The 48,841-nt window shown below is 68.9% G+C and carries 52 protein-coding genes and 1 pseudogene; 25 read left to right on the forward strand and 28 right to left on the reverse strand.

Going from position 1 to position 48,841, the window contains the following annotated elements; genetic code table 11:
* Positions 1-881 precede the first annotated feature (881 nt).
* From C1J01_RS10750 to C1J01_RS10770, 5 genes are all read left to right on the forward strand, one after another.
* Positions 882-1,916, forward strand: coding sequence for a hypothetical protein (locus tag C1J01_RS10750; protein ID WP_111178769.1), 1,035 nt, complete (start codon positions 882-884; stop codon positions 1,914-1,916).
* A gap of 225 nt (positions 1,917-2,141) precedes the next feature.
* Positions 2,142-3,722: a hypothetical protein gene (locus tag C1J01_RS10755; protein WP_111178771.1), complete on the forward strand. Its 1,581-nt coding sequence runs from the start codon at positions 2,142-2,144 to the stop codon at positions 3,720-3,722.
* A 279-nt stretch (positions 3,723-4,001) separates the two neighbouring features.
* The gene (locus C1J01_RS10760; protein ID WP_111178773.1) at positions 4,002-4,898 is read left to right on the forward strand and encodes a hypothetical protein; all 897 of its coding nucleotides are present in this window, start codon (positions 4,002-4,004) and stop codon (positions 4,896-4,898) included.
* Positions 4,895-5,701: a hypothetical protein gene (locus C1J01_RS10765; RefSeq protein WP_111178775.1), complete on the forward strand. Its 807-nt coding sequence runs from the start codon at positions 4,895-4,897 to the stop codon at positions 5,699-5,701. Before C1J01_RS10760 ends, C1J01_RS10765 begins: the two co-directional genes overlap by 4 nt.
* A 202-nt stretch (positions 5,702-5,903) precedes the next feature.
* Positions 5,904-6,515 carry a class I SAM-dependent methyltransferase gene (locus C1J01_RS10770; protein ID WP_111178777.1) on the forward strand — a complete coding sequence of 204 codons (612 nt, stop codon included), beginning with the start codon at positions 5,904-5,906 and terminating at the stop codon, positions 6,513-6,515.
* A gap of 40 nt (positions 6,516-6,555) precedes the next feature.
* Here the strand turns inward: C1J01_RS10770 and C1J01_RS10775 are convergent, their stop codons facing one another.
* The 15 genes from C1J01_RS10775 to C1J01_RS49730 all read right to left on the reverse strand — a co-directional run bounded on the left by C1J01_RS10775 (position 6,556) and on the right by C1J01_RS49730 (position 17,767).
* On the reverse strand, positions 6,556-7,224 hold the full coding sequence (locus tag C1J01_RS10775; protein ID WP_111178779.1) for a hypothetical protein: 669 nt from the start codon (positions 7,222-7,224) through the stop codon (positions 6,556-6,558).
* Positions 7,225-7,346: 122 nt separating this feature from the next.
* A complete protein-coding gene (locus C1J01_RS49725) occupies positions 7,347-7,520 on the reverse strand; it encodes a hypothetical protein (RefSeq protein WP_181448683.1) in 174 nt (57 codons plus the stop codon).
* Between the two features lie 83 nt (positions 7,521-7,603).
* Entirely contained in the window at positions 7,604-7,924 is a 321-nt protein-coding gene (locus tag C1J01_RS10780; RefSeq protein ID WP_146615537.1) for a hypothetical protein, read from the reverse strand.
* Positions 7,925-8,073: 149 nt separating this feature from the next.
* Positions 8,074-8,430: a hypothetical protein gene (locus C1J01_RS10785; RefSeq protein ID WP_111178783.1), complete on the reverse strand. Its 357-nt coding sequence runs from the start codon at positions 8,428-8,430 to the stop codon at positions 8,074-8,076.
* Between the two features lie 135 nt (positions 8,431-8,565).
* Positions 8,566-9,213 carry a hypothetical protein gene (locus tag C1J01_RS10790; protein WP_111178785.1) on the reverse strand — a complete coding sequence of 216 codons (648 nt, stop codon included), beginning with the start codon at positions 9,211-9,213 and terminating at the stop codon, positions 8,566-8,568.
* Positions 9,214-9,942, reverse strand: coding sequence for a protein phosphatase 2C domain-containing protein (locus C1J01_RS10795; RefSeq protein ID WP_111178787.1), 729 nt, complete (start codon positions 9,940-9,942; stop codon positions 9,214-9,216).
* 90 nt (positions 9,943-10,032) lie between these two features.
* A complete protein-coding gene (locus C1J01_RS10800) occupies positions 10,033-11,289 on the reverse strand; it encodes a recombination directionality factor (protein ID WP_111178789.1) in 1,257 nt (418 codons plus the stop codon).
* Entirely contained in the window at positions 11,289-12,251 is a 963-nt protein-coding gene (locus C1J01_RS10805; protein ID WP_111178791.1) for a hypothetical protein, read from the reverse strand. The genes C1J01_RS10800 and C1J01_RS10805 overlap by 1 nt, the downstream gene beginning before the upstream one ends.
* Positions 12,248-12,706 (reverse strand): hypothetical protein, encoded by a 459-nt coding sequence (locus tag C1J01_RS10810; protein ID WP_146615538.1) that lies wholly within the window; start codon positions 12,704-12,706, stop codon positions 12,248-12,250. The genes C1J01_RS10805 and C1J01_RS10810 overlap by 4 nt, the downstream gene beginning before the upstream one ends.
* Before the next feature lie 102 nt (positions 12,707-12,808).
* Positions 12,809-13,945, reverse strand: coding sequence for a DUF932 domain-containing protein (locus C1J01_RS10815; RefSeq protein ID WP_111178795.1), 1,137 nt, complete (start codon positions 13,943-13,945; stop codon positions 12,809-12,811).
* A gap of 159 nt (positions 13,946-14,104) precedes the next feature.
* The gene (locus C1J01_RS10820) at positions 14,105-14,665 is read right to left on the reverse strand and encodes a hypothetical protein (RefSeq protein ID WP_146615539.1); all 561 of its coding nucleotides are present in this window, start codon (positions 14,663-14,665) and stop codon (positions 14,105-14,107) included.
* 2 nt (positions 14,666-14,667) lie between these two features.
* Positions 14,668-14,871, reverse strand: a complete 204-nt coding sequence (locus C1J01_RS10825) for a BldC family transcriptional regulator (protein WP_111178799.1) — start codon at positions 14,869-14,871, stop codon at positions 14,668-14,670.
* Positions 14,868-15,245 carry a hypothetical protein gene (locus C1J01_RS10830; RefSeq protein ID WP_111178801.1) on the reverse strand — a complete coding sequence of 126 codons (378 nt, stop codon included), beginning with the start codon at positions 15,243-15,245 and terminating at the stop codon, positions 14,868-14,870. Before C1J01_RS10830 ends, C1J01_RS10825 begins: the two co-directional genes overlap by 4 nt.
* Before the next feature lie 62 nt (positions 15,246-15,307).
* On the reverse strand, positions 15,308-17,137 hold the full coding sequence (locus tag C1J01_RS10835) for a ParB/RepB/Spo0J family partition protein (protein ID WP_111178803.1): 1,830 nt from the start codon (positions 17,135-17,137) through the stop codon (positions 15,308-15,310).
* Positions 17,138-17,314: 177 nt separating this feature from the next.
* Positions 17,315-17,767 (reverse strand): single-stranded DNA-binding protein, encoded by a 453-nt coding sequence (locus C1J01_RS49730; RefSeq protein WP_181448684.1) that lies wholly within the window; start codon positions 17,765-17,767, stop codon positions 17,315-17,317.
* A 490-nt stretch (positions 17,768-18,257) separates the two neighbouring features.
* On the opposite strand from C1J01_RS49730, the gene C1J01_RS52015 reads away from it, so the two are divergent.
* On the forward strand, positions 18,258-18,644 hold the full coding sequence (locus C1J01_RS52015; RefSeq protein ID WP_181448685.1) for an HU family DNA-binding protein: 387 nt from the start codon (positions 18,258-18,260) through the stop codon (positions 18,642-18,644).
* A 339-nt stretch (positions 18,645-18,983) separates the two neighbouring features.
* Positions 18,984-19,271: a hypothetical protein gene (locus tag C1J01_RS10850; RefSeq protein WP_111178809.1), complete on the forward strand. Its 288-nt coding sequence runs from the start codon at positions 18,984-18,986 to the stop codon at positions 19,269-19,271.
* Between the two features lie 110 nt (positions 19,272-19,381).
* On the opposite strand, the gene C1J01_RS10855 is transcribed toward C1J01_RS10850, so the two are convergent.
* From C1J01_RS10855 to C1J01_RS49040, 3 genes are all read right to left on the reverse strand, one after another.
* On the reverse strand, positions 19,382-20,401 hold the full coding sequence (locus tag C1J01_RS10855) for a ParB/RepB/Spo0J family partition protein (protein WP_111178811.1): 1,020 nt from the start codon (positions 20,399-20,401) through the stop codon (positions 19,382-19,384).
* The gene (locus C1J01_RS10860; RefSeq protein ID WP_111178812.1) at positions 20,398-21,147 is read right to left on the reverse strand and encodes a ParA family protein; all 750 of its coding nucleotides are present in this window, start codon (positions 21,145-21,147) and stop codon (positions 20,398-20,400) included. Before C1J01_RS10860 ends, C1J01_RS10855 begins: the two co-directional genes overlap by 4 nt.
* Positions 21,148-21,211: 64 nt before the next feature.
* Positions 21,212-21,460, reverse strand: a complete 249-nt coding sequence (locus C1J01_RS49040) for a hypothetical protein (protein WP_146615540.1) — start codon at positions 21,458-21,460, stop codon at positions 21,212-21,214.
* Between the two features lie 534 nt (positions 21,461-21,994).
* Here C1J01_RS49040 and C1J01_RS10870 point away from each other — a divergent pair.
* Entirely contained in the window at positions 21,995-23,635 is a 1,641-nt protein-coding gene (locus tag C1J01_RS10870; protein WP_146615541.1) for a hypothetical protein, read from the forward strand.
* 120 nt (positions 23,636-23,755) lie between these two features.
* Here C1J01_RS10870 and C1J01_RS10875 read toward each other — a convergent pair whose 3' ends face one another.
* On the reverse strand, positions 23,756-23,965 hold the full coding sequence (locus C1J01_RS10875; RefSeq protein WP_146615542.1) for a hypothetical protein: 210 nt from the start codon (positions 23,963-23,965) through the stop codon (positions 23,756-23,758).
* Between the two features lie 210 nt (positions 23,966-24,175).
* On the opposite strand from C1J01_RS10875, the gene C1J01_RS10880 reads away from it, so the two are divergent.
* The 5 genes and pseudogenes from C1J01_RS10880 (at position 24,176) to C1J01_RS10895 (ending at position 28,947) form a co-directional block, all read left to right on the forward strand.
* Positions 24,176-25,330, forward strand: coding sequence for a tyrosine-type recombinase/integrase (locus C1J01_RS10880; RefSeq protein ID WP_220039840.1), 1,155 nt, complete (start codon positions 24,176-24,178; stop codon positions 25,328-25,330).
* On the forward strand, positions 25,327-27,864 hold the full coding sequence (locus tag C1J01_RS10885; RefSeq protein ID WP_111178816.1) for a tyrosine-type recombinase/integrase: 2,538 nt from the start codon (positions 25,327-25,329) through the stop codon (positions 27,862-27,864). The genes C1J01_RS10880 and C1J01_RS10885 overlap by 4 nt, the downstream gene beginning before the upstream one ends.
* Positions 27,861-28,478, forward strand: coding sequence for a DUF6262 family protein (locus C1J01_RS10890; protein ID WP_220039841.1), 618 nt, complete (start codon positions 27,861-27,863; stop codon positions 28,476-28,478). Before C1J01_RS10885 ends, C1J01_RS10890 begins: the two co-directional genes overlap by 4 nt.
* A gap of 12 nt (positions 28,479-28,490) precedes the next feature.
* Positions 28,491-28,619: pseudogene (locus tag C1J01_RS52020) on the forward strand (recombinase family protein); the annotation flags it as partial.
* A 19-nt stretch (positions 28,620-28,638) separates the two neighbouring features.
* Positions 28,639-28,947: a hypothetical protein gene (locus C1J01_RS10895; protein WP_235854375.1), complete on the forward strand. Its 309-nt coding sequence runs from the start codon at positions 28,639-28,641 to the stop codon at positions 28,945-28,947.
* 12 nt (positions 28,948-28,959) lie between these two features.
* Here the strand turns inward: C1J01_RS10895 and C1J01_RS10900 are convergent, their stop codons facing one another.
* Positions 28,960-29,487: a DUF1214 domain-containing protein gene (locus tag C1J01_RS10900; protein ID WP_220039842.1), complete on the reverse strand. Its 528-nt coding sequence runs from the start codon at positions 29,485-29,487 to the stop codon at positions 28,960-28,962.
* Positions 29,488-29,802: 315 nt separating this feature from the next.
* A complete protein-coding gene (locus C1J01_RS10905) occupies positions 29,803-30,693 on the reverse strand; it encodes a Tn3 family transposase (protein WP_220039843.1) in 891 nt (296 codons plus the stop codon).
* 30 nt (positions 30,694-30,723) lie between these two features.
* On the opposite strand from C1J01_RS10905, the gene C1J01_RS10910 reads away from it, so the two are divergent.
* Positions 30,724-31,371, forward strand: coding sequence for a DUF6230 family protein (locus tag C1J01_RS10910; RefSeq protein WP_146615543.1), 648 nt, complete (start codon positions 30,724-30,726; stop codon positions 31,369-31,371).
* Between the two features lie 61 nt (positions 31,372-31,432).
* Positions 31,433-31,933, forward strand: a complete 501-nt coding sequence (locus C1J01_RS10915; protein WP_146615544.1) for a DUF6114 domain-containing protein — start codon at positions 31,433-31,435, stop codon at positions 31,931-31,933.
* Positions 31,934-31,969: 36 nt separating this feature from the next.
* On the opposite strand, the gene C1J01_RS10920 is transcribed toward C1J01_RS10915, so the two are convergent.
* The 3 genes from C1J01_RS10920 to C1J01_RS10930 form a co-directional block, all read right to left on the reverse strand.
* Positions 31,970-33,325 (reverse strand): sensor histidine kinase, encoded by a 1,356-nt coding sequence (locus C1J01_RS10920; RefSeq protein ID WP_235854373.1) that lies wholly within the window; start codon positions 33,323-33,325, stop codon positions 31,970-31,972.
* A 355-nt stretch (positions 33,326-33,680) separates the two neighbouring features.
* Positions 33,681-35,483, reverse strand: a complete 1,803-nt coding sequence (locus C1J01_RS10925; RefSeq protein WP_111178821.1) for an alkyl/aryl-sulfatase — start codon at positions 35,481-35,483, stop codon at positions 33,681-33,683.
* Between the two features lie 83 nt (positions 35,484-35,566).
* Positions 35,567-37,321 carry a SulP family inorganic anion transporter gene (locus C1J01_RS10930; RefSeq protein ID WP_181448686.1) on the reverse strand — a complete coding sequence of 585 codons (1,755 nt, stop codon included), beginning with the start codon at positions 37,319-37,321 and terminating at the stop codon, positions 35,567-35,569.
* Positions 37,322-37,570: 249 nt separating this feature from the next.
* Between C1J01_RS10930 and C1J01_RS10935 the strand changes: the two genes are divergently transcribed.
* From C1J01_RS10935 to C1J01_RS10945, 5 genes are read left to right on the forward strand one after another with little or no spacing between them, the layout of a single operon-like run.
* Positions 37,571-39,190, forward strand: coding sequence for a SulP family inorganic anion transporter (locus C1J01_RS10935; RefSeq protein WP_111178823.1), 1,620 nt, complete (start codon positions 37,571-37,573; stop codon positions 39,188-39,190).
* A complete protein-coding gene (locus tag C1J01_RS10940) occupies positions 39,183-39,857 on the forward strand; it encodes a GAP family protein (RefSeq protein WP_111178824.1) in 675 nt (224 codons plus the stop codon). The genes C1J01_RS10935 and C1J01_RS10940 overlap by 8 nt, the downstream gene beginning before the upstream one ends.
* 58 nt (positions 39,858-39,915) lie before the next feature.
* A complete protein-coding gene (locus tag C1J01_RS53005; protein WP_268958648.1) occupies positions 39,916-40,050 on the forward strand; it encodes a hypothetical protein in 135 nt (44 codons plus the stop codon).
* Complete coding sequence (locus C1J01_RS53010) at positions 40,047-40,181, forward strand: hypothetical protein (RefSeq protein WP_268958649.1); 135 nt, start codon at positions 40,047-40,049, stop codon at positions 40,179-40,181. The genes C1J01_RS53005 and C1J01_RS53010 overlap by 4 nt, the downstream gene beginning before the upstream one ends.
* The gene (locus tag C1J01_RS10945; RefSeq protein ID WP_220039844.1) at positions 40,151-40,915 is read left to right on the forward strand and encodes a hypothetical protein; all 765 of its coding nucleotides are present in this window, start codon (positions 40,151-40,153) and stop codon (positions 40,913-40,915) included. The genes C1J01_RS53010 and C1J01_RS10945 overlap by 31 nt, the downstream gene beginning before the upstream one ends.
* Positions 40,916-41,168: 253 nt before the next feature.
* Here C1J01_RS10945 and C1J01_RS10950 read toward each other — a convergent pair whose 3' ends face one another.
* A complete protein-coding gene (locus tag C1J01_RS10950; RefSeq protein WP_111178825.1) occupies positions 41,169-41,555 on the reverse strand; it encodes a DUF6401 family natural product biosynthesis protein in 387 nt (128 codons plus the stop codon).
* Positions 41,556-42,008: 453 nt separating this feature from the next.
* Complete coding sequence (locus C1J01_RS10955; protein WP_111178826.1) at positions 42,009-42,716, reverse strand: STAS domain-containing protein; 708 nt, start codon at positions 42,714-42,716, stop codon at positions 42,009-42,011.
* Between C1J01_RS10955 and C1J01_RS10960 the strand changes: the two genes are divergently transcribed.
* Positions 42,679-43,020, forward strand: a complete 342-nt coding sequence (locus C1J01_RS10960; protein ID WP_111178827.1) for a helix-turn-helix transcriptional regulator — start codon at positions 42,679-42,681, stop codon at positions 43,018-43,020. The genes C1J01_RS10955 and C1J01_RS10960 overlap by 38 nt on opposite strands.
* 300 nt (positions 43,021-43,320) lie before the next feature.
* On the forward strand, positions 43,321-43,491 hold the full coding sequence (locus C1J01_RS49735; RefSeq protein ID WP_181448688.1) for a hypothetical protein: 171 nt from the start codon (positions 43,321-43,323) through the stop codon (positions 43,489-43,491).
* A gap of 115 nt (positions 43,492-43,606) precedes the next feature.
* Here the strand turns inward: C1J01_RS49735 and C1J01_RS49740 are convergent, their stop codons facing one another.
* Positions 43,607-44,326: a hypothetical protein gene (locus tag C1J01_RS49740; RefSeq protein WP_181448689.1), complete on the reverse strand. Its 720-nt coding sequence runs from the start codon at positions 44,324-44,326 to the stop codon at positions 43,607-43,609.
* A gap of 81 nt (positions 44,327-44,407) precedes the next feature.
* Between C1J01_RS49740 and C1J01_RS49745 the strand changes: the two genes are divergently transcribed.
* Entirely contained in the window at positions 44,408-44,686 is a 279-nt protein-coding gene (locus C1J01_RS49745; protein WP_268958650.1) for a SpoIIE family protein phosphatase, read from the forward strand.
* A gap of 381 nt (positions 44,687-45,067) precedes the next feature.
* Here the strand turns inward: C1J01_RS49745 and C1J01_RS10970 are convergent, their stop codons facing one another.
* On the reverse strand, positions 45,068-47,389 hold the full coding sequence (locus C1J01_RS10970; RefSeq protein WP_111178829.1) for an arylsulfatase: 2,322 nt from the start codon (positions 47,387-47,389) through the stop codon (positions 45,068-45,070).
* A gap of 432 nt (positions 47,390-47,821) precedes the next feature.
* Here C1J01_RS10970 and C1J01_RS10975 point away from each other — a divergent pair, with 432 nt between their 5' ends.
* Together C1J01_RS10975 and C1J01_RS10980 are read left to right on the forward strand one after the other, a co-directional pair.
* The gene (locus C1J01_RS10975; protein WP_111178830.1) at positions 47,822-48,454 is read left to right on the forward strand and encodes a carbonic anhydrase; all 633 of its coding nucleotides are present in this window, start codon (positions 47,822-47,824) and stop codon (positions 48,452-48,454) included.
* Between the two features lie 201 nt (positions 48,455-48,655).
* The coding region (locus C1J01_RS10980) for a Sua5/YciO/YrdC/YwlC family protein (protein WP_220039845.1) at positions 48,656-48,841 on the forward strand (186 nt) is incomplete at its 3' end.

Genomic DNA, 48,841 nt, shown 5'->3' on the forward strand with positions numbered 1-48,841 from the left:
AAGCGTCGGCGGGCGGCTGGGCGAGCGAGAACATGGCAGCTCCAATGGGGAGGTTGACGGGCTGCCGGAGGAGGGCGGGTGGTTGACGGCCCGGGCCGATGCGGCGGGCTTTCCCCCCTCCGGCGACGAGCCGTCAGCGGGGCGGCGAAGCGCCCCGCAACCCGTCCGGGTCTGCCTGTTCCAAGATGTTTTGCGCCAGCAAAAGATCTTGGAACAGGCAGACCTCGCCACCCAGGGACCGCGGAGCGGGCGAGAGGACGGTTGCGGGGCGCGCCGCCGTACCGCAGGCTGCGAAGCCGGGAAGGGGGAACACCGCACAGGCCCGGACGCCGTCCGACGACGCCCTCGGGTGTGCTGCCCCTGTCACATCTGGGTGGCGCCCGCCTCGCCGAGGGCATGCGCCGCCGACGCCTGACCGACGGCCAGACGGATGAAACCGTCCGCTAGGCCCTCGCCCACGGGCAGACCATCCGCCGCGGTCACGGCTACTCGGTCTTCATCACAGCCCCGCTCGCACTCCACTGCGCCGCGCTGGAGCAGAGCGCTGCCCTCGCCGATGTAGCCCGGCCGAGCGCAAGGCGCACCGCGTGTACGCCGTCCGCGTCACAGCCGTCCAGGTCACCCGGTTGCATGGATCATGACCTGCGAAAACCCTCCGGCGAGACGCATGTGAACGGAAAGTCACGGCAAGCCGCTCAACGCTGCACCGCTAACGGGGCTTTTCGTTCGGATGCTCGTCATGCCCCTAGGAGGACTCGCGCGATGCCTCGGCACCCTGCACCGGGTTCTGGGGCGCGCGGGCACGTAGAGAAAGCTTCCCGAGCTAAGGTCGTCGGCTGTGTCGTTGAGAGGAAGCGCTGAGCTGTGTATCTGGAGGAGCGATGGCGATACAGCCGGCCTACTGGAGCAAGTTCCTGGCCCACATCCGGGCGCACGGGCGCCCGGAGAGGGCGATCAGGGATCTGGTTCTGCCCCGGGCCGCCGTGCAGCGACTGCTGCGAGAACAGCCACACCTGCGGCAGGAGGTCCATGAGCAGGTTCTGGCGTACCGCAGGGCGGTACTGCACAACGTGCTCCGTCATGGTCGCCGCTACCCGCACAAACTCCAGGCGATGTGCCAGCAGCACCGGTGGTCGCTGGAGGAGGTCATGTCGTGGCTGAAGGACTTCCCCGACCTTCATGCGCCGTTGACGGAGATCCACGCGAGGTATGAGCAGTACGTCTCACGCCAGAAGGCGGAGGCGCAGACCAAGGTTGAGCGGGACCAGCAACGGGCGGAACTCCAGCGGCGCCAGCGCGACGAACTGCGTCAGCAGGCGGACTCCACTCGCAGTGCGGCGAGCCTGCTGGAGCTGGAGGCGTTGCAAGAGCGGTTACAGCAGGAGGCGTACGCCGGTGCGGACGCGCTCAGCTTCACCCAGACGCGCAAGGTCGGAACGGGTGAGGTCGTCGCCGCGTCCGTCCACAAGGTCACCTGCAAGCGGAAGACCACGCCGGGCCCGGCCAGCCTGGGCTTCAACCTCCAGTTCACGATCGCTCCCGACGCTCTGGCGAGCCATGTGGAGAACCTGGGCCAGGTGGAGGTAGAGCAGTGTACGGCCTGCATGAGGGCACCGACGCGTCCGGCCAAGCCGCGACGGCCGCGACGCTCGTTGAACACCAACCAGGCCGAGCTCTGGATCAACCTGACCGATGGCACGCCCATCGAGGTTTTCCTTGAGGAGATCCAGATCTCGCAGATCGAACCGGGTGACGATCTAGCGGCGAAGGTGCCCGAGGGCATGACCTGGGTGGCCTCCTATCACGAAGTGCAGTTCGGCGTTGGCCGCAGCCCGCGCGAGGCGGTATGGCGTCTGCTGGGCCTGCGGCTGGGGGTCTGGGACGACGGCACGGTCTTCGAGCAACGGTTCTTCTAGAAGGGAGAGCGGGAAGCCGTGTTCTTTGCGGGAAACGGTCGGTGCCGCGGCGTAGGCTTCCGCTCAGTGGCCGGCGCGCTGGCCCGCTTCCGAGTCTCCCGCCCCCACGCGGCGGAGGCGAAGAGGACAAGGTCCCCCGGATCGCGCTGACGAGACTCCGCTCCGCTGTTGGTCGTGACGACTCCCGGCGGGGTGGCGTGGGCACCCTCGCCGAGAGGACAGACCATGACCAAGAACAGCGCCCGCAAGAAGGAGATCCGCGCCCGCCAAGCCGTGACCGGCGAGGCGTACAACGTGGCCGCCCGCGCTCTCGACCGTGGCCAGCACCCGGCCGCCTCGGGCGCCACGTACGCCGCCGGCCTCCCGCTCTTCGACGACACGGCACTGCCCGAGGACGAGCGCCTGGTCCTCGACGGCCTGCGGGCCCTTGCAGCCGACGGCGTACTGCTGGCGGTGCGCATGGCCGAGCCGGACCCGGAGGTGGTCGAGGCGCGGCTGCAGGCCGAAGGGAAGCCCGCGAGCCGGCTGTGGCAACGGTGGGCGTCGGCGGAGGCCGCTGTCGACGGCTACGTGCTCCGCGAGACCATGTACGGGCCGAACCGCTCCGGCTACACCGCGACCAACCGCGGGCCGCGCGTGCCGGTGCCGGTACGCACGGCCGACGGCACCGTCACCGTGGTGGCCATGCCCGAGTGGGCGCGCATGCACGACGACGGCCGGTGGATCTGGGCTCACACCGGCTGGCCGGTAGAGGCGCCCGGCCGGATCGTGGACCCGCCGCAGGAGTTCGTGCCGGCGCCGGGGCTGCGCTGGCAGGTCGCGGTTTGGCACGACCTTCGACACGACGGGCGGGTGCTGGGCGAGGACTACGGCGGCAGCACCTCCGCCTGGCGGACGGTGGGCTGGTGCGCCAGCCGGGACGATGCCCGCTTGATCGCCCGCGCTCACGTGGCGCACTGTGGCGAAAACGCCCGTGCCGACGTCGTGGAGCACGGCACTGACAACGGCGTCGTCTCCCGTGTCATCGACACCTACCTGCCGGACCCGGACGCTCCCGAGCGCCCTCGCCCCGTTGCTGCGCCTGGCCCGCGCCCGGCCTCCCCGCACCGGTCCGAGATCCCCGAGCCCTCCTGGTACCAGCGCCAGGACAACCCGCCGAACTCCTCCCTGATCGTGTGGACCGGCACCGGCTGGAGAACTCTGATCTGGACTAACTGGCAGACCGGGATCATCGCCCAGGAGCTCGGCATCGGGGTCGGCGGCCCGTACGAGTGGGCGGAGGCGTGGGGGCCTCGGCATCCCGACCGCGACCTGCACGACTGGACCCAGGAAGGTCGCGAGCTGACCCACCGGTTCCCAGAGCCTGCCTGGGAGGAACGCGCCGAACGCATCGAGACCGGGCGCCGCGCCCGTGAGGATGCTCTGGTGGACGCGCTCGCCGAGCGGGGCGGCCTGACCCGGCAGCAGGCGGCCGACCGCCTGGCGGCGGGCGGGGAGAAGTACCGCCAGATCCTCGACGTGGGGCAGGCCACCATCGCCCGCGCCCTGAACACCGCCCGCCGCGCTCTTCCCGAGGGCCCCGAGCGCACGGCTGTCCGTCACGCCCTGGACGACCTCACCACCCGGCACCTGCCGCCGGCCGACGCCGAGCGCATCGCGAACGTCCAGCTCGACAGCGAGATCGAAGCGGAGCGGGCCCCCCACGTGACCGCCTGGGCCCGCCGGGCCGTCGCCGAGTACCTCGTGCCTGCCCCCGACCCGGTCGCGGCCGGCATCGACGGGTTCCTCCCTCCCCAGGACGCCTGAGCAGCACGGCTCTCAGCGTTGCGAACGCTGAGAGCCGTTGCTTGTCAATAAGCGATGCCGCAGCTCAACGGCATGCCATCGGCGCCGAGCTCCTTGCCGGCGAGGCCTTCGCGGCCGCCGCGGTGCACGGCTCCGCCGGCAGGTCAGCGAAACGGTCTGGGGCGCGCCGGGCGCGGCTCCGCTATTGACAGTGCTGCACAGGCATCTCCTCAACTGTCAGTCTTTAGCTGACATTCTCGTTTGTCAGTTATACGCTGACAGCGAGAAGGGGAGGTGTCCATGGAGGACAAGACCGAGCCGACGTACGAGGACGCCCCGTACACCGAACAGTCCCTCGCCCAGCTGGCCCTGGCCGCCACCGCGCAAGACCTGGCCGACTTCCTGATCGGCTTCGTCGCGGTCTGGTCGGACTACAACCCGCGTCCCGTCGAGGACGCGGCCCGGTTCGTCCGGCGGGCCCAGGAACTGCTGGACCGCGCGGTGATCGTGGAGAAGGTCGGCGGCGCCTCGTGGGAGGACATCGGGGACACCCTGGAGATCACCCGGCAGTCCGCCCACGCCAAGTTCCGCCAGGCCGTCGAGGAATGGGAAGAGGCGGTCAAGCGCCCGATCGTCACCGAGGAGATCTACGGGATCAGCGGCGGGCTGGAGACTCGCACCTACAACCGGATGCCCGCCGGAACTGCCACGCCAGACGAGACGGCCGCCTACCTGGACAAGTGGGCGCTCGCGCACGCCCAGGCCGACGGCCGCGACGTTGGCGAGCGTCCGGTGTCCGGCGGGCTGGCCCGGATGACGCCCCTGGTCGAGATGATGAGCTTGTCGAGCGGCCCGCTGTTCGACGAGTTCGCCTCTCCGCCCCCGCACCTCCTGGCAGAGATCAGCGAGCGGGAAGCCGTCCTGTGGGAGCGCCTCGCAGCGGGCCCGCGCCCCTCGCGGGACGCCAAGAAGCACGCCGCCGCCGCGCGCCAGAAGGCCGCCACCTACCGGGCCCAGGACGCCCACACCAAGTCGATCGCCGAGACCCAGGCCCCGAACCAGCACGCCAGCGAGCACGAACGGCGCTGGCCCAAGAAGATTTGGGGGCCGTACCGGACCTTCCCCGACCTGGCCACCGCGCGCGACTGGTGCGCCCACTGCAACGTGTGGATCGGCCCCGAAACGAGCGGCTCATGACTGACGACCACGCGGCCGACCATCCGGCCGGCCGACCACATCTCATTGCCACCGCCGCCGAACTGGCCGCGTTGGCCGCCGCTGTCGAGCCCGACGCCCCGGTGTTCATCGGCGACGCCCAAATCGAGCCCGGCTCCAACCCGGCTGACCACACCGCCTGGGCCATCGTCGCCCGACGCGAGCTTACCCTTGCCAACCAGGCCGGCCAGGTCGCCGGACCGGGCGAGCAGGTCAGCGCGCCGGACGAACAAGGCCAGCATCACCTGCTCGTTACGCCGGTGCTGACGCTGACCGAACGGCGACTGGCCACGCCCGGCGTCGTCGGGCCCCTCGCGCACGCGGCCGACCCCGGCGTTCGCCGGGCCGACGCCTACCACGACCGCGACGGCCAGGATCTGACCCGCTATCTGATGGAACTGCTGGACGCGGTCGAAGGGCTGCGGTCAGAGGCCGAACACTACGCCCGCGACCAGGACCAGCAGTTCCACCCCCTGGCCCGCGTCCAGCTCGCCGCCGTCTCGGTCCACCTGCAGCAGGCCCGCGAAGCCGTCGACCGCGCCACCGCCTACGGCGTCGCGTGCGAGCTCGTTCGCGGCGACCACCTGGGCGGTGGCGGCGCCGGCCCTTGCGATGCCGAGCACTTGTATGAGGCCCTGGTGTGGCTGCCTGACGAAGGCTACGACGAGCTCGCCTGCCCTCCGCACGCCGCGGCGGCGGTGCGTGTCATCCCTGGCGCCACGAGCCGGCCGAACCCGAACGCCCGCTACGGGGACAACCCCAGCGCCGGAGACCCACACCCATGACCGGCGATTGGCGCTGGGTCAGAGCCGCCCCGAAAACAGTCGTTTATGGGACGCCGGCCGCCTTAGGGGCAGTTGGAGGGGCTACATCGCAAGCTCTCACCAGTGGGTGGCCAGGTAGCGCGCACGCTGACGCACCGCTCCTTGACGATCGGCCGGTTCGAGCCTTCATCACCGCAGTCCAAAACCTGGCAATATCCGCAGGATGGAAGATCCCACCGCTCGGACCACCGCCACGTACGACCGCATCGCCCCCATCTTCGCCTCCCGCTCCGAGAACCCCGACGCCGCGTTCCGCGCCTTTCGAGCGCGCTTCGCTGCCGCGCTGCCCGCTGGAGGACGCGTCGCCGACCTAGGATGCGGCCCAGGAAGGGACGCGGCCTGGTTCCGAGAGCAGGGGCTCTCCCCGGTAGGAGTGGACCGCTCGGCCGCCATGGCCGCACTGGCCGCCGACCGCGGCGTTCCCGTGGCTCTGGGCGACCTGCGCCGCCCCCCACTGGCTCCCGGCTCGCTGGCCGGGTTGTGGTCGGTCGCGGCTCTCCTGCACGTGCCGGCCGCCGAGACCGTCCCCACGCTGCGCGCCTGGCACGCAGCCCTGCGCCCTGGGGGCGTGCTCGGGCTGAGCACTTCGACCGGCGACGGCGAGGTCTGGGAGCCGGTCCCGCACGACGAAGGGCTTTCGCGCTGGTTCGTACACCGCAAGCCGGACACGCTGCTCGCGGTCCTCGCCGAGGTCGGCTTCGAGGTACGCGAACACGCCGAGAATGTCACCCACCGCACGTGGCTCAGCGTGCTCGCGATCCGCCGCGAGGTTTGAACCACCCGCGTGCCGCAGTGAGGTTCTCACGGGTAAGCGGTCAGCGGCCGCCGATCGGCGCGACTCCGGACGGCTCCTCGTGCAGCAGTTCCTGCATGCGGGTGAACTGCCGGCGCAACCGGGCCAGGGTGGCTTCGTGCTGGGTGATGGCCTCCCACTGGCGGACCAGCAGGAAGTGGCGGCGGATGGCGCGGCGCGCGGCAGCACGGCGGAGCTGGTCGAGGTCGGGGCGGTCCAGCCAATGCAGCGCCAGCGCCGCCAGGACGGCGGCCACCTGGTGAGCGACGCGACGCGGGACCGGGGCGTTGTGGTGGCGGCTGCAGGCGTCTCGCCGCCAGACGACGTCCAGCCCCAGCTCGCGCGGGGTGCGGGCGCCCTCACGGGCGCGTTCCGCGTCGAACACGCTGCAGTCGACCAAGCAGGTGGTGCGGTGGATCACCGGCCGATCGGGGCGGTGCCTGCCGAAGCGGGCGCCCGGGGGCAGCGCCCCGCCGTAGTGAATGATCAGACGGGTGGTGCCGGGATCGACGTCGTCGAGGTCAAAGGCGGGCTCCAAGGTGAACGTGCCGGTGATCTTGGGGTTGCTGACGTGGCAAGCCAGTGTGCCGGTCACCAGGTCGGGCCGGGCCCGCACGCTCAGCTTGCCGACAGGGCCGGCGTCCAGCACCACATCGGCGGCGACCGGGTCATGGTCGATGGTGATGTCCATGGCAGACAAACTCCTTGCAGGCAGGGAGGCGGCAGCGGGGCCGGAAGACGGACAGCGAAGGGCCGTGCGGCCGGCAAGCGAAAGGAGACCGCCGCCGCGAAGCGGGGCTGGTTCCGGGAACGTCATGGTCGGGGCTCGTCCGGCTGGGAGAGCAGAGCGTGCTGCTCGGCCACCTTCTGCCGTTCGGCGGCGATCAACACAGTCGCTTCGAGAGCGGCCCGTTCCGGCAGCGCGAGATAGTGGTCGATCAGCTGGGACACCACCTGCGACATCTGGTAGCGCGTGGCTGATGGCACAGGCCCTCCGCCGCTGCGTGAGACGCGATACCAGGAACTCCATTCCGATGTCCGCGCCCTTGGTTCGATCAGCGAATAGCCGGTCAGGGTGACCCCGTTGACAGTGGCGCGGTCGGGCTCACCGCTTCGGTGTCCCGTCCGGGCGGATCGTCGCCGTACTGGACCTTCACGACGCCGCCAGGGCCATGCTCGTGCTCGTACGGGCTCACCCAGAAGACGCCGAGGCCTGCGGCCGCATATCGCACGCCGGGCCGGTCCAGGTGCACGGTGTGCAGGCAGTGGTAGCGGCGGGGTCTGGCCTTGCCGCGACCGGCGCTGCTCTTCTGGACGATCAGGGTCAGGCCCGGTGCGGTGATCTCCTTGCTCACCTGTGGCCTGCCCGCAGCTGCGCAATCGTCAGTCATGCCAGGCTGCTCCTTCCAGGGGGTGGATGGATAGATCAGCGGGTCCGCGAGGGGTGGAAAGGTCCGAGCTGGTCGCAAAGGGGCGCGCGACCGGCTCGGGCAACAAGGCAGTTATGGGATGGGGGCGCTCTTCCGGCGCCCCCGGGATCTCACGCCTCGATCTTGCGCAGGCAGACCAGCGGAATGCCGTCTACGGTCAGGGGCTCGTCAGAAGGGACTTGACGTCGTTTCGCCCGCACCGTGCTGCGGTCGTAGGGGCTGTCGAGAGCGACTCTTGCGCAGCGCGTCTTTCTGACCGTTTCGATGGTGACGATTCGTCCTCGCATGCCCTTCAAGTAGGCGGGCCTGATGCCGTGAATCTCCACGACATCGCCCTCCTTCAGCGCGGCCGCCGCAATGGCCTTGACCACTTCGCGGCGCTGTTGGATGGCGAGGCTGAGTTGGTCGAGGGTGCCCTCGTCGGCCTGGCTGACGAAGGTCATGACGTCGGTGATGGTCACGCTCATGGTGAGGGTGGCCCTCCTTTCAGGTCAGCGGAAGGTTCGTGAGCAGAGCGCGGGTGCAGTCGAACGGCATGGCCGGGCGGTCCTGCGTGCCGAGGGGATGGCGGGCGGGCCGTCGCCGGCGCTGGTGCCGGCTCATCATGCGGCGTTCTTTCGGCTGCGCCGCCGAGCGCCCCAGCCGACGCCGTGGTCGACGACCTCGGCCAGCAGGAGAGAGTCCACGTCGAGGGCGGGCGCCAGACGCATCGAGGCGATGACGCCGACGACCTCGCCGGGCATATGGTCGTCGAGGACGTCCAGATGCTGCGCGGGCCGCCGCCCGGCGGTGCGGTAGCAGGGGAAGCGTTCGGTGACCCGGGTCAGCCAATCGCCGTTGACCGCGACCGGTCTGCCGCGCAGCTCGCCGATCCGCGCGCCGTCACAGGACCAGGGTGACCACTCGACCGTGCGCAGCGGTTTGCCGTCCGTACTGGAGTACTTGATCCACTTGCCTGCCAGGTTGAGCGCAGGCCGCCGGTCGAGCAGTTCGGGTGCTCTGGTGCGGTGCCAGGTGTAGGTGCCGTCCGGCGGCAGACCCGGCAAGTGGGCGGCGCTGATATTGACGCCGTCGACGTCGAGGCGCACCTTGGCGAGGTCCCACACCGTGTAGCGGTCGCTGAGCAGGACCTTGCCGTCTGCCCGTACGAAGGTCACGAGCTTGGGGTTGAGGACCAGGTCGCAGACCAGGTCACGCAGAAGGGTGAGCCGGGTGCCGGGGCGGGCGAGTGGGCGTATGTCCAGTCTCATCTACTTTCCTTCCCGGTAGTGATCGAGCAGGTCGATGACGGCGATCGTGGTGTTGTCCCGGTCGGTGCCGCTGTCGGCCAGGAGGAGCAGCTGATTCAGGGCGTAGCCGCCGTCGTGGTAGTGCGCGGCCAGGGCGTGCAGGTGCGTGTTCGTCGCGGTCGGGTCGTCGCGCCGGTCGGGGGAGGTCAGGTGCGTGGTCAGCCCCTGGGTGGCCACGACGAGGCGGGTGAACTGGTTGAGGGCGACGATGCTGAAGTGTGGCCAGGCGTCCTGGTGCCTGGAGGACACGCTGCAGGGGGTCGTGGACGGGTGGCAGAACGGCACGGTGAGTGTCTCCACCTGGCCGTCGGGGGTGAGACCCCAGACGGGTACGTTGCCGGCCCAGGCCAGGCTGATGCCGCTGTAGCGGTTGATGGCCACGACGGTGGCGCTGCTGGCGCCTTCCCGCCCGGGAACGACGGAGTGGTTGCGGTCGTCGACGTAGTGCTTGGCCGCACGCAGCGCTTCGACCGGGTCGCCGGTTGAAGCGGCCACCGCCGCGGCGATCTGGGCGGTGATCTGCGCGCACTCGGCGGCGTCGGCGTGGTCGCCGTCGCCGTCCGCGACGGCGACGGCCAGGGAACGGCCTGCGTCGCAGATGTGCAGGTAGTCGGCGTTGTGGTCGCGGCCGCCGGCGATGCTGTCGTAGTACAGGACGGCCAGTTCACCTGGGGGACTGTGAGCGATCATTGACTTCTCCTCGAGGAAAGCGAGAACGTCCCCGGGCCTGCGCTGGCGGGCGCGGGGGCGGCAGGATCGGGAGCGGCGTCCTGGTGGGGGTTACTCGGGCGGAGCGGGATCGTCGTCGCCCAGCTCGTCGCCGAGTTCGGCGTCCACAGCGTCGGCGCCGGGGTCGGCGTGGACCCTCTCGCACAGGGCGGCGAAATCCTTCAGCTGGTCGATGCTGGCGCGCCGCATCGTCGTGTTGGTCCTGGCGGCGAAAGCTCGGTGCAGATCGGTCATGCCGCCCTGCCACAGGCGGAGGATGTGTTGGCGCCATTGTTCGGACTCCCGCTCGACGTCGTCCTGGGCGTCGTGCTCGGCGTCCGGCATGGTCTGCTCGGCGGGGCTGTCCGGGCCGGCCGGGTCGCTTCGGTCGGCCGGTGAGGGAGGCGGAGCGGTACTCGGCTGCTGCGCGCCGGCAGGACCGCTCTGGTCCACGCCCTGGCCGGTCTTCTGCCGGCCGGTGGTGAGGGTGGTGCCGATCGCGTTGAGGACGGCGCCAAGCTGCCGGGTGAGGTGGCCGGCCTGGCTGGCCTGCCGCCAGATGTCGCGCACCTGCTCGGGGGTGGTGGCGGCCATGGCCTGGGCGATGTAGTCGAGGGTGTGCTCGCCGGTGGTGAGCTCCGGGGTGTCACGGCGTGCCACGGCGGCGCGCTCGGGGACGGTGCCGGTCATCACCTGCCGGGGGGAGATGCCCTCCACGCGCAGGCGCGGCACCGGGAACGTCACCGGTTTGCCGTTCTCGATGGTGCTGCCTTTGGTGACCATCAGCCACGCATCGACGTAGTCGCCGATCTTCTCGACCATGGCGGCCCGGTTGGGCAGGTCCTCGGCGGCGTTGAGCCCTTCGGTGACCAGCAGCCAGGTGCCCAGACTCGGCAGGTCCTGGGGATACACCGACAGCCGGGTTTTGATGGAGCAGCGCAGGCGGCCTTCGGCCTTGCACAGGCACGGCCGGCCGGACTTCTGCTCGATGGTGGCGCCGTCGCACCGCCGCAGGCAGTACGGGCCGTCCCACTGCTCCAGCCACTGGGTGAGCGGCGCGCGGGGCAGCAGCACGGGGATCTCGTCGGCGGCGGTGACCACCTGCCACTTGTCCATACCGCGGGTCATCTCGGTGACGGTGCCGCCGTACAGGTCGGCGGCGGCCTCGATCATCGGCCGGGACGGTGAGGAGAAGCGGAAGGTGAACAGCTTCCTCGGCCGCACGCCGTTGCCGTGCGGCACGCTGTCCCCGATGCGGATATGGCCGTCAGGCCAGTAAGCGCGTTGCCGGCGGCGAATGCTCGCGAAGACGGCGGGGTCGACCGGCATCAGGCGGCGTCCTTTCTCGTCGGTGGCTGGATGGGCTTGTAGCCGCGCAGATCGCGGGTGTGCAGGTAGCTGGTGACCGGCTGCAGCCCGCGGAAGGCGGCGAACGCCTGCTCGTCGGCGGGCAGCGGGATGAACCCGTAGCCGGTGGTGCGGAGGTTGAGCACGGCGGCGCCGACGAAGTCCGGGGTCGGCACCTCGTGGCTGGCGTCGTGGTGCGCGGCCGCGCCGTAGCGGCACTCCCGCGGGCAGAACAGGCTGACCGGAGCCCGCCGCAGCGCGGCCAGCTGCAGCGGGTAGTCCTCCCACACCGTGGAAGCGGGGTGCTTGAGGGAGGTCTTGATGTCCACCAGCCACAGACCGGACGGGGTCGGCAGCGGGTCGGCCGGCACTGCGCGCGGCCTGAAACGCGGAACCAGAGGCGAGGTCGGAGTGGGGAAGCGCAGCCCCACCCACAGGTCGCTGGTGCCTGCATAGCCGAGCTCGCGGTGCAGCATGGTGCACTCGGCGGCGATGACGTCGCGGTCGATGTCGACGCCGAAGTCGGCCAGCCACTGGCGGTAGGAGCCGACGAACGGCTCGGCGTCCGGGTCCGGTGCGATCGGCGCGCCCCCGAGGTTGATGGCGTGGGCCTGGCGGTGGATACGGCTGCCGAGCTCCCGGCGTTTCTCCCATTCCTGCTTGTAGGCGGCTTTGGCCTGGCGGACGAACTCGGCCAGCTCGTCCGGGTCGGCGGCCGCGCGGATCGCCTGCGGCAGGTGTTCGGCGAACCATTCGGCCGTCACCTTCGCGGCCGCCGGCGGCAGCGCGTCGATGGCGAGCTGGTCCAGCACGTTGGTGACCGACACCAGCAGGCGCCCCGGAAAGGCCGGGTCGTCGTAGTAGCGGCCGTGGGCGGTGGCCACGGCGTGCTGCGGGGCGTGGTCGGCGTCCTCCAGCTGCGCCGGGCGGCCCTCGCCGCTCATCGCGGCTGCGGCCGGCCCGCGGCCGCCATGGACGCCGGCAGCGGAGCGCCGTATACCGGCCGCCCATCGATGAAGATCCGCAGCCGGTCGGCGGAGTCCTGGTCGCGCGTGTACACCTCGACGACGATGCCGCCGTCGAGGGCCTGAAAGACGTAGCCGGTGACCTGGTCGGCGTAGACCCGGGCGATAGGCCAGCCGGCGCTGGTTTCCAGCATTTCGGCTCCGATCGTCTCCACGTCGACGATGCAGCGGCCGGTCAGGGTGATGACATCGCCGATGGCTTGCAGAGTGTCGGCGCCCCAGTTGCCGTGGTCGGCCAGGAGCCGCTGATAGATGGCTTCGATCGCCTGCACATCCGAAAGCCGGGGCTCGCTGGCGTTCGGTGCGGCTGAAGCCTCGTCGGCGGGCGAGGCGGGACGCGGGCTCGGGATGGGAAGGTCGGACAGGCACACCACGGGCGCCTCCCTTTCGTGAAGCGGGGACAAGGGGATGCGAAAAGGGCGCGGCCCGCCGCTTGTGGCAGGTGGCCGCGCCCAGGTGGCGAGGGGAGAGCTGGGTCAGAGGCGGGCGGCCAGCTGCATCGCGCGCAGCGCCTGGCTTTCCATCTCATGCGCCAGATCGGCGTTGGGCACGGTCTGGGCGACGCTGGTGATGGCGTGCATGACGCCGCCGGCCGTCAGGTCCGCACCCTTGATGAAGTGGGCGAGAATCTGCTCCTGCTGCTCTTCGCCGAAGGACAGCTTCTTCGTCACCAGCTCGATGGTCCGGCTCGGGTCGGCGATCTGCGTGCGAGCCAGGCCGGACAGCTCGTGAAGTTTGGCGCGGACGTAGTCCACGTCGAGGAAGGTGGTCACCGCGTCGCGGGTCTGCGCGGTGATCAGCTCCAGGTTCTTCTTGGCCGTCTCGTCGCTCCAGCGCACGATGCCTTCCTCCATCCGGGCGCCGAGGTGGACGTGCCGGGGGGCGTCAGCGGTGATGGTCATGCCGTTGCGGCACACCTGGACGACCAGCCGGGGGATGATCGTGAAGGCTCCGCAGCCGGTCTCGCTGTTGGACAGCAGGAACCCGGCGAACACGACGGGGTTGTCGGCGCCGGCGGCGCCGGTGAACGGGCTGCGGTAGTCGCGCAGCAGATCAGGCGCCAAAGCGCGGACCTGCTCGCACACCACCCTGACGTACATGCGGCGCTCGGTCAGGTCGCAGCCGTCGATCTGAACCCGGACGCCCGCCAGGCGCACGCCATCCAGCGCCGCCATCAGCACGTCGAGGTCGTCGATGATCCGGTAGCTGTCGGACAGGAACGCCCGGGCGATGCCCTCGCCGCCGCCGGTGTGCAGGCCACGCATCAGGAACGGCCGGTTCGCGGTCTCCATCCAGCCGTTGACGTTGGCGTCGTACAGGTCAGGCTTCTCCGAGCGCAGCCGCCGCAGGTACGCCTGGGGGATGCCGAGCTTGCCGGCCAGGCCCTGGTCGCAGACCTGCGTAGGCAGGTACAGGCCGGCAGTCGTGGTGACGCCGTTGTCCGACAGCAGCGGCGGGGTGCCGACCAGCTGCAGCCGGGTGCCGGCGGCGCGGATCTGGTCGCTGTGGACGACGACGTCGACCTTGTGAGCCTGCTGGCGGCGCAGCAGGTCCACCAGATCTTCCAGGCGAGCGTTGCGGGTGGTCAGCGCGACCGGAGCTGTGGAAGTCATGCCAGGTGCCCTTTCGTCAAAACGGACAGCGAGGATGTGAAAGGGCCCGGCCGCACACAGGCGGCCGGGCCCAAGGAGAGAAAGGCCAGCGGGACAGGCGCAGGCTCACGCTGGTCTGAGGACCAGAAAGGTGGGTGCGTCAGACCTGACGTGCCGGCATCAGCAGGTCGAGGCCAGCGCGTCCAGGAACTCGTCCTGTCCGGGAAGCTGGTTCAGCGGCCAGCCTGTGAGCAGCGCCACCGGCCACTGACCTGGCAGGCTCTGCCTCGTGACGAAGCGGCCACGGTTGTGCGGCTGGAGCTGCTGGCCCCGATACACCTCGAACACCATCACGTCGAGGTCGATCACGTACCCCCACTCGCAGTGCGAGGAGTTGACGGGGAAGTCCGAGGCGTCCACGATGACGCCCGCCTGCAGCATCTTCTCCACGTCGCCCTGGGTCTGCCAGAGCAGCTCCCACCAGTGCAGGCTCGGCGACGGGCAGGCAGGGTCGCCAGCGTACGTGCTCAGCCGCTCGATGTCGTCCGCGGTGGGCCAGCTGTCCGGGCTGACCACCCGCAAGGCGACGATGCGTTGCCGAAGCAGGTCGGGGGCCCGCATCGCGGCGTGCAGCCACGCCAGCACGCCGAGGCCGACGCCGGCCGGATAGGAGTCGTCATGGTTGTAGGCGATCTTCTCGGCCTTGCCGGCGACGAACCCGACGAATCCGCGCGTCGCCACGATCACTGCCCCATCGAGTCGGTGCCCGGCGTGCCGCTCAGCAGGGCCCGCACCTCGGACTCGCGGTAGCGGCGGTGCCCGCCCAGCGTGCGGATGGAGGTGAGCTTGCCCGCCTTGGCCCAGCGGGTGACCGTCTTGGGGTCGACGCGGAACATCGTCGCGACCTCGGCCGGCGTCAACAGAGGCTCGGCTTCGTGGTTGGTCATGGCTGATCCTTCGATTCGGTGATGGACGGAGGGATTAAGGAGTGAGGAAGCGCCGGCGGGTACGGCGGCCGCGGGCGACCGGCGAGCAGGGCCTCGGCGTAGCGCCGCAACGCCGGATCGCCGATCTCAGCGGGGTGGCTGTAGGTGCCCTCCCAGTCGCCGACGCCGGTGGAGTCGTGGACGGCGCTGATGTGGTCCAGCTGGACGACGCAGCCGCAGCCGCCTGAGCAGCGGGCGAGCAGACGGATCGTCCACGTGGCCTGATAGTCGCGGTCTCGGCTGGTCAGGCACCTGCGGCAATCGGAGTGGCCGTCCTCGGCGTACTGGGTGTCGAGACCCTCCACGATCTTGAACAGGTATTCGGACGGGGTCATGCCACCTCCGGAGAGAGAGCCGCCGCACCCGGTGCTGGGCGGGGTGCGACGGCATGACGGGGTCAGGCCGCGATCGGGTCGATGCCCGACCCAGCGGTGTCGTCGGTGCCTTCGGGGGCGTCCGAAACCTCCATGTCGGAGCCGCTCAGGTCCTCCGCGCCGGGCTGGAACGGCTCCGGCAGGGATGCCTCCTGCTCGGGCTCGTCCAGCACTTCGCCGATGACGGCGACCCCGTCAGCGACCCCGTCGGAGTCACCGACGCCGGCGTTGCCGGGGAGCACTTCACCTTCGGACTCGCCGATCTCGGCGTCGACCTCCTCGGCCGAGCTCTCCGGCTCCTCCTGCGGTTCGGCCACGACGCCGTCCGGGCGGTCCCGCTCGGCCGGGTTGTCACCCCGGTACGGGACGCCCTCGATCAGCGCCTGCTCGATGGGCACCGGAACGTATGCCTTGTCGGCGAGCTCGGGCCCCAGCTCCTGGACCAGGAAGCGCAGCCACAGCGCGGCATCGCTCGTCGAGCAGGGGGAGTAGCGGCCCTCCCGCCAGGTGTTCTTGCACTCGGCCGAGGCCTCGCTCATCTGGTACTCGAACGCCGCCGCGATCGGCAGCAGCTGAAGCATGGCCAGCCTGCCGGGGGAGGCCACGGCGAGCGCGGTGTCCAGCTCGGCGGGGCCGCCCAGCTTGCTGTACAGCGTCGTGTACTTGACCCTGCCGAGCTCGTCGCGCAGCGCGGCAGGCATGTCGTTCAGCATCCGGGTCACGAACCGCTGCACCGGCTTGGGCGCCGTCTTGCGGGCGAAGAAGGCCGTCAGCCACTTGTGCCGGACGGCGGCGGCCGCCATCCAGGCCCGGTTACCCTCCACAACGATCCGCCGAGAGGGCCCATCGTCCTTGGGCTTGGCCGGGGCCGGGGCCGGCTCGACCGTCACCGGCCGCGGTTCCGGCGGGGTGTAGCCGTGCCGGTCGGGAGTGCTGCAGTAGAACTCCGGCGTTTCCTGCCGCCACGAGTAGAAGAACGCCCCGCGCCCCGGGCAGTCGCCGTGCTTGTCCGGGTCGAAGTCGTCGATCTGGCGGGCCAGGACGGTCAGCAGGACCGCGCCGTCAGGCTCGTCATCGGTGACGGGAATGCCTGCCTCTTCCAGTGCGGCCAGCGCTTCGGCGTGCGCCTTGGCCTGGGCGGCGGCCTCCTCGCGCTCGCGCCGCACGACCTCGATGGCGTAGCTGGCGTCGTGGCCCCACTGGCGGACCATGCGCTCGATGCGGGCCAGCGCCGCCGCATCGCCCTCGAACTCGGCCAGCATCGCCAGCTCTTCCGTGGTCCAGGCGTAGTCCATGGACTGGGCGACCGCGCGGGTGTCGTCCGACAGCTTGCCGGCGGCGAGCGCGTCGGCGATCTCCTTGCGGCTGCGGCCGGTGCGCTTGCGGATTTCGGTTCTGGTGGCGCCGGCGTCGAAGGCGAGGGTGAGCGCGCGGTTCTTCTCGAAGACCGTCAGGGGGCGGCGGAAGTCCTCGTCGTTCTCCACGACTTGGTCGATGTATAGCAGGGCCTGCTTGTCGGCCTTGGTGAAGTCGATCAGGCACAGCAGCGAGTCCAGCTCGATCTTGCGGGCACCGCCGAACCGCCGGTTGCCTTTGACGACCCAGAACAGGGCGTCGGGGTTTTCGTCCGGGCCACGCTCATGGCCGGACGGGATGGGGATGACCGTGAGAGCTACCTGCAGCTCCTCCTTGAGGCTGGCCAAGTACTCGCGGGTCAGATGAAGGTCCTGCCGGACGTTGCCGGGGAAGTGGTCGAGATACCGGATCGGGATCTGCGCCAAGCGGAAGCCTTCAGGCGTCTGAAGTTCGATGTCGTCGGGGATCTCCGCAAGAGTGCTAGCGGTGATGGACATGCGCAATGGGCTCCTTCAACAGGGGAGTCGGCGAGTGGCGCGCGGTCCGAAAGCGCGGGGTCCGCATAGAGGGCGAGGGGCGCGAACAGCCGCCGAACACGTGGGAGTGGGCTGTTCTGCTGCGCGCCGCCCCCGAGGGCGCGCAGCAGAAAAGACTGAAGGTCGCTGCGGGCCGGGCTAGGCGACTGCGGGGACGTCGGTGTGACTGGAAGTGGCACCCTGCACCAGCCGCGGGGAAGCGGGGACTTCGGCCGGAGGCCAGGAGGTGCGGCCTTCCTGCACCGCGGTGTAGCGGGAGCACAGCCCGATCGCCGTCGCGGTCACCTTGATCACGGCGCGCACTACCGTCTTGCCGCCGTCCTTGGACTCGAAGGTGCGGGGAACTGCGTCGACGCCCTGAACCACCAGGACGTGGCCCTTCCGGTAGGACTCGTGCGCGCGGATCGCGGCCACTCCGTAGGTGACGACTTCGAAGAACCGGGTGGGGATGTAGGGCGATCCGTCGTGGCCGGGCGTGGGCGGCCCGTTGACCGCCAGTTTGGCCGACCACATGGCGGGTGCGTCGTGCTTGGGAGGGAAGAAGCGCGGCTCGTAGGCGATCCTGCCGGTGATGCTGATCTGGATGTCCATGTGCGGGCCTCCCAGGGCGTGGACGGATGAAATTCGTCTGGCCGGGGTGGAGGGCTGTCCTGGTGGGCGGCCCGTCCCGGCGAGGCAGAGACAGCACCGCCAGGACCGGGGCCGCAACCCGGGCGGTGTCGCTACGACAAGATGTTTTGCGCCAGCAAAAGATCTTGTCGTAGCGACACCCACGTACCTAAGGCCGCAGGTACGCACGTAGAGGAAGAGCCCGGGTTGCGGACACGGGACGTCGGCGGTGCAGGATCGGCCTGCCGGGAAACGGGACACCGCCAAGGACCCCGCCTGCCACGGTGAAACCCAGACGTCAAGCGAGTGTGGGGACACGGGGACGTACTCGAACATGAACAGCCGAGCCAGCGCGGGTCGAGCCAGTCTGAGGAGACCCACCGCATCGCGTCCTGGCCGGGCCGTACGCGTTGGCGCCGACCAGTGGCCGAAAAGACTTGATTCGATCTTGGATCCGGCTTGTCCTCATGACATGGGCAGGCCCTTTGAGCTGACCGACGAGGAATGGGAAGTGATCGCGCCGCTGTTGCGACCTACGAATCCACAGCGTGGTGGCCGCTGGCGTGATCATCGGCAAGTGCTGAACGGCATCGTGTGGCGAGTCCGGACGGGTGTGCCCGCCGGACACAAGCAGGTGGCCGAGATCGTTGACGCGTGCCCGGCCGTCATTCAGGACACGGTCGCCGCTGGTGGCGAGGTCACGATTCGCGGGTGGGGGAAGTGGGAGCCGCTAAAGCGCGAGGCTCGCATCGCCCGTAACCCGGCCACGCAGGCCGAGGTCCGCTTGCCGACGAGGCGGGCGGCGAAGTGGACGATGGGGTCGGACTTCGAGGAAGCGATGACCAGGCTGCCGCTCTGACCAGCAGACTACGAGGATCGCGAGGGCGCGGGCGGTGGCAGCCCGCGCCCTCGCAATGCCTCAAGCCAGCCCACCGCCACATCAGGAAGGAGAATAATGATCAAGGCAGATGTCGGCTACTGGGCCAAGTACGAGAACGCGAACGAAAAGCCCGTCATCGCGTGGAGCAGCGACGGGGGCGCTCCACGAGGGAAGTGTCGTGCGACGGCGGGCGGTATCCCTCACCGTCGGTTCTTCCGCGCTGGCTGACGCCGCGCTCTCGACCAGGCAGGGATGTGCGTGGGACGCCCCGTGGATGGGACGACAATGCCGCACAACGATCGGAACCTGGGCCGCGCTGTGCGCGAGTTAATGAAGGACCGGCCTGGCAAGAGGTACACCGAGGTCAGCGCCGGGCCCGTCAGCTGGCTCGACGGGCGCGAGGAGACCTCGCTCGAGGCCGTGGCTGTCATGACCGACCCGGCCAACCAGGCGATGTGCGAGCGGTGCGGGTGGACGCACGGGATGGTGTGTCCGGAGTGCTCTGGCTGCGGATACGAGAACGGCCGGTGTACCGGCTGGCGGCACCGTGAGGACCCGTCGTACCAGGAGGCGCTGGACGACGAGGACGATTTCCTGCCCCTGTGACGATGGAGGGCGTCCGGCTTGCTCGCCGGACGCCCTCCTGGTGTTTACGGCGTAAATACCAGTAGACGAACTACATATAGCCTGCCTACAGGTGTTTACGCCGTAAACGGTCAGCCGCCGTCGCGGCCCTCCAGATCCGTGCGCAGCTCGTTCGCCGCCGCCGTCAGCTTCCGGATCGCCTCGTCCATGCTGTCCAGAATCCGGCGGCCGATCGCGGGCTGATTGTCGGCTATCCGCTTAAGCGCCCGCAGGTTCCCCGCCTGCGTGATCACCTGGACGACGGCGCCCTCCACCCGCATTGCCTCGTCCAGGTGGTCATCATCGACGCGGGACCGCGGCTTCGGAGCGGGGTCCGGCCGGAGAGGAGCCACTCCCCCACCGGCCGCCACTCCCCCACCCGCCGGCGGCCCTGGCTCGGGCGCCGGGGCCGAGGCGGGAGGTGTCGGCGCGGGAGGCGCCGGGACGGGGTCCGGGTCGGGCTCCGGCCAGATCTGCTGCTCGTGCGGCAGCTTCCCCAGCCGCCGCGCGTCCTCCACCCGCAGCTCCCCAGCCGCGAGCGCCTGCTGCAGCTCAGGCCGCAGACCGAGCAGCGCCAGCCGTTGCGACACCCAGCCAGGCGACTTCCCCAGGACCGTCGCCACCCGGCCCTGTGACAGGTTCTCCTCCTCCATGAGGTCCCGGATCGCGTGGGCCTCCTCCAGCGGAGACAGGTCGTCGCGTTGCACGTTCTCGATCAGTGCGTCTTGCCGAGAGGTGCCCGCGACATCCTCGCGGACCTTCACCGGCCCCTCTTCCAGGCCGGCCAGCTCGCCCGCGTGGCGCCGCCGGTGGCCGATGAGGATGACGAACGGCTTGTCGCCGATGCCGCCGTCCTCGATGGGCTTGTCGTGCTCCGGGTGGGCCTTGAGCCAGTTCTCGCGCGGCACCAGCACGAGGTCCTGAAGGATGCCACGCTCTCTGATGGTGGCGGCCAGGCCCTCGAGGTCACGGAGCGTCTCGCGAGGGTTGTCCGGGTTGTCAACCATGTCGGAGAACTTGACCTTGTCGGGCCACTTCGGCTTGGCGTCGCTGAGCGCGCCCACTCGCAGGGATGCCAGGCTGGTGCGGCGGCCGGACGCGGCGACGGTCATCGGGGCATCCTCTCGAACTCCAGGGCCAGCTTGTAGAAGTCCTGCCGGGCTTCCAGCGACACGCGGTTCTTCGGGTACGTGGTCACCACGAGCCCGTCAGCGGAGGCGTTGGTGTGGATGCGGTAGTGCCGTACGACGGTGTTGGCGCGGTTCCATCCGTGGCTGTCGATGAACTCGATGGTCTGGTCGCGGAACGATTCGCCGTCGCGCGGGTCCCAGTTGTTGACGACGACCATGTACGGCAGCCCGCGGGGCTTCACGACGTGCTCGATCGTGTTGTAGGTGGGCTCGAACGCCAGCGGTTCGGGCTCGATGGGGATGAGCACGTCGTCGGCGACGGACAGGATCGTCCGGAGCGCTTCGGCGAACCCGCTGTCATCGAACGGGTCCTCGGCGGCCGGGTTGGCGGTGGGAATCCAGCCGGGGGTGTCCACCCAGATGTTCTTGATGCCTGGCAAGTTCGGCAGTTCGCGCAGCTCGTCCAGGCTGTCGTAGCCCTGCACGAAGTGGAATGGCAGCGCTCGCGCCGCGGCCTTCTTCTCATCGACCTTGAGGAGTTCTTCGTAGACGGCGACGACTCTCTCGGCCCACCAGACGGCCGATCCCTGCGGGTCGATAGAGAGGACGACGGTGGAGTCCTGCTCTTGGGAGGTGTCGGCGGTGACGGCCGCGAGGTGTACGGCGCTGGTGGATTTCCCGACGCCGCCCTTTTGGCTGAGGACGACGTGGACCTTGGCTTTCGCCACGGTGGCTCCGTTCTTCCGTGTGCTTCCCGGCCCGTGGGCCGGTACTTCGGACTCGTCCACTCTCTCAGATGATCACCGGGTCGTCAGCTCCGAGAAAGGGCGTGTCAGGAAGCGTCAGGAATGCCGACGTGGTCGAACCAGGCGTTGAGCGCGTCGGGGATGAAGTCCTGGCCCCCTGCTCTTGCTGGTGGCAGCCGGCGACGAGGCGGCGGTTGGTGTTCGGAGTGAGGCGCGCGGTGACGAGCTTGAGCAATTCGGGGTCGGCTGTTGGCTCGCTGGGGCGTGGGATGGCCGTCTCGGCGTGCTCCGGCATCTGCGCGGGGATGCCGATCTGGTCGCAGTAGTAGTTGATCGCTTGTTCCCAGATGCCTTGGACGCCCAGGCCGGTGCGTTCGCAGGCGGCGTCGAGGCGTTTGATGGGTGTCGGGGTCGAGGCGGGTGCCGGTGTTGATGAGGTCTTTCCACCTGACCGCTTTGGTGCGGGTGGGGGGTGGGCGTGTTCGCGGTTGCGCCAACGAGCGTGTGCTGGTCTGCCCCGGCGGTTGGAAGGTGCCGGGTAACAGGCCCGACCGGCTTGATCGGTTTTGCGGTGAGGTCGGCGGCCTCGCGCGGGGACAGGTCCCGCGCTGTGGCGGCTCGTGCGAACCGCGCGACCAGGGTAGCCGTGGGCAATCGGCTCTGTAGCTGAACACTGGCCCATCGGCCAGATTCCTCGGCCCGAGACGCAAAGCCCCTTGATCTCGTCGCGCCGAGAAGCGACGTTGATGACGTGCTCTCCGCCTCATGCCCATCCTGTCCAGCGCCTGCTGATCATCGCTGCCAACGTCTGGATGGACGCCCTCGCCCCGTGCCTCATCTGCGGCGTCTGGTACTCCTCACCGCCTTGGCTGGGCTGCGCTTCGCGCTCGGGACCGTGGACGACCGGCGTGCAGGACTGGTCGACAACCTTCTGGTCCTGGTCGAGGTCGAGTCGCACCGCCGCGAACGCCACCCGCCCGGCGCAGACCAGGATCGGCCAGCGGAGATGGATGCCGAGGAACAGCAAGCACGGGTGCTGCTGGCAGCTCGCCTCCAGCTTGGCGTGCAGGTGGTGTTGGCCTCGCTCAACGGACGGACCCTCACCCTGGTCGACGAGCGAGACCGAGCCGGCCAGTTCTACACCGATCTCCTCTACGTCCAGCGCGCCCTTGAGCTGGCTGCCAGCCGCTCCGGGCCCGACGGGTCGGAGCCGCCCAGCATGACCGAGCTCCAGCAGCATCTGGATCACGATCTGAACAGAAAGCTGGCCGACCGTGCCGAGATCCGCGAGGAGTTGGCCCACCGGCGGCAGGCCGGTGAGCTGAAGCCGTCTCGGTGGAGCCTGACCAGGCATGAGCACAACGGATTCTTCCAGGCCCATCTCGACAACGGCGATGGCCTGCTGGGCCCGGTCATGGACGGGTGGGCACCCGTGCCCGAGGCGGTGCCGGGTCTTCTGCGTAGCTGGAACACGCCATCTTCGCGGCCGCTCGACCTGCAGCGGCAGTGCCAGAACCCGTGGCCACCGGATCACCTGCTCCCCTACGGCGGCCGGATTCCCGGTCACCGGGGCCACGACGATGATCACACCTGTGCCCCTGGTGAGGGGCTCGGAGAACTGCTGTGGCAAGAGCACCAGGAGGCTCATCGTGCCCGTTTCGCGGCCGTCATGCGGCAGGTCCAGGACGCCTGGCCCGCGGGAGCCGGCGTCGCCGACATCATGCAGGAACGGACGCTAGCCCTCAACACCGCCCAGCCTCCCGCGCCCTCCATTGACCAGTTGCTGTCGGGGACTCACCACCACGACGGCAAACTCGGGCAGGTGGACCTGATCGGCCTGGGCAGCACCATCACGTTCGGCTGGATCGATCCGGCCGCTGTGGCCCGTGTCGGATCCGGGCCGTGGAACGACTTCGCCAGCCATCGCCCCGGGACCGTCCCGGCGATGCTCGCCGCGCTGCTCGGCGACTCGCTGGATGAGGCCTTGCGCATCTGGAACCTGGACGGCGACCACGTCCGTGTGGTGCGTATTCCCGGGCCGGCCGGGCCGCTCTACACCTTGGGCGCCAACGGCGCCCACCGGCTGACCGCCGCCCGCCTGGCACGGATGCCGCTGGTGTGGGCCAGAATCACCCAGCGGGCGTTGCCCCTGCAGCTGTACGCCTACGAAGCTGAACTCCACCGATCCCACAGCGAACAGGGTGACGTGGTCGGCTGCTGGCGTGGTCTCCTGGCCCGAGGGTTGGTCACCGGCCGGCTGGAGGAGAACCCGACCCTGCCGGCGATGAGCATCCTGCACCTCGACGACGTCGCCGCTGCCTGGTTGCTGGCCAGCCCGAAGATCGCCATTGCCTGGGCAGCAGCCTACGATCACACCTACCCGGGAGCTCTGGACGAGCTGGGCGTCCCCGCCAGCGCCTGGTCCGATGAACGGTCCTGGGAGAGCTGGCTCTGCGCACCGCCACCATGACGATCATGGCTGTCTCAATCAAGCACACTATCGATCAGATGCGGTGGACGGTGGTTCAGCATCGAGCTGGCTGACCTTGGCCACCATCGCCATCGCCATCGCCCTGCGCCCCCGTTCGGCTCAGCGGGACTTCAGCAAGTCGATGGCGGCGCGGCCTGCGGTGCGAAGCTGCTCGGTGATGAACGCCTTACGGTCTTTCTCCTCGCGCGTTCCGGGGAGCGCGTCGATTTGGGCGAGGAGGCGCTGGAGTACGTCTTCGGGGCCGGCGTCCTCGGCGGGGCCGGTAGCGGCCTGGGTGGCTTTGGCGTTCTGGTCGGCGATGATCTGCACGACGTGACTGGGCTGCCGCTGCGCGAACGCCGCGCGCTGCTGGAGCAGCTGTCGCGCCCCTCCCCCATCCTCGCCCTCGGCATGCACACCCTGGACGAGGCCGTTATCTACAGGCCCTGACCGGCCTTAGGCATGTGAGGTTCAGCCTTCCCTTGACGCTGTCCTCAGAAGTATCAGTCAGTAATCAGGCATCTACGCTACGTTCAAGAGGTGGTCCAGGCTTATCGTGCCGAACGAGCGATCTCGCCGCAGGATGGAACTGTCTCGTGGGTCGTCGTTGACGCGTCGTACGCGCTGCATGCTGAGGCGTGCGCGTTCCTGGCGGCGTTGAGAGGCAGGGACCTATCCCCGAACACCGAGCGGGCCTACGCCGGCCGAGTGGCCTTGTACCTGACGTACTGCTCGGCACACGGCGTGGACTGGGCAGCCCCTGGCTTTGTGGCGCTGCAGCGTTTCCGGGGATGGCTGGTGACTGTCCCCTATGCCTCGGAGCTGCGCTCGTCCGGCCGGCCTTCGCGGTTCCGCTCGCAGAGCACGGCGAACGCGATTCTGACTGCGATGAGCGAGTTTCTGCGGGTCGGCGCCTCCCACGGCTGGGTTGCGATCGAGACCGTGGCGTTGCTGTCGGAACCGAAGTACTTAAGGCATCTGCCGCCTGGCTACGACGCCGGTGAGTTCGGCCAGTTTCGGACCGTTAGAGCCCGGACGCTGCGGTTCTCGGTGGCCGAGCCGGGTTACGAGACGCTGACCGAGGAGCAGATCCGGGCGATGCTGGGCCACGCGCGCCGAGCTCGTGACCGATTCCTGGTCATGCTGCTGGCGGGAAGCGGCATGCGGATCGGCGAGGCGCTGGGATTGCGCCGGGAGGATGTTCATCTGTTGTCGAACTCAAGTGCGCTCGGTTGCCGAGAGGCAGGCCCTCACGTGCATGTTCGCCGCCGGCGCGACAACGCCAACGGAGCGCTGGCCAAGGCGAGGCGGCCTCGCTCCATCCCCGTGAACCAGGATCTGGCGGGGGCTTATGCCGACTACCAGCATGAGCGCGGCGAAGTCGAGCAAGCGGTCGACTGCGACATGGTGTTCGTCAACCTGTTCAGGGCGCCGTTGGGCCGGCCCATGACCTATCGCAACGCCAAGGACCTGTTCGATCGTCTGGCGCGGTTGGCGGGGCACGTCGCCCGGCCGCATATGCTTCGCCACACTGTCGCCACGCGCCTGATTCGTGCCGGTGCCGGGCGGGACGTGGTGCAGACGCTGCTGGGCCACGTTTCGCCGGCGTCGATGCAGCCCTACTTGCATCCGACTGATCAGGACAAGCGCCAGGCGGTGGAGAAGGTGGCTCGGGCGCGTCAGGAGGGGCCGTGACGGCTCGGTCTGGTGCGGCCCTGGCCAAGGTGGTGGTGGGGCCCGAGTTCGGGTTTGACCACCTGGCCTGGCAGTCCTGGCTTGACGAACACATCAACCCGGCCTGGAGGCCGGGAGAGTGGAATGCCGAGGCGTGGCTGTTCACCGGCGATGTCGATAACCGCGGCACCGCTCTGCGCCGATGCGCGGTGTCGGCCTGCCCCACTGTGCTCGGCGCCGGCCGGCCCGGCGCCATCTGCCGGCGATGTGGGATCGACTTCGACGGCATCGTGGATCAGGATCGCGAAACCTTCCTGCGCGCACACGTGCCGAATCGTCGAACGCTGGCGGGGGTCGCCGTCACGCGGTGTTCGATCGTCTGGGACGGGGTGCAATGCACTCGGCATGCGATCACTGGTGACTTGTGCACGATTCACTACAACTCCTACCGCCATCATGTGTTCAACAAGGCCAGGACCATGTCCTACGAGGAGTGGGCGACCACAATCGCGCGCCCCTTCCAGGACACCGCGCCCTGCCTCATCGCCGGCTGCACGGCGCTGCTGATGAGCAGCGGTGGGCTCTGCACCTATCACTACCGGCGTTGGTCCAGCGCGAACCGGAACGCCGGTGGGACGCTGCAGATGCAGGCGTGGACATCGACGCAGGCGCCCTATTTGGGCACCTGCTGTTTCTCGCTGGCGCCGCTGCCCGATCTGGTCCGCAGGGAAGTGCTCTATGGTCTGCAACATCGCGACCAGTTCGGGCAGCCGCTGTCGCCGGTGGCCATTCGGCACATCATCCAGCAACTGCCGGAGCTGCCCACCCTGGTAGGGCAGCGGGACATCGTGCTGACCACGCTGTCCCGTACTCAGGATGCCAACGCCCAGGCGAAGGCCCGGGAGATCTGCTGGTCAGTTCAGGTTGCCTTCGACGCCTTCCACGGGATAGCCCCCACCGACAAAGACGATCTGGATCTGCGGGCCGCCGGGCTGAAATCGCCGACCCGTTCGGGCCGGCGCGTCAATCCGAGGGTCGTCGACCTGACGGCGATATCCCAGCCTTGGCTGCGGGCGCTGCTACGCCAGTGGGTGGACATCGAACGCCCTCACAGCCACATGTTCAACAGGGCCCACAAGGCGATCTCATGGGCCTCCCCGGTCCTGGCCGCTCAGCCGGGTGGCGGGATCGATCCCGCCACGTTGAGGTTCGCCGATGCCACCGCCATCCTGGATGGCTTCCGCACGGCGGCACAAAGCAGCGGCGAGCTCTACAGCAGCCGCTACCGCAGGCAGCTCCTCGGCGTGTTCTGGAAGCTGGTGGACTTCGGGCGTTCGGCCGACCTGCTTGATCTGGCCGGCGGCTTCACCCGGCATGCCTCGCACACGATTCCCGAAGAGGACGTCAATGAGGACGAGATCGGCAGCGCCGTTCCCGAATCGGTGATCCGGCAACTTGACGCCCATCAGCACCTGCTCGGCCTGGACATCTCCTATGGCCACATGCCGGCCGACGCCGTCGCCGTGATGTGCCAGACGATCTACATCGCCTTCCGCGACACCGGTCGGCGCACGCGCGAAGTGGCCTCCTTGCCGCTGGATTGCCTGGAAACGACCGGCGGGGACATCTCGCTTGTCTGGGACAACAGCAAGAGCAAGCGGCTGCGGCGGCGGTTGCCGATCACGACCGAGACCGCCGAGAGCATCATCTCCTGGCAGCGACGACGCGCTCTTCTCGACATCCCGCACCGCAGCCGCAACTATCTGTTCCCGGCCATCACCGCCGCCGCTGGCGTCCCGCACATCAACACGTCGTACGTTGCGACGATCTTGCGCAGTTGGGTCGCCTCGATCCCGGAACTGCGTGATGAGGGGCTCGGCTTGGACGGCAACCCGCTCCCGTTCGAGCGCTCGCGCATCTATCCCTACGCGTTCAGGCACTCCTACGCGCAACGGCACGCGGATGCGGGAACCCCGGTGGACGTGCTCAGCGAATTAATGGATCATGCTTCGATCTCCACCACGATGGACTACTACCAGGTGTCGTTGAAGCGCAAGCGCGAGGCCGTCACAACCATGGCCATCCACTCGGTTGACCGGTCAGGAAGATCGGCGCCCTTCGGCTCGGACCTGGCCTACGAGCGCGGCTCCGTCGCGGTCCCCTACGGCAACTGCGTGGAGCCGAGCAACGTCAAGGCTGGCGGGCAGTCCTGCCCGATCCGCTTTCAGTGCGCCGGCTGCGGCTTCTATCGTCCCGACCCTTCCTTCCTGCCCGCCATCGAGCAGCACATCAACGAGCTGCGGGCCGACCGGGAGATCGCTGAGGCGATGGACGCCGCCGAGTACGTGATCAGCAACCTGACCGAGCAGATCGGCGCCTATCGGGAGGTGGTGGCTACGATGCGGTACCGGCTCGCGCAATTGCCTTCTGAGCGCCGGGCCGAAGTGGATGAGGCCTGCGCGGTCCTGCGCAAAGTCCGGGCGGGGTCTCGCCCGCTGCTGCCCTTGACCGTCGTCACGCCTACCACGCAGACCGGGCAGGAGGACCCTACGTGACGCCCTGCAGCTCGGGCGACGTGCTTCGTGAGGCGCGTCGTCGTGACAGCCTGGACAAGCGCCAGCGCGTGAGAGCCACGATCGCCGCCATGCTCGATGCCGCGGACCCGATCACCTTCGCCGCGGTGGCCCGGCAGGCCAAGGTCTCGACCTGGCTGGTCTATGCCGAGGGTGTTCGCGAACACATCGAGCAGGCAATGAAGCGCCAGGCCGATGCCCCCCTCCACGAGCAGCGTGCTGGGCTGACGGCCAGCCCAGCCAGCTTGCGCACCGACCTCGAACTGGCCCGCGACCAGATCAAGCAACTGCGAGCGGAGCGGGACAAACTCCGCGGCAACCTCAGACTCCAGCTCGGCCAGCAACTCGAGGAGATCTCCAGTAAAGGCATGGCGGAGCGGATCGACGAGCTCGCCATCGCCAACCAGCGCCTGGCCATGGACAACCAGCAAGCCGCCGATGCCAACGAGCAACTCAAAGGTCGCATCGCCGAACTGGAAGAAGAGCTGGCGGCCGCCCGCGCCAGCCTGCGACGGGTCCTCAGGGAGACCAACCGGCCCAGCCCCATTGCTGATCGTCGATCCGGAAGCCGGCCCGGTGAGCCGGCGGCAGGCTGACCAGGACCGCCGTTGCGCCCCGTCAGCCGCCCTAGGCGCACCACAACCCTGTCTCACATCCGCGACGGCGACCTGCTGACCGTCCAGGAGGTCGACCGCCTCGGCCGCAACCTCCTGGAAGGACTGATCGTCCTCAACGACCTGTTCCAGCGCGGCGTCGGTGTCAAAGTGCTGGAGGGCATCGCAGCCAGCGAGCACACCCACCGAACGCTCCCTGATCCTCGACCTGGCCCTCGCCCTGGCCGAAGACCGCCGCCGCGACATCACCCGCAAGACCAAGAACGGGCTGGAGGCCGCCCGCAAACGCGGCCGGGTCGGCGGCCGCCGGCCCGTGGTCGACGACGACAAACGCGCCGCCATCCTCGCCCGCCGCGCTCGCGGCGAATCCATCCGCACCATCGCCGCCGGAGTCAACCTCTCCATCGGCGTCGTCCACAAGACCCTCGGAGACGCCCAGCCCGAGGAGTAGTGGACCGAAGAGTCAGCTACGCGCGACCGCCGGCGGCTGCCATGAACCCTCGACGATGGACGTATCGGGCCAGTACGCGCGCAGATAGAGCGTGAACTCCTCGTCGGGAGCCGGGAGCCAGTTGGCATGCAGTGCCGGATCGCTCGGCGCCTCGCCACCGACGGTCAGTGTGAGGGAGCCGTCCTGGCCGTAGGCCAGGTTCTTGTTCTTCGTGCCGAGCGAGAAGCGGTCGAGCTCGTTGGGGTGGAAGAAGTGGTGCTTGTTGTAGACCGTCAGGGACCAAAAGCCCCGCACCGGGGGGAGCTGTCCCGCCTCGAAGTGCATGGTGTAGGTGCGTGAGCCGTTGAGCCGTTCGCCCTGGTCGTCGAGGTCTTGGTAGTAGTAGGTCGTCTCGTTGGCCGTGTTGACGAAAATGTTGGACTTGGCGACCGCCGTCCGCATCAGGTAGTCGGTGCCGAAGGCCGCTCCGGTGCGCTGGGTCGACCAGTGGTGGGCGAGCGGGATGCCGTAGTTGCGGAACTCGAACAGCTCGCCGACCACCGCGTCGGCGTCGAGGCGACCACCCGTTCCTCGGGGCGGATGTAGTCGTTCAGCATGCCGATCGTGCCGGGCGGGCCCGCCGGCACAATGCCAGCCAGCAGACCCGGCCCCGGGAGCTGCTCCATGAACACGCGCCGGTTGTGCAGGTTCACCAGCGGCCAGCCCCACAGGTAGGCCGCCCGCCCGACCTGAGCCACATACGCCCCAGTCACTATCTGATTACGGGTGTAGTTGAATGTGGCATCGCCTGTCCCCCGAGTCGTTCTCGCCCCTTCCTGGAGTCTATGAGCGCCATGGGTCGCTCTTCCCTGCCCCCTACCACAAGGCCACCCCCCAGATCGTGATGGTGTCCCGCACACGCAAGGGCCGGTATTCGGTCGGGCCGAGCTGGGCGAGCTTGCCGTCGACGTCGATGGAGCCGAAGAAGTTGATGTTCTCGCGGTGGGCCGGGGAGATGTGGGCGAGGACCTCCTCATCGATACGACGCCCGGATCGGCGCATCGCCTCCACCGCCAAGCCGTAGTACTCGGTCGTCCAGGTGATCACCGCGTTGGTGACCAGGGTGAGGCACCAGGCTTGTTCGGTCTGCTGCTGTAGGTGAAGGGCGCGGATGGTGCCTTCGTGGGCATACAGCAGGTCCCGCTTCAGCGCGTGCAGCGACTCGCCCTTGTTGAGCTGACGGGAGATCTTACGGCGATAGGCCGGATCGGACAGGTACCGGGCGGCGTAGATCGTACGTCGCAGCGCCCTGTACTCCTTCAGCGCCGCCGCGAAGGCGTTCTGCCGGCTCGACGCCGAGAGCTTGCCGACCAGTACGGAGGCGGTGGCGTGCCCGAACTTCAGCGATCCGACCAGCCGGAGCAGCTCGTCCCAGTGGGCGGCGATCAGATCGAGATTGGCCCGCCGGGTCAGCAGCGGCGCGGCGAGCGGGAACGCCGGGACCGCCTGCGCCTTCGGCCCGGCCCGGCCCGGTAAAGGGTGATCTTGCCCAGGTCCCGGATGCGCGGGGACAGTTGCCGCCCCAGCAGGTCGAACAGGCCGAAGTTGACCAGCGTCAAGCCGGTCGAACCTCTCGGCCCGCGCGACCTCGCGCCTGCTGTAGCACTTCAGTCGTTCTTCCGGACTTCGGAAAGATTGTCCAGCTGTGAGGCATGAGCGCCGCGATGCCCGGCGTGTATATCGACACATGTCATGGACATCGCGCATGCTCGGCGACGAGGCGGCATGTCACCGTCTGTGACGGACAGCACCGACTCATCCGGAAGCAGAGCGATGTGGAGCGGAAGTATGGCCGAGCAGGGACGCGTGCGCTGGAAGCGCTTCGCCTTGATCTTCGCCCCTGTCGCGGTGGTGACGTCGCTGCTGATCGGCGCCACGGCCCAGGGTGTCATCGGTGCCACGTTCGTGGTCTCTGGCGACACGTTCAAGATCTACAGCGGTGAGCTGCAAGGGCAGGGCTTCGCGCTGGCCGGCGACGTGGTGCGGGACAAGAAGGGCAGGCTGATCCCTGTCATCGCGACCGGCGTCCGCAAAGCCGTGATCAGTGACCTGTGCCAGAGCGTGCTCGCCAAGACGCCGGTGGGCACGGTGACGATCAGGATCACCGGCGGACAGCACGGCAACAAGGTGACGGTCGAAAACCTGGTGATCGACGTGGCCGCAGCGCAGAGTGCGGCCACCCTGCGCGACATCGAGCTGGGCCGTGACGCCAGCACCCTGGACGAGGTGCCCGGAGTCAGGGGTCCGGCCGGCAGTTTCGGCGGGCAGGGCAGATCGCTCACCCTCAGGGACGTCCGGCTGAGCGCCTGGGCCGTCACCGCGGCGACGTTCAGCCTGCCCGACCTCGGGCTGAAAGTGGTGCGCGGTGCGCACGAGTGCTTCTAGGACGAAACGGGGCCCTGCCCACGGCAGGCAAGTCGTGGTGCGAACCGGAAGATGGATGATCATGAGGTCGTGGCGGCGTTCCCGGCCGTTCTGGGGCGGCTTGCTCATCGTGGCGGCGGGGACGGAGCTGCTGTCCATCCCGCTCGCGCTCGACGCGCTGCCGGTGGCCCTCGTGTTCGGCACGGTCGGAGCCAGTTACCTGCTCGCCCTGGTCATGGTGATCGCGGGGGTGCTCGTGTGGCTGCAGCCCGGCCAGCGGGTCTTCCTCGGCCTGATCGCGGTGCTGCTGTCCATGGCGTCGTTCGTTTACTCCAACCTGGGCGGCTTTCTGATCGGCATGGTCCTGGGCTTGCTGGGTGGCATGCTGACGGTGGCCTGGACCCCTGTCAGCCAACCTGCCAACCGCTTCGACACTCTCAATGCCCGGATCGTGCTCGCCGCGGTTCGAAGGTTGGCTGCACGCATGAAGGCGCGGCGCTGGACAACAGCCGATGATCCAGGGCAGCCGGTGGACGCCGGCCCCGCCGCGCAGCCGCGAGAACCCGACAGGGTGAAGGGTTAGGCGGTGTCGGCGTACGCCCGACCGCAATGCCCGGCTCTACCCCGCTGTCTGGTGTGCGGGAGGTCGCGGGTGCGCGGTGTACAGCGGGATGCGGGCGACGAAACGCGCGCCCTGGTCGGAGTCCTCGATGGTGAGGGTTCCGCCGTGCTGTTCGGCGATCTGTCGGGCGATCGGCAGTCCGAGCCCGGTGCCGCCGGTGTCCTTGTTGCGGGCGTCGTCCAGCCGGGCGAAGCGCTGGAACACCCGCTCGCGCTGGTCGACCGGGATGCCGGGGCCGTCATCGCTCACCACTAGCACGGCCTGTCCGCTCTGGGCACTCAGGGAAATGGTCACGGTGCAGGCGGCGTGACGCTCGGCGTTGTCCACCAGGTTGGTGAACAGGCGGATGAGCTGGAGGCGGTCGCCGCGGACCACAGCCGGCTCAAGGTCGCGAATGATGTTCAGCTTGTGGGGGCAGTGGTCCAGCTCGCAGCTGATCAAATCCTCCAGGTCTACCGGCGCGGCGGCGGCACCGGCCGCGCCGGCATCCAAACAAGAGAGCGTCAGCAGATCGGTGACGATGGCCTGCAGGCGGTCCAGACTGTCCAGCGTGGCGGTGGCGGTGGCAGGCCAGTCGGCGTCGTCGGGGTGCAGCAGTGCCTCTTCCGTCTGGGCGCGCATGGCGGTGATGGGGCTGCGCAGGTCATGTGAGGCATCTGAGATGAAGCGGCGCTCGCGTTGCAAGGCTGCCTGGAGCAAGTCCAGGGTCTGGTTCACGGTGCAGGCCAATTCCTGAATCTCATCGCGCGGCGCGGGCACTGGAACGCGGTGCCCGAGGTCGGTCGAGGTGATCTTGCATAGATGGGCTCGGATGGCCTCGACCGGTTTGAGCGATCGGCCGACGATGCGGTACGCGCCGAAGGCGGTAACCCCGATCAGCAGTGTGGACCCGGCCAGCACGCCGGCCAGCAGCCGTCCGCTGACGTACCACGGGTAGGCCGGGGCGGCCGAGTAGATGATCCAATCGCCGTCCCGTCTGGGGACGCGCTGGACGGAGACGAGCATGCAAGTGCCGGCGAAGTCGCGCATGTGGCATAGGGTTTCCATCCGGCCCATGCGTTCTTCCGTCGGGACGAAGAAGGCCATCGGTGGCCGTCCCCGCATGTTCGCGCTGGCCGACACGATCCGGCCGGCGGGGTCGATCACCTGGAGGGCGGCGATTCCGCGCTCGGTGTGTACCGGGGTCAGCTGGCCGCGGGCGAGGAGACCGGCTGTGCGCATGTTCGCGTCGTGGTTACGGCGATTGAGTTCCGTGCTCCGCTCGCTGTGGATGCTCGTCACAATCAGCGCGCTGAGGCCTGCGCACAGGAGGGTCATCACGATCGCGGCCAGCAGAGTGAGCCGGGCCCGCACCGGCCAATCACGCCATGGCCTCATCGCCCCTTCACCCCCTGCGACCAGGCTAGATATGCGTTTGAGAGGGCGTTGGAGATCAATAGACCGAATTAAGCCAACACCGGTCCAAACCTGCACGTGGTGCGTAATGGCAGGGAGTTCCTGGTGAACGTTCCGGGCGCAGCATCTTGTCCGGCCGGCCGTACCGCGCCCCGCACCGCAGGCCAGGTGAGGCCAACAGGATCGATCGGGTCAGCCGACACGCGGATGAGGGCGTACCCACAGCGCGCTGCCGGCCTCGCCCATGGCCCTCATACTGGTGGGCCGCGCAGATCGATCTTGCGGTGCTGCTTGCGTTCGACGACGGCAGCGGTCAAGGCGTGACGATGGCGAAGTCCGGTGTGGGGTCTTCCAGGACGGCGTGCAGCCGTTGCAAAACGGCCATGTCGCCGTCGTGGTCGAGGCCGTCGGTGCCCTCTCCGTTGAGCAGGCCCAGGAGCCGCTGCCTGGTCAGGCGCAGCGTCAGGTCCGCCCCGTCGCCCGACGGTGACTCCTGGTGGATCAGGGCGCCGTTGGACATCGTGGTCCGGTGGTGTTTACCGGTGTCGGTGAGGTGCCAGTCAATGGTGAAGCGCTCGTTCCAGGCGCGTGGGCCGTGCACGCGGATGGCGACGGAGTCGAAGATCTGCTCCGGGGTGAGCGCGCGGAGCATGTCCGGCGAGGTGGTTTTGGTCATGCCCGCCGAGGGGTGGCCGGTCAGCTCCATGGCGCCGGTCAGGTAGAAGTTGCGCCAGGTGGCGTTCTCCGCGCCGTGCCCCATCCGGGTGTAGACCTGGGCCAGCATGTTCCGGGCCTGGGCGTTGTCCTGGTCGGCGAACACCGCGTGGTTGAGCAGGGTGGCGGCGAAGCGCAGGTCGCCCTCTCCGATGTAGCGTTCGGCCAGCCGGACCACAGCCGAGGTGCCGCCGAGACATTCGACGTAGCGGCGCGCCTGCTCCACCGGCGGGTGTTCCCACAGGTGGACCGGGTTGCCGTCGAACCAGCCCAGGTAGCGCTGGTAGATCGCTTTGACGTTGTGGCTGACCGAGCCGTAGTAGCCGTGGGTGTGCCAGGCCGCCTCCAGGGCGGGCGGCATCTGCATGGCCTCGGCGATCTCGCTGCCGGTCATGCCGCGGTTCAGCATGCGCAGGGTCTGGTCGTGCAGGTAGGCATACAGGTCGCGCTGCTGGGTCAGGAAGGTGACGATGCTGTCTTTGCCCCAGGTGGGCCAGTGGTGGGAGGCGAAGGCGACGTCCGCGTGGTCGGCGAACAGTGCGATGGCCTCGGTCAGGTAGCGGGACCAGATGCGGGTGTCGCGGACCAGCGCGCCGCGCAGGGTGAGCACGTTGTGCAGGTTGTGGGTGGCGTTCTCGGCCATGCACAGGGCGCGGCGGTTGGGGAACAGGAAATTCATCTCCGCCGGGGCCTCGGTGCCGGGGGTGAGCTGGAAGACGATGCGTACGCCGTCGACCGTCTCCTCCTGGCCGGTATGGGTGATGTCGAGGGTGGGCGGGATGAGCGAGACGGTCCCCGATGAGGTGCCCATGCCGAGCCCGCAGCCGAGCTGCCCTTCCGGGGTACGGGGCAGGAGCTGGCCGTACATGTACAGGGCGCGGCGGTTCATGGCGGTGCCGGCGTAGACGTTCTCGGAGACGGCGTGTTCCATGAAATGAGCGGGGGCGATGACGGGGATGCCGTCGCCGTCGGTGACTCCGCGAGCGCCGCCGAAGTGGTCGGCGTGGGAATGGGTGTAGATGAGACCGGTGACCGGGCGGTCCCCGCGATGGTCGCGGTAGAGCCGCAGCGCGGCGGCGGCGCATTCGGTGGAGATGAGCGGGTCGACGACAATGACGCCGCGTTGCCCTTCCACGAGGGTCATGTTGGACAGGTCCAGGCCGCGCACCTGGTAGATGCCGTCGGTCACCTCGAACAGCCCCTGCTTGGCGCACAGTTGTGCCTGCCGCCACAGGCTCGGGTGCGCGGTGGGAGGGCAGTCGGCGTCGAGGAAATCGTAGGAATCGTTATCCCAGATGACTTTGCCGTCGGCGGCCTTGACCACTGCGGGGGTTAGCTTCGCGACAAAGCCGCGCTCGGCGTTGTCGAAGTCAGTTCGATCGTGAAAGGGAAGGTCTGCCATGCGACGCTGCTGCCCGCGACCGACTTCGATAAGGCAAGAAAAGGGTCAAGGAAGAGCACGTCTCCCGCTTGTGCGCCGGGGTGCTAGGTGCCTGACCTTCGCGTGGCCAGCAGAGCGCGCAGCCGGTCGAGGACGCTGCGGCGGTGCGGATGCGCCGGACGTACCACCGGCTGCAGCTCGGGATGCTCCGTGCGGTAGGCGGCGACCGCCTCGGCCACCCGGTCGTAGAGCCGGATGCGCTGGTGCAGGCCGGTATCGTGCATGAGCGCCCGCACTGAGGTGCGGGTGCGGGCGAGCGCCAGCCCAACGCCGGCCCGGTCGCAGTCGTCGACGACGCGGTGCAGCACTTCGGCGCCGGTGGTGTCCATGTCGTAGACGGCTTCGGCGTCGACGACGATCTGCCGCACCGGCGGGTCGGCGTCGGTCACCAGGCGCTGCAGTTCGGTGCGGAGCACGTCGGCGTTGGCGAAGAACAGCGGCGCGTCGAAGCGGTAGACCACCAGCCCGGGCAGCGTCTCGGCGTCGCGATGGTGGGCGACGTCACGGTAGGCGTGTTCCTCCCCGGTCCGGCCGAGGACGGCCGTGTAGGGCATGACTGCGCGGCGCAGCACCTCCAGCAGCGAGACGACCACCCCGACGACGATGCCCTGGAGCACGCCGAAGGCCAGCACGCCCAGCGCGGTGAGGGCCGCCAGCACGAAGTCGGTGCGGTGGATCCGCCACAGCCTGCGCAAGGCGGCCAGGTCCACCAGCCGGGCCGCGGTGAGGATGATGACCGCGCCGAGCGCGGCCTGGGGCATGTCCCGGATCAGCGGCATCAGCACCAGCAAGGTGAGCACCACGGCCGCCGCGGCGCCGAGCCCGGCCATCCGGGTCCGCGCGCCCGAGCCGGCCAGCAGGGCGCTGCGCGAGTCGCTGCCGTTGGCGGGGAAGCCGCCCAGCAGCCCAGCAGCGGCGTTGGCCGCGGCCAGCCCGAGGAACTCCTGCTGCGCATCGACGTCCTTGCCCTCCTTGGCTGCCATGGCCCGCGCGGTGAGCACGCTGCTGGCGTAGACGAGCAGGGCGATGCTCAAGGCCGGGCCGATCAGCTGCACCGTGCCGGCCAGGGGGTTGGTCAGGCCGGTCCAGGGCAGGCTCGGCATCGGCAGCCCGCCCACGGCCGGGCCGAGGACGTCCAGGCGGTCGTCGAGCCCGGCCAGGGCCACGGCGGCGGTCGCCACAATGAGCACGATCAGTGGGCCGGGCAGGCGCGGGGCGTAGTGGCCGATCAGCAGGACGCCCGCGGCGGTCAGGAGCGCGCATCCGAGAGCCCACACGTTCACGTCCGAAAGGCTGAGCAGCACAGCGACGGCTTTGGCGACAGGCGTGCCGCTCGCGCTGATGCCGGTCGCCTTGCTCAGCTGGCTGGCGATGATCACCACGCCGGACCCGGCCAGGTAGCCGGTCAGCACGGGAGTGGACAGCAGCCGCATCAGCACGCCGGCGCGCGCCACGTACCCGATCATCAGGAAGACCGCGATCAGCAGCGCGAGCTGTGCCGCCATGACGGGATGCTCACTGCCTGGGACAGTGGCGAGCGCGCCGGCCACCACGATCGCCACCGACGACTCCGGGCCGACGTTCAGCAGACGGCTCCCGCCGAAGAACGCATACCCGATCATCGCGCCGAGCGCGGTGTACAGGCCCGACGCCGCCGGCAGCCCGGCCAGCTGCGCATACGCGAACGCCTGCGGCACCAGCACCGCCCACAGCGACAGCGCCGCCAGCAGGTCCGGGCGCAGCCACGCGCGCCGGTAGCCGCGCAGCGCCGCCCAGCCGGGGACGGCGGACCAACTCACCCCCGCTGCCTCCCCTCCTGCGACCGATCCCTGGTTCGTAGCCAAGCCCGGGCCAGAGGAAGCCCGCGAGATCGTCAAGCATCATCCCTGGTCAAAAGGGGTACGCCAGTCGCGAGTGGGAGGAGTGGTACGGTGTGGTTCTCGGGGAACCGCTGCCTTGCGCCGTGTCCGTGGCGATCGGCCTAGCCCTGCCTTGGCGGTGATGGTCGTGCTACCGGTCACCGGCAGGCGGTTGGGCGGGCTGCTACCGTGACCTGGTTCGCCGCGGGCATCAGGGGCCCGCTGAACTGGCCCAGAGAAATCACCGCTGGGGTCACGCTGGCGGCGCTGGCCATCCCGCTCAACATCGGCTACGCACAAATCGCGGGGCTGCCGCCGGTCGTCGGCCTGTACGCCGCCATCGTGCCGATGCTGGTGTTCGCGCTGCTGTGCTCCTCCCGTCAGCTCGTCGCCAGCCCTGATGCGCCCATCGCCGCCCTCATCGCCTCCCTACTGGTCGCGATCGCCGCCCGCCCTGGCAGCCCGCAGTACGCCGAACTGGCCTACGCCCAGGCGCTCGTCTGCGCTGCGGTGTTCCTGCTGTTCTACGCCTTCAAGCTGGGTTTCCTGGCCAACTTCCTGTCCGAACCGGTCCTGGTCGGCTTCATCGCCGGGCTGGCCGTCGAAATTCTCACCAGCCAGGTCGAGAAGATCCTCGGCATCCACACCAGCGCCGAGCGGTTCTTCCCGAAGCTGTGGGAGACCGTCACCAGGATTCCGCAGGCGCATCTGTGGAGCGTCGTCGTGGGGGTCGCGACCATGGTGGTGATCGTCGTCCTGCGCAGGTTCTTTCCTGCGCTGCCGGGCCCACTGATCGCGCTGGTGGCCGCCGCAGCGGTCGTGGCGTGGGCCGGCCTTGACACCCGCGGTGTGTCGGTTCTCGGCCACGTCCCGTCAGGGCTGCCCGTCCCGCACTGGCCGCAGGTCACGCTCGGCCAGTGGGCCGCGCTGGTTCCCGGCGCCATCGCCATCTGCGCCGTCACCCTGGCCGACGGGTTGCTCACCGCCCGCCGCTACGCCGAACAGCACGGCTACCCTCTCGACGCCAACACCGAGCTGCGCGCGTTCGGCCTGGCCAACGTCGCCGCCGGGTTCACCCAGTCGATGACCGTCGGCTCCAGCGCTTCGCGCACCGCCGCCATGGACGCCACCGGCTCCCGCTCCCAAATTCCCAGCGCCGTCTGCGCGATCGTGGTCGCCGTTCTGGTCGCGTTCTTCTCCGGCGTGCTCGCCTACCTGCCCAACACCGCCCTGGCCGGGATCGTCGCCGTCGCCGTCATCCGGCTCATCGACGTGCGCAAGCTGGCCGAGTTGTGGCGGCTGCGCCGCTCGGAGTTCTGGATCGCCGCGGTGTGCCTGCTCGGCGTGCCGGTGCTCGGCTCGCTCACCGCGGTCATCATCGCCTTCCTGCTGTCGGCGGTGGACGTCGTACGGCGCGCCTCCCGGCCCAGCACCGCCACCCTGCGCCCCGGCGAGCACGGCCGCTACGTCCGAGGCCCGGCCGGTGGCCCGCTGGTCGTTTACCGCTTCGAGAGTCAGCTGTTCTTCGCCAACGCCGGCACCTTCAAATCCGAGATCACCCGCCTGGCCGACCAGGGCGCCCGGTGGATCGTCCTGGACGCCGAGGCCGTCACCGACGTCGACACCACCGGCGCCCAAGCCCTGCGTGAGACCACGGACATGCTGCGCGAGCGCGGCGTCACCTTCGCCGTCTCCCGCGCCACCACCGGCCTGCGCCGCCTGCTGGACCACTACGGTTTGACCGGGCTCACCTACTACGACTCCAACGAGGCCGCGGCCGCGGCCTACCGGGAGAGTGACCATGGGTAAGGCGTTCGCCGACATGCTGCCCTACACGCTGGGCCTGATCGTCTCACCGTTCCCCGTCGTGGCCGTCGTCGCCCTGCTGATCAGCGCGAACGGCCGTGCCAAGGCGCTGGTGTTCGAGGCCACCTGGCTGATCATGAGCTGGGTCGTGCTGCTGGTCCTGATCGCCCTGCTGGGCGCGGTCGGTGTCACCGGTCATGCCAGACCCGATTGGGTCGGCTGGATCAGCGTGATCATCGGCGTTTTCCTTTTCCTGATGGTTTTCGCCGGCATCCGCAGGGCGGCCCGCCGCAAGCAGGGCAAGGACCCCGAGGTGCCTCGCTGGATCGCCGCCATGGACACCATGACTCCACCCAAGATCGTGGGCGTGGCGGCCATGCTCATCGTGGTCAACCCGGTCAACCTCGCCTCCCTGGCCGGCGGCGCCATCGCCGCATCCCATGAACCCTTGCCGTTCGGCAGGCAGCTCATCCTCGCGGCCGTGTTCGTCGTCATCGGCAGCCTCGGCGTGCTCGCCCCCTACGCCACCGCGCTCAGCGGCGGCGGCGAACAGCGGCTCCAGCGGATGCGCGGCTGGCTGATCCAGCACAACAGCGCCCTCACGTTGCTGCTGGTTCTGGTGTTCGCCGTGCTGTTCCTCGCCAAAGGCCTACGCGCCCTGCTGACCTGACACCCGGACGATCCCGCCTAGCCTTAGACCGGCGCTAACCGCCTGAGTCTCCGCCCTCATGCTGCAGTTCTTCGAACAGGAAGCCCGCTTCCCCATGCTGGGAGGATGTTCCCAAGCCGGCAGCCGGACCGTCTGCGCCGCCGCCGACTTCGCCCGCCGCACCACCAGCGCAGAACACGAGGCGAAACGATGACCGACACCTCCTGGCTGGGACCCGCCATCGACGTGCGGCCCGTGCTCGCCGAACAGCAAGACGCGTTCATCGAGTTGCTGCGCCAACTCGACGCCGAGGAGTGGAACCGGCCAACAATCTGTCCGGGCTGAACGTCAAAGACGTTGCCGCGCACGTGCTCGGCGAGCATATCGGACGCCTGTCCATCCACCGCGACGGCTTTCATGTCCTGCATCCCGCAGAGGGTGAAGCCTTCCCCGGCTTTCTCGACCGGATCAACGAGGAGTGGGTGATCGCCGTCCGCCGCATCAGCCCGCCGATGCTCATCGACCTGCTCTCAACCTTCGGCGACCAGATCGTGCGTTCTGGCGGACCATCGGCGTGGACGCTCTCGGCGGCCCGGTGCGCTGGGCCGGCGCCGGGCCGCACCCCCTACTGGCTGGACGTTGCCCGCGAATACACCGAGTACTGGACCCACCAGCAGCAGATCTGCGAGGCCACCGGGCGGGCCGGACTCACCGAGTCACGCTACCTCGGCCCGGTCATCGACACTTTCCTGCGGGCCCTGCCCCACACGCTGCGCGACATCGCCGCCCCGCCCGGCGTCGCTGTCCAGGTGAGCGTGACCGGACCCGGCGGTGGCATCTGGACCTGCATCCGCAACCCGGGGCGCTGGGAGCTGCACCACCGGCCACATCCCCAGCCCGCCGCACACCTCGAACTCGACGCCGACACCACCTGGCGGCTCTGCACCCGCGGCATCACCCCCGGGCGGGCGGCAGAACGGGCCCGAATCGACGGCGACGAACATCTCGCGACGGCAGCCCTCCACATCGTTTCGATCATCTGGTCGCCACCGAACCGCGAGACGTTCGGAGCGTTGTGATATCCGATGTCGCCAAAGACCGTCTCCTTCAAGGAGAAGCGCGAGGCGGTCAAGGCGGTCGGCGGGTGAACACCAGCACGGTTTCGGCCCGATCCCTCGCCAGTCGACAGAGCATGAACCACGGTGCAGCCAAAGGTGTGACGATGATCGATGGCGTCGCTCCGCTTGGACGTTCCTCACTCATCACGCCCGGGTGCTGTGCACCTCGGGCACACCAGCGTCCGGGTGTCGTGCTGGCCGGCGGTCATGTCCTTCACCTCGCAGATGGAGGAGCGTCGGCTTGAGCGGGCAGGCGCAGCAGGCCGCCGTCGAAGGCCAGGTGGAACATGGCGCCCAGGCGTACGGCCACGAAGTCGGGGTCGGCCGCGGCGGGAGACTCGCCGCCAGGCCGCATCGCCGCCTCCACCAGGCAGTCGACGACGGCGTGGGCGTGGCCCAGCAGGTAGGCGTTCAGGGTCGTCTTGCGGGACAGCAGCCCGGCCGTCCGGGGCCCGCCGCGTTCCAGGTCCTCGCGGATCCAGGCCACATGGTCGCTGATCGCCGCGCTGAAGCCCGGGTCGGCGGCCGCGCGGGCGTAGACGTCATGGCCGTACAGGGCATACAGCCTCTGCACCGCGAACAGCTCCAGCGGCTCGTCCATGATCTCTTCATGCGCGGGCCTGTCACCGCTTCGCCACCACGCCCGAAGCCAAGACCCCACTCTGCTCATCTGGGCATGATGCGCGCACCGCGCGATGCATGCAAGCACGCGCTGTTAAGGCTGCGGGCCACGTCCTCGGGCCGGTGGCCGTGATGACCCGTTGCGGTGCGCTTTCCCGGGCAGAAGCAGGAGTCGTTGGGCGGAGCCGGAATGGCGCGGCGTCCGCTGCTCCCCCCTGCGCAGCGGACGCCTCGGCCTTTACCCCAGTCCCCCCGACGTGAGGCAAATGACCTGCTGTGTAGGTATCCAAGCCGGAGCAATGCGCCCATCGTGCGCAGGTCAGTTTGGGGATAATCGGACCGCCATCAAGCGTGGAGTTCGGAGTCCTCCAAACGTCCAGCGCTCGGCGCCCACGCGCTGTTGTTCCGGGCTACTGGGACTCGGTCCCAGATCCTAGATCGCCGTTCCCGGCCGCCGCCTGACGGGCCGCCGCCTGACGGGCCGCCGCCTGACGGGCCGCCGCCTGACGGGCGCCTCCTGCAGCGCCTCGATCGCCCGCTCGAGTGATGGCTCCACTCGGAACGCAGCGCGCAGACCAGTGATCGACAGCAGGCGTTCCAGGCGCGGTGGAATGCTCGCCAAGACTAGAGTGCTGTTCTGCTCTCGGCCCTGCTTCAGCAGCTGCACCAGCACGCCCACGCCCGTGGAGTCGCAGAAGGTCACGCCGCCCAGGTCCAGCACCAAACCCTGCGAGGGCGTCTTCTGCCAGGCATCCTTCGCTTGCTGGTGCAGATCGTTCGAGGACGCGTAGTCGAGTTCGCCGGTCGCGCACCACGATGAAGGCGTCGTGCAGGCTGATCGACACGCTGAAGAGCTCCCAGGAGCCGTCTGCTTCGTCCATGGGGACTCACCCTCCCCTGCTCGACGCAGGAGCAACACGCCGACACGGCTCCGCAGGCCCGGTAGGGCCCGACGAGGCGTGGTGCGCCGGCCACGCCATGAACGAAGACCGATACAGGAAAGACGATTCGTAATAGTGTTTTCACCATCAGTACGGTTTCGTCCGATCCGTTCCGTCGCCGGCCGGGACAGGCACGAACCGGTGACAGCAAAGGGCGTAACGATGAACGATGGCGATCGCTCCACCTGGACGTTCCTCACCCATCACGCCCGGGTGCTGGTCGAAATAACCCGCAACCCCGAGGCCCGGATCCGCGACATCGCAGCCCGGATCGGCATCACCGAACGCGCGGTACAGGGCATCATCGCCGACCTGCACCAGGCCGGCTACCTGACCCGCGAGTGCGTCGGCCGGCGCAACCGCTACAGCGTGCACCTGGACCGGCACTTCCGCCATCCCACCGAGGCCGGCCTTCCCGTCCGCCTACTGATCGACATCTTCACCGACCATGACCTGCCGCATCCCGCGGCCGCCCGGCCACGAGATGGTGGCGACCCGAACTGACCACGCGGCAGAAGTCCGGGCGCTTGCGGCGAGCATCGAACCATAGCCAAGAGCGCGCTGCAGCGTCGTCGCGGCCATCCAGCACCTGCAACGTCCGCGCAACCTGGCCGGCCCCATACGCGCACGTGCGTGAGGCGGGGAGCCCATCCCGGGGTGGCTAGGACGGTTCCATTCGGCCCCACTTGACGGCTTGAACTGGACCCACTTAACGATCTTCGGCGGATCGGGCGGACGGCTTGAGTTGGCCCCACCTTGGACCAGCCAGAGAGACCGACGACGATACGGTCTAGCGAGACGGAGATGATGACCGGGAACCTGGGGCAGGCCCGCAAGCTCTACCAGCAGGCCATCGAGACCGGTGATCCCGGCGCGGCGGCCCAAGCGCTCAAAGGCTGGGGCGACCTGGAAGTCAGCGCGGGCGACCTTGAACGAGCCCGCCAGCTCTACAAGCAGATCCTTGGCATCAAGTAACCCCCGAGCCTGGCAAGTGAGGCGACCCTCTCCACGTGGCAAGCACTCGCTGTAAAGACTGCGGGCCAAGTCCTCGGGTCTGATCGTCCCGCACAGCGGGCGAACGGTCGGCAGGTCAGCGATCGAGGTCTGCTCGCCGGGCGGCGAGCTCGTCCTTGGCTGCCGCCTCCATGCTGGTCAAGCGTGTGCGGACTTCCGCGAACTGCTCATCGATGTGCGCACGCAGGTCCTCCAGCGCGGTAGTGGGGGCGGGAGCCGGGTGGACATGCACCGTGGGTCGGCGGTTGATGCCCCGAAAGGCGAACACCGAGAGCACGCCCCAGTACAGGACGGCGATGCCCGCGGCGAGCATGCGCCCACTGGCCGGGCTGGCGCTGTAGACCATAGCGACGGTGCCGGCTCCGTACAGAACCCAGGCCAGGCGTGCGCCCCAGGAGCGCGCCAGCCAGCACAGCAGCCACAGGAACGGGCCGGTCACCGTCCAGGCCGACCAGATCGCCGCCGCCCCCGTGGGCAGGCCCGCGGCATGGGCGGTGATGTAGGCGTGGACCGGCGTGGTGACGACCTCGGTCAGGTGCCAGTCGGCCACCCGCTCCAGCGCCCATGTCAGCCCGGTGACCAGGCCGCCGGCCATGCCCTGGACGATGGCGCCCAGCACCGCGATGACCAGCCACAGCAGCGTGACCGTGATGAGGGCCACGGCCGCGGCGCAGACGGCGATGACCGAGAACTTGGCGATCTCGGCCTCGCGTGGGTCTTCAGCGAACCGGTCTTTCGCCCACTCCTGAAGGCTTCGGTATCGATCGACAATCCAGTCGGCGACGTCCACCAGCATGCGGAACCTCCTTCACGCGATTGGGGGTGCGGGTGTCTTCACGATGGTCTCCCGCACGCGAGCACGCTGCCTCCCAAACGCCTGCAAGCCGCCACAGAGCGTGACCGGTTTCCGCTTTATGTCCAGGCCCAAGTTCTTCTTGCCGAAGGCACAGTGATCGTCCTCTACACCGACGGACTGATCGAGACCCGCGAGAGCGACCTCGAGGCGGGCATGGACCGCCTGCGCTCCACCCTCTCCCAGGAATCATCCCTCCAGCTGGAGCAGTTCTGCACCAACGTCGTCGCCACCATGGTCGGAGACACCTCCGAGGACGACGTCGCCCTCCTCATGGCCCGTACCGTGAACGCGGTGTCCTAAGACGCCTGCCCACCGCTTGAGTGATCGGGGGTGTGAGCGAGGAATGCGTCCTGAAAACGCTGGAGCTGCTGAGCGCGGCCGACTGCCGCGAGATCGTCACGCATGAGCGCACCGCGCTGAACGACGGCCCTGGCTTTGGGCTGCGCTGCCGGCGGCTGCTATTGAGGAGGCGAGCCCGTATCGAGGTCGATCCTGCGGCGGCGGACGCGAGTTGCGTCGCGAAGCTGCGAGAGCCGGCAGGGCGAAAGGCGCGATTGTCGCGCCAGACAGGATCCGGGCGACGATCGAGAAGGCGGGCAGCACCGGATACGAGCGCGCGACCGATCACGTCATGGGAGTCTGCGGCTACAGCACCGGACCGGTGTGGCAAGGTGGCGCGGGCTAGTCGCGGGCGAGCATGGCCATGCCTTCGAGGTCGTGGTCGACATAGTGGTCACCGCTGACGTTGACGGTCACCTTCTTGATCGTGCCGCCGGTGAACGGGAACGGCGCCGTGTAGTCGCTGCTCACCGGATCGGCGGAGTCGCGTCCCACGCACAGGCCCTCGCCGGCGAGGGCGAACTTGCCGGGCTGGGTGCGCATCTCGCCTTCCGCGACCACCTGGTCCCCGACGAACAGCCGCAGCCTGCCGCGGGCCACTCCTTGCGGTTGTTCACCGTCCTTGGCGAATTCCACGCCGACGACAAGGGAACCGGTGGGCAGCGGCCGGTCGGAGACGAAGGTCTGCTCGTCGGAGCCGAGGAAGTTGTAGCAGTAGCGAAGCTCGTCGTCCTTGATGAACAGGGTGTGCCCGCCGAACCTGGATCCCTGCGCGAAGATCACCCCATCGGGTGAGTCGACGTCGAGCTCGGCTCTGATCGAGAAGGGCCGGTTGCGGATGTTCGCGGCCACGCCTTCAGGCACGTCGGAGGTGCCGGGGTAGTAGACGTAGGTGTCGCGCGGCTTGGCGGGGAGCGGGCGTTCGATGGCGAGTTGTTCGCGTGGTGTCCGGTCGTCCAAGGGGAAGGCGCCGTTGGCGCCCGCCTCGGCGAACCAGAGCTCGACCAAGTGGCGTGCCTTGTCCGGGTGTTCGGCCGCCAGATCACGGGTTTCGGCTCGGTCCTCTTCCACGTGGTAGAGCTCCCATTCGTCGGCGGTGAAGTTGCCTTTGCCGCTGAGCGCTCCGTGGCGGGCCACGACCTTCCAGCCGTCGTGGTAGAGGGCGCGGGTACCGAGCATCGCGTAGTACTGGGTGATGCGGGTGCTCGGGGCCTGCGGCGCGTCGAAGCTGTAGGCCATGGACGTGCCGTGCATCGGCGACTGGGTGTGCCCCTTGATCTGCCGGGGTGGTTCGATGCCCAGGAGGTCGAGTACGGTGGGCACGATGTCGATGGCGTGGTGGTACTGGTCGCGCACCTGGCCGCCGACGTCTTTGAGACGGGCGGGCCAGCTGATGATCAGCGGGTCGGCGATGCCGCCTTCCAGGGTGTAGCGCTTGAACATCTTGTACGGCGTGTTGAAGGCCCAGGCCCAGCCGGTCGGGTAGTGGTTGTAGGTGTCCGGCCCGCCGAGCTTGTCCAGCTTGGCCATGTTCTCGGCGGGGTCCTCGGGCCAGCCGTTGAAGAACTTGTTCTCGTTGACCGAACCGCCCGGCGAGCCTTCGCCGCTGGCGCCGTTGTCGGAGACGACGACCACAATGGTGTTGTCCAGCTGTCCCGACTCCTCCAGGTAGTCTAGGAGCCTGCCGATCTGGTGGTCGGTGTAGGCGCAGAAGCCGGCGAACACCTCGGCCATCCTGCAGAACAGGCGGCGCTCGTCCTCGCTGAGCGAGTCCCACGGTGTGACCTGATCGCCGGGGGCGATGACGTCGGTCGCCGGCCAGGGGTTGATCGGGGAGAGTTCGGTGCCGGCCGGCACGATCCCGTGCTCTTTCATGCGCTCCAGGACGATCTCACGGTAGCGCTCGTAGCCCATGTCGAAGACGCCCTGGTACTTGTCGATCCATTCCTTTGGCGCGTGGTGCGGGGCGTGGTTGGCGCCAGGCGCGAAGTAGCAGAACCACGGCTTGTCCGGGTCCACGTGGCGGATGTCGCGGATGAACTCGATCGCGCGGTCGGCCAGATCCTTGGACAGGTGGTATCCCTGCTCGGGGGTGTACGGCTGATCGACGAAGTGCTGGTCGTAGGTCAGGTCGGGGAACCACTGGTTGGTCTCGCCGCCCAGGAAGCCGTAGAAGCGCTCGAAGCCGCGGCTGGTCGGCCAGGTCCTGCGCGAGCCGGCCATGCTCGACTCGGTCTCCGGCGTCAGGTGCCACTTGCCGATGCACAGGGTGGAATACCCGTGCTCCACCAGAATCTCGGCGAGGGTGCCGTTCTCCGGAGGGATCACTGCACTGAGGCCGGGGAACCCGTTGGCTCCCTCCACGATGCAGGCCATGCCGTTGCTGTGGGCGTTGCGGCCGGTCAGCAGGCTGGAACGGGTCGGCGAGCAGAGCGCGGTGGTGTGCCAGTTGCTGAAGCGCAGGCCTGTGTTCGCCAGCCGGGTCATGTTCGGCGTCTCCACCAGGCCGCCGAAGGTGTCCCAGGTCGCGATGCCGGTGTCATCCCAGACGATGTAGAGCACGTTGGGCGACCCCTCGCGCGCTCGCGGAGGCAGGAAGGGATCCCAGTCCGGAACGGAGTCGCGAACGTCGAGATTGATCACGCCGTTGAATGTGCAGTTCACGCGTTCCTCCCGTATCGCCACCTGATGCCAGGCCTTCCCGCGGCCCGTTCGAGGGCAACGCGGTGTTCGCTCAACGGAGGTTCAAGCCCCCGGGGGCTCGGGCCGATGCGGCCGAACGCTCTGCCAGTTCGAGCCGTTCGTGCCCAGTCGGCGGAGCCCGGACGCGGGTGATGCGCAGGATGTCGTCGTCATAAAAGGGCTCGGGCGGCAGGATCTGACGCGGCGGGAACGGGGTGGTGGTTCGACATCGTGCCTCCTGCCACGATGGTTGGTGGCCGAGCATGATCTGTGCTGGGCCGGACCCGTCCAGAATACCGGAAGCAATTTTCCGGCATCGAGTGGCCGCGTTGGTGGAGCCCGAGCGCGTGGGCGCGTGCGGCCGGCGTCGGGACGGTGCGTGGGCCGTGGCCTGATACCCAGTAGCCTGCGGCCATGACTGAGATCCTGAGGCTGACGCCCGATGATGCGTTGGCGATGCTGCTGGAGGGTAATCAGCGGTTCGTCGCCGGTGCGCCGGAGCACCCCAACCAAGATGCTGCACGCCGCGCCGAGACGGCGCCGGCGCAGAGCCCGTTCGCGGTGCTGTTCGGGTGCTCCGATTCCCGGCTGGCCGCCGAGATCATCTTCGACCGGGGCCTGGGTGATCTGTTCGTGGTCCGCACGGCCGGGCACGTGGCCGGCACCGAGGTGCTGGGCAGCATCGAGTTCGGGGTGAGCGTGCTGGGCTGCCCGCTGATCGTGGTCTTGGGCCATGAGTCGTGCGGGGCCATCGCGGCGGCCTGCGCCGCCGCGGACGGCGGCAGCACTCCGGCCGGTTTTGTCCGTGACGTCGTCGAGCGGGTGATGCCGAGCGTGCTGGCGGCACGCGCCGCCGGGCACGATCAGGGCGAGCAGATCCTGCATGAGCACATCCGGCACAGCGCCGGCCTGCTGCTCGAGCGCTCTCGCGTGCTGGCCGAGCGGGTGGCCGATGGCCGCCTGGCGGTGGTGGGCCTGTCGTATCGGCTGGCCGATGGCAGTGCGCGGCTGGTCGCCGCGCATGGCCTGAGCGGGGCTGCGGTCTAGATACGCCTCTGGGTGGCGGCCCCTGTTTGCCTGGGCGAGCAGGGCGCTGCACGTGCCCGGGCAGGGGGCTGGGCCCTGAAGGGGTGGCGGCGCTGCCGGCTGCTCTACCTCGCGGGCGGGGCACCGGACCGTCATTGATCATCGTCGCGTCGCTGTGCGCGGAATGCGGCGGCAAACAGCAGGGGAAGGATGGCGAGGGTGATGGCGAGACCTGGTGACATCGACAGTGCCGTGGACAGGGCGGCCATCGGCAGCGCGGCCGGGGTGCTGCGCAGCGGAGGTCTGGTGGCGTTTCCGACCGAGACCGTCTACGGCCTGGGCGCCAACGCTGCCGACGGTGCCGCCGTCGCGCGCGTCTTCCAGGCCAAGGGCCGCCCGCCCTCCCAC

The sequence above is a fragment of the Nonomuraea aridisoli genome (assembly GCF_003236395.1).
Classification (GTDB): Bacteria; Actinomycetota; Actinomycetes; order Streptosporangiales; family Streptosporangiaceae; genus Nonomuraea; species Nonomuraea aridisoli.

Coding starts and splice junctions, on each gene's coding strand:
- C1J01_RS10750 (WP_111178769.1), top strand. CDS start 882: ATGGCGATACAGCCGGCCTACTGGAGCAAGTTCCTGGCCCACATCCGG.
- C1J01_RS10755 (WP_111178771.1), top strand. CDS start 2,142: ATGACCAAGAACAGCGCCCGCAAGAAGGAGATCCGCGCCCGCCAAGCC.
- C1J01_RS10760 (WP_111178773.1), top strand. CDS start 4,002: ATGGAGGACAAGACCGAGCCGACGTACGAGGACGCCCCGTACACCGAA.
- C1J01_RS10765 (WP_111178775.1), top strand. CDS start 4,895: ATGACTGACGACCACGCGGCCGACCATCCGGCCGGCCGACCACATCTC.
- C1J01_RS10770 (WP_111178777.1), top strand. CDS start 5,904: ATGGAAGATCCCACCGCTCGGACCACCGCCACGTACGACCGCATCGCC.
- C1J01_RS10775 (WP_111178779.1), bottom strand. CDS start 7,224: ATGGACATCACCATCGACCATGACCCGGTCGCCGCCGATGTGGTGCTG.
- C1J01_RS10780 (WP_146615537.1), bottom strand. CDS start 7,924: ATGACTGACGATTGCGCAGCTGCGGGCAGGCCACAGGTGAGCAAGGAG.
- C1J01_RS10785 (WP_111178783.1), bottom strand. CDS start 8,430: ATGAGCGTGACCATCACCGACGTCATGACCTTCGTCAGCCAGGCCGAC.
- C1J01_RS10790 (WP_111178785.1), bottom strand. CDS start 9,213: ATGAGACTGGACATACGCCCACTCGCCCGCCCCGGCACCCGGCTCACC.
- C1J01_RS10795 (WP_111178787.1), bottom strand. CDS start 9,942: ATGATCGCTCACAGTCCCCCAGGTGAACTGGCCGTCCTGTACTACGAC.
- C1J01_RS10800 (WP_111178789.1), bottom strand. CDS start 11,289: ATGCCGGTCGACCCCGCCGTCTTCGCGAGCATTCGCCGCCGGCAACGC.
- C1J01_RS10805 (WP_111178791.1), bottom strand. CDS start 12,251: ATGAGCGGCGAGGGCCGCCCGGCGCAGCTGGAGGACGCCGACCACGCC.
- C1J01_RS10815 (WP_111178795.1), bottom strand. CDS start 13,945: ATGACTTCCACAGCTCCGGTCGCGCTGACCACCCGCAACGCTCGCCTG.
- C1J01_RS10825 (WP_111178799.1), bottom strand. CDS start 14,871: ATGACCAACCACGAAGCCGAGCCTCTGTTGACGCCGGCCGAGGTCGCG.
- C1J01_RS10830 (WP_111178801.1), bottom strand. CDS start 15,245: ATGACCCCGTCCGAATACCTGTTCAAGATCGTGGAGGGTCTCGACACC.
- C1J01_RS10835 (WP_111178803.1), bottom strand. CDS start 17,137: ATGTCCATCACCGCTAGCACTCTTGCGGAGATCCCCGACGACATCGAA.
- C1J01_RS49730 (WP_181448684.1), bottom strand. CDS start 17,767: ATGGACATCCAGATCAGCATCACCGGCAGGATCGCCTACGAGCCGCGC.
- C1J01_RS52015 (WP_181448685.1), top strand. CDS start 18,258: ATGGGCAGGCCCTTTGAGCTGACCGACGAGGAATGGGAAGTGATCGCG.
- C1J01_RS10855 (WP_111178811.1), bottom strand. CDS start 20,401: ATGACCGTCGCCGCGTCCGGCCGCCGCACCAGCCTGGCATCCCTGCGA.
- C1J01_RS49040 (WP_146615540.1), bottom strand. CDS start 21,460: ATGCCGGAGCACGCCGAGACGGCCATCCCACGCCCCAGCGAGCCAACA.
- C1J01_RS10905 (WP_220039843.1), bottom strand. CDS start 30,693: ATGCGCGATGTCCATGACATGTGTCGATATACACGCCGGGCATCGCGG.
- C1J01_RS10915 (WP_146615544.1), top strand. CDS start 31,433: ATGAGGTCGTGGCGGCGTTCCCGGCCGTTCTGGGGCGGCTTGCTCATC.
- C1J01_RS10925 (WP_111178821.1), bottom strand. CDS start 35,483: ATGGCAGACCTTCCCTTTCACGATCGAACTGACTTCGACAACGCCGAG.
- C1J01_RS10940 (WP_111178824.1), top strand. CDS start 39,183: ATGGGTAAGGCGTTCGCCGACATGCTGCCCTACACGCTGGGCCTGATC.
- C1J01_RS53005 (WP_268958648.1), top strand. CDS start 39,916: ATGCTGCAGTTCTTCGAACAGGAAGCCCGCTTCCCCATGCTGGGAGGA.
- C1J01_RS53010 (WP_268958649.1), top strand. CDS start 40,047: ATGACCGACACCTCCTGGCTGGGACCCGCCATCGACGTGCGGCCCGTG.
- C1J01_RS10950 (WP_111178825.1), bottom strand. CDS start 41,555: ATGGACGAGCCGCTGGAGCTGTTCGCGGTGCAGAGGCTGTATGCCCTG.
- C1J01_RS10960 (WP_111178827.1), top strand. CDS start 42,679: ATGAACGATGGCGATCGCTCCACCTGGACGTTCCTCACCCATCACGCC.
- C1J01_RS49735 (WP_181448688.1), top strand. CDS start 43,321: ATGATGACCGGGAACCTGGGGCAGGCCCGCAAGCTCTACCAGCAGGCC.
- C1J01_RS49740 (WP_181448689.1), bottom strand. CDS start 44,326: ATGCTGGTGGACGTCGCCGACTGGATTGTCGATCGATACCGAAGCCTT.
- C1J01_RS10975 (WP_111178830.1), top strand. CDS start 47,822: ATGACTGAGATCCTGAGGCTGACGCCCGATGATGCGTTGGCGATGCTG.